The following is a 56,447-nucleotide window of genomic DNA, read 5'->3' on the forward strand; positions in this document are numbered from 1 at the left end:
AAAAAGTTTCGTGATGATGGCCCAATTCTGTTTATCCACACTGGCGGTGCTCCTGCATTATTTGCATATCATCCACAGGTGTAATCTTTAGTTATTGCTTATTCCATTTGTGGCTATAGTTATTAGTTTATATTCCTTTATTCCATTAACAGCACTGATAAAGTACTGAATATCAAAAACAAACATGACAGTTGGGGTATGTATGGGCTTTTCAATGGTACGTCGTCAAGTGGTACTGGGTATGGTGGCGGTTGCACTGGCAACAGGCCTTAATGTGAAGTCTTACGCTGCGGGTGATTTGCTCGATCAGGTCAAAGAACGCGGAACTTTAATTGTTGGCCTGGAAGGGACTTACCCTCCGTTTAGCTTCCAAGGTGAAGATGGCAAACTCACTGGGTTCGAAGTGGATTTTGCCAACGCACTGGCTGAACACATGGGCGTTAAGGCAAAAATCACCCCGACTAAATGGGATGGGATGTTGGCCTCACTGGAGTCCAAACGTATTGATGTAGCGATTAACCAGGTTACCATTTCAGAAGAACGTAAGAAAAAGTATGATTTCTCAACCCCTTATACTATTTCTGGCATTCAAGTTTTGACCAAAAAAGGTAATGAAGGCAAATTCAACAAGCCTGAAGATCTGGAAGGCAAGAAAGTTGGCGTGGGTTTGGGCAGCAACTATGAACAGTGGTTGCGCGATAATCTGAAAGGTGTTGATATTCGCACTTATGATGATGACCCAACCAAGTATCAAGATCTTCGTGTTGGTCGGACAGATGCCATTTTAGTTGATCGCTTAGCGGCGTTAGATTTGGTGAAGAAAACCAATGATACCTTGGCGGTTGCTGGCCCGGCGTTTGCTCGTCAGGAATCAGGTGTGGCGTTGCGTAAGAATAACCCTGAGTTGTTAGCAGCAATCAATCAGGCTATTGCTGAGATGCAAAAGGATGGCACATTGGCCAAAATTTCTGAGAAATATTTTGGCGCGGATGTAACTAAATAATGCAAGAAAGTATTCAATTGGTGCTGGATTCAGCACCATTTTTATTAAAAGGTGCTTGGTTTACCCTCCAGCTTAGTTTAGGGGGGATGTTTTTTGGTCTGGCATTAGGTTTTATGTTGGCAATGATGCGATTATCCCGTTTCTTGCCATTCTCACTTCTCTCACGTTTTTATGTCTCCATTTTCCGTGGTACGCCATTAATTGCTCAACTGTTCATGATTTATTATGGCTTGCCACAGTTTGGTATTGAATTGGATCCTATGCCAGCGGCATTGATCGGCTTATCACTGAATACCGCGGCCTATACCTCCGAGACACTGCGCGCTGCCATTTCATCAATTGAGAAAGGGCAGTGGGAAGCGGCGGCCAGTATCGGGATGACACGCTGGCAGACACTTTATCGGGTGATATTGCCACAAGCTGGGCGTACCGCTTTACCCCCTTTGGGTAACAGCTTTATCGGCCTGGTAAAAGACACTTCTCTGGCCGCCACCATTCAGGTTCCTGAGCTGTTCAGACAGGCGCAATTGGTCACTTCTCGGACACTGGAAGTTTTCACTATGTATTTGGCGGCATCATTGATTTACTGGATCATGGCAACACTATTGTCAGCCTTACAAAATCGCCTGGAAGCACATGTTAATCGTCAGGATCAGGAGTAACTCATGAGTGCCATCGACGTGAAAAAACTGACCAAACAGTTTAAAGGTCAACAGGTACTACATGGTATCGATCTTGAGGTGAACAGTGGCGAAGTGGTGGCGATCATTGGGCCAAGTGGCTCAGGTAAAACCACTTTATTGCGCAGTATTAACCTGTTGGAAATCCCTGATTCGGGGATGATCCGAGTGGGTGATATAGAGATTGATGGCAGCATTCCTATCAGTAGGCAGCAACGTCAGGTTCGTGCGCTACGTCAGCAAGTGGGATTTGTGTTCCAGAGCTTCAATCTATTTCCACACCGGTCAGTGCTGGAAAATATCATTGAGGGGCCGGTGATTGTTAAGGGTGAGAAACGAGCTGAAGCTGAAAAGCGGGCGCGTGAGTTGTTGGCAAAAGTTGGCCTAAGTGGCAAGGAAGATGCTTATCCTCGCCGTTTATCTGGCGGACAGCAGCAACGTGTGGCTATTGCTCGGGCATTGGCGATGCAACCCCAGGTTATTTTGTTTGATGAACCGACTTCTGCATTGGACCCTGAACTGGTGGGGGAAGTATTAAATACTATCCGCGCACTGGCTGAAGAAAAGCGGACGATGGTCATCGTCACTCATGAAATGAGCTTTGCGCGTGATGTCGCGGACAGAGCTATCTTTATGGACCATGGCCGGATTGTTGAGCAAGGGCCAGCGAAAGAGCTGTTTGCCCACCCGCAACATGAACGCACTCGGCAGTTCCTTGATAAATTCCTGAATAATCACTGAGTCATCAGTGTGTTAATGAAAATGATCATTGTGCTATGGGGCCGTGATGGCCCCTGATTTTTTTGGCATTGCTATAGAAAGGCTTCGAGCTTAAGGCGATGGGCGGTTGTTTTAACTTCTTTCATTCGACCATGGCCGGGTAATACTTTCTGTTCCACGCTAACCAACCCAGCTTTTTGTAAAATAGCGATATCGCGGGTGACGGCACTGCGATCTCTTTTGAGTAGAGTTGAAAGGGAAGTGATAGAGCCGGGATGTTTTTTGACGGCTCGCAGCAGTACGATGCGTGCAGCACTTAATACTCGCACCATTTCCAGTGGATCTTCGAAAGTAATGGTGTGCTCTTCAGGTAATGTTTGCCCCACATCAGCCAGGGCGGCGAGCTGCTTGCCTCGCTTGAAAAATTCATCTTCCGTTGCAGTTTTGATGATTAGCTTGTCCATTAACTTCTCCTTAGTGAAGTCCAATCCTTTTGAAAGCAACTCTCTATTTGTTCAAAGCTGACAAAATCAACCGCTTCAATTGCGCCATAAGTAATGGCGATGATGAAACCCATGAGCATTGTCATAACCAATTACCCGACCATTATCACCCCGTGATAAACAGTGGTTGATATAGGCTAAATTATAACGGGTAATGGCACCTGACTGGTCAGCCCATATCTCGCGGCGTAATTGACCATTACCACGCCGGCTAGCAATTTGATGGGTCTCATCAATAATTTTCTTATCAGCCATGAATATAAATATCACCTCTGAAAGTTGCTGTATACAATATCTTCACTAAGAAGAAAGCTAGAACACAAATCGCTCAATAGTTTGCTCGAATTAATAGTGAGTTAGGTACGGCAAGGTGACAAGAACACCAAGTAAGGGATGCGGCATATTGCCAGAGAAAAAGAGGATTGTTGCAGTTTTACCCGCTACTGTGCGGGACACCTCGAATAATAAATACTTATTATCGAGTAAATAATAAGGCCCCGAAGGGCCTTATTATGCTGACGAAAGAATCGGCAATTCTGTAAGTTAGCCGATAGTCATCAGGCTGGCATTGCCACCAGCTGCCGCGGTATTGACACTGAGTGAGTGTTCAATAAGCAAGCGCTCTAGCAGGATATTGGTTTCACCACGGGCAAAGCCTTGTACTGAAACAATTGGCCCATCAATTTGCGCTATCTGCTCACACAAAGTGCGTAATTGGTCGGCATCGCCGTGGTAGATAACTGCATCGAAGCTGACATTAGCCGTTTGCCAATCTTTAGTGAGCGTAATACGCGATTGTACAACTGCCGGTAATTTGCGGAATAAATCACTTTGTAGGGTATTTTCCGGCCATAACACCTCGCTGCCGGTTGCCAGAACTGCGGCGAGTTGTGTCAGTGCATCGGCCCCGGTATCTGCCAAACATAGCACTCGTTCACGAGGTAGCAGGGCATAAGTATTACGCTCACCGGTTGGCCCCGGTAACAACCGGACTGTTCCACCTTGAGCCAACTCACCATAACGCTGTGCCAATTCCGCAAGCTCGCTATGTTGCTGTTCTCCAGCCCATGTCAGTAGGGCATGGTGGGCTGCTTGTAACCTTGTGCGGCCAGAGACATTCTGCACTTCTTCACTAGGCGGATGTGACAGTGTATTGACTACCGCATCTTCCGGACGGCTGCACAGGAGGCGATACAGATACAGCGGGCCGCCGGCTTTAGGACCGGTGCCCGATAAGCCTTCACCGCCAAAAGGTTGTACGCCGACCACCGCACCCACCATATTGCGGTTAACATAGAGATTACCAACTTTGGCTTTTTCAGTGATATGGGCAATGGTTTCATCAATACGAGTATGAATACCTAACGTTAGGCCATAACCAGAAGCATTGATTTGATCGACCAGTGCATTCAGGTTTTGGCGCTGGAAGCGCACTACGTGCAGCACCGGGCCGAAGATCTCTTTTTGCAGTTCATCAAAACTATCCAGCTCTATTAAAGTTGGCTTGATAAAGGTGCCGTGTTGCCACTCTTTTTCATCCTGACTATTACTGCGGGCAGCTTGATAAACTTTGCGTCCTTTGGTGCGCATGGCCTGGATGTGGCGTTCAATACCGGCTTTGGCATCGGCATCAATCACCGGCCCAATATCAGTAGACAGCCGCTCCGGGTTGCCCATTCGGCATTCCGCCATCGCGCCACGTAGCATTTGCAGGGTGTGCTCAGCAACATCATCCTGAATGCAGAGAATGCGTAAAGCGGAACAACGCTGACCTGCGCTGTCGAAAGCCGAGGCGACAACATCAGTGACTACCTGCTCGGTTAGCGCCGATGAGTCCACTATCATGGCATTGAGGCCACCGGTCTCGGCAATCAATGGGGTTGGGCGGCCCTGTGGATCAAGTCTGCCAGCAATACTGCGCTGTAGAATGCTCGCCACTTCCGTTGAGCCAGTAAACATCACGCCGCGCACTCGTGCATCGTTGACGAGTGTGGCTCCCACACTGTCACCTTGGCCCGGTAACAGTTGCAGTACACCTTGTGGGATACCGGCTTCCAGTAAAATTCGGACTGCCTGAGCGGCAATCAGTGGTGTCTGTTCTGCCGGTTTCGCCAGTACACTATTACCGGCGGCTAAAGCCGCGGCAACCTGACCGGTAAATATGGCCAGCGGGAAGTTCCATGGGCTAATGCAAACCACTGGGCCGAGTGGGCGGTGGCTGTCATTGGAAAAGTTATCGCGTACTATCCCGGCATAGTAGTGAAGAAAATCAACGGCTTCGCGTACTTCTGCAATGGCATTACTGAAGGTTTTACCCGCTTCACGCACCAGTATACTCATCAGTGTTTGCATCTGATTTTCCATCAACTCAGCAGCACGCACTAAAATAGCCGCCCGCTCAGCCGGTGGGGTGGCAAACCAAATTGCCCCGGCAGTGGCTGCGGCATCTAGGGCTCGGCTCACTTCAGCTTCAGTGGCTTCTCGAACATAACCGACGATATCAGTCGGTTCTGCGGGGTTGATGACGGGTAGGTCGACACCGTTATCAAGCTCGGCATCAATAATAGGTTCTGCCCGCCACATTTGACTGGCACTGGTGAGCAATGCGCTGGAGAGGGAGGCGAGACGGTGTTCGTTAGCTAAATCTAGCCCACTGGAGTTGGCCCGGTCGTTCCCATACAAATCCCGAGGCAATGGAATCCGTGGGTGAGGCAAGCCGAGTTGCCCCTCACTGGCGGCAATAGCCTCCACGGCACTTACCGGGTCGGCGACTAGCTCATCCAGTGGCAGGGTGGCATCTGCAATACGGTTGACAAATGAAGTATTGGCCCCGTTTTCCAATAGGCGGCGCACCAAATAGGCTAGCAATGTTTCATGGGTGCCTACCGGGGCATAAATTCGACATGGTCGATTAAGCTTGCCATCGGCAACTTTCCCAACCACTTGCTCATACAGAGGCTCCCCCATGCCATGCAGACACTGGAATTCATATTGTCCTGGGTAGTAGTTCTGCCCCGCAAGATGGTAAATCGCGGATAACGTGTGTGCGTTGTGAGTGGCGAATTGCGGATAAATCAGGTTAGGTACTGCCAGTAATTTTCGTGCGCAGGCCAGATAAGAAACATCGGTATAAACTTTACGGGTATAAACCGGGTAACCTTCTAAGCCATCCATTTGAGCGCGTTTGATTTCGCTGTCCCAATAGGCACCTTTGACTAGGCGGATCATCAGGCGGCGACGGCTGCGCTGCGCCATATCTATCACCGCATCAATGGTGAATGGGCAGCGTTTCTGATAGGCCTGAATAACGAAGCCAATCCCATTCCAACCCGCCAATTTTGGCTCAAAGCAGAGTTTTTCCAGCAGATCGAGTGAAATTTCCAGACGATCGGCTTCTTCGGCGTCAATATTAATCCCAATATCATACTGGCGCGCTTGCAGAGTAAGTGACAACAAGCGCGGATAAAGCTCATCCATGACACGCTCATATTGAGCACGACTGTAACGAGGGTGGAGCGCCGAAAGTTTGATTGAAATCCCCGGCCCTTCATAAATACCCCGGCCATTTGACGCTTTACCAATGGCATGAATCGCCTGTTGGTAAGAGAGTAGATAAGCCTGCGCATCTGCCTCGGTTAGCGCTGCCTCACCTAACATATCGTAAGAGTAACGGAACCCTTTATCTTCCAGTTTGCGGGCATTAGCCAATGCTTCTGCAATGGTTTCGCCGGTGACGAATTGCTCCCCCATCAGGCGCATGGCCATATCCACACCCTTGCGGATCAGTGGTTCGCCACCTTTACCAATAATTCGGTTTAAGGAGCTGGAGAGTTTAGCTTCGTTGTGGGTAGAAACCAGATGGCCGGTAAATAACAGACCCCAAGTAGCGGCATTGACAAACATTGACGGGCTACGGCCCAAATGGGAGTGCCAGTTGCCATTGCTGATTTTATCGCGAATCAGAGCATCACGAGTGGGTTTATCCGGAATACGCAGCAGGGCTTCAGCCAGGCACATCAATGCCACGCCTTCTTGTGACGAGAGGGAAAACTCTTGCAGCAAGCCTTGCACTATACCGGCGCGACCATTGGCACTCTTTTGATTGCGCAGTTTCTCGGCAATGGAATAAGCCAGTTTATGGGTTGCTTGTGCCTGCTCGATGGGCAAACGCGCCTGCTCCAATAACATGGGGATGGCTTCTGTTTCCGGGCGGCGGTAGGCCGCAGTGATCGCCGCACGGGTCACCGATTGTGGCAGCACCTGCTCAGCAAAATCTAAGAATGGCTGGTGGGCGCTTTCCGTGACTTGCGGCATAATGTCGTCCGCTTCCTGAGAGACGGTCGCATTTGCTGTAGGAAGCTCCGGTAATTCACTGTTATTTTCCAGTCTTTCCAGATAGTTGAAAATTGCCTGCTTGATAAGCCAGTGTGGCGTGCGGTCAATACGCTGTGCTGCGGCTTTAATACGGTCACGTGTCGCTTCATCGAGCTTCACGCCCATTGTGGTGCTACCCATGCGGTCTATCTCCGTTAATAAGGGGAGTTATGATTTTATTTCAGACAATATCAAGCATGTTGCAACTTTGTGCAACCTTGTTAAATGAAGGGCGTATTTGAACTGTGAATTCCGTCTTGTTTTTAACAATTATCAAGCGGCAATAATTACTTAATATTACGTGTAAGGATGACTAATACTAATAATGACAGGGGTTGTGGCGGGTTTACCTAAGGTGCCACTCATTTTGTGGTGTCGGGTATAACTGTTGACATTGCTTAATGTGATGCAGAGTAAATTTCTTGTAAATAATTTGTTTAAATTCTTGTGGGTGAAGAAAGGACTCTACTAGGATAGCAACCGCGAGATAGTAGTTTGCTAGCGAATAGATGTGCTAGTCATTTATTTCCGGTTAAGTACTCATCTCTGGTGCAACTTGGTGTCACGTTCCGGCCAGCCAGAGTAATAGCCATCATTTTACAAGTTATGGGTATAAAGCACGATGCCGCATCAAGCGGAAAGAACTAAAAATAGCGAGATATATTAAAACGATAATACGCACTATGGAGACGTTGCATGACCATGAACACACCGATGTTGGTGACTTTTTTAGTTTACATTTTTGGGATGATACTTATTGGCCTTATGGCTTACCGGGCGACCAATAACTTTGATGACTATATTTTGGGGGGGCGAAGTTTAGGTAGTGTTGTTACCGCATTGTCTGCTGGCGCTTCTGATATGAGTGGTTGGCTGTTGATGGGGTTACCAGGGGCGATTTTTCTCTCAGGCATTTCTGAAAGCTGGATTGCGATTGGTTTGACCATTGGTGCTTATCTTAACTGGAAGTTAGTTGCCGGTCGTTTGCGCGTTCATACCGAAGCTAATAATAATGCGCTGACATTGCCGGATTATTTCACCAGTCGTTTTGAAGATAACAGTAAACTGCTGCGGGTGATATCGGCGATCGTTATCTTGGTTTTCTTCACTATTTATTGTGCTTCAGGGATTGTTGCCGGGGCACGTCTGTTTGAAAGTACCTTTGGCCTGAGCTATGGCACCGCATTGTGGGCCGGTGCTGCGGCGACCATCGCTTATACCTTTATTGGTGGTTTCCTCGCCGTCAGTTGGACCGACACCGTTCAGGCAACACTGATGATTTTCGCTCTAATTCTAACCCCGATTATCGTTATTTTGGCGGTTGGGGGGATTGATACCTCATTGATGGTTATTGCGGCGAAAAACCCAGCGAATATCGATATGTTTAAAGGGCTGAATCTGGTCGCGATTCTCTCTTTACTGGGTTGGGGCTTGGGCTATTTTGGTCAGCCACATATTCTGGCGCGTTTTATGGCGGCAGATTCTCATCGTACTATCCGTAGTGCTCGCCGTATCAGTATGACTTGGATGGTCTTGTGTCTGGCAGGAACTATCGCGGTAGGCTTCTTTGGGATCGCCTATTTTGAGAACCATCCAGAACAGGCGGGAAGTGTGAGCCAAAATGGCGAGCGGGTATTTATCGAGTTGGCCAAGTTGCTGTTCAACCCGTGGATTGCCGGCATTCTATTGTCTGCTATTTTAGCGGCGGTAATGAGTACATTAAGCTGCCAGTTGCTGGTGTGTTCCAGTGCATTGACGGAAGATCTGTACAAAGCATTTTTGCGTAAAAAGGCCAGCCAGAAGGAGTTGGTGTGGGTGGGGCGTGCCATGGTGCTGTTAGTGGCTCTGATTGCTATTGCTTTGGCAGCGGATCCTGATAACCGCGTTCTGGGTTTGGTGAGTTATGCCTGGGCCGGTTTTGGTGCGGCATTTGGTCCAGTGGTCCTGATTTCAGTGATGTGGCCAAGAATGACGCGCAATGGTGCATTAGCGGGGATGCTGATTGGTGCGATTACCGTGATTGTCTGGAAGCAATATGCCTGGTTGGGTCTATATGAAATCATCCCAGGTTTCTTGTTCGCCAGTATTGCTATTGTGGTGGTGAGTTTGCTGAGTAGCGCGCCGAGCAAAGCGATGACTGAACGTTTCCGTCAAGCGGAAGCTGAATTTAAAACTGTCTAATGCCGCTGTCATTTTGCCAGTTGCAGATATGGTGATGTTCAACCACTCGAATCATTAGCGAATATAAGCTCCCTACAATATAGGGAGCTTTTTTTGCAGGAAATCTTATTCGGAATAAATCGCAGCGTTAATTCGTATCCTAATGAATTTATTTATTATTTAACTCACCAGAAACAACTTGCCACAGTTTGTTTAACAATATTCTTATTCAGCCTCTTGAATTTCTTTTCGCCAGAATGATAATCACTATCGTTTTGCTTTTCTTTACGTTTATTGACACTGTCTATAATCATAGATCGCTACCCATAGCCATACCCATCAGGGGTGTTTAGCATGTTTGTCCCATTTCTTATTATGTTTCGTGAAGGCCTAGAGGCTGCGCTGATTGTTAGTCTGATCGCCAGTTATCTTAAACGTACTCAACGCGGTCAATGGATGGGAGCAGTATGGCTGGGGGTTATCACCGCCGCAGCACTTTGCCTGGCGATTGGTATCTTTATTAATGAGACTACAGGGGAGTTCCCGCAAAAACAGCAAGAGCTGTTTGAAGGAATTATCGCGGTGGTGGCAGTTTGCATATTAACCTATATGGTTTTCTGGATGCGCAAAGTGTCCAAGTCAGTCAAAGTTCATTTAGAAGGGGCAATTGATACCGCATTGAATTCGGGCCGCAGTCAGGGATGGGCATTAGTGGCAATGGTATTCTTCGCGGTAGCTCGTGAAGGTCTTGAGTCAGTCTTCTTCTTATTGGCAGCGTTCCAGCAAGATGTAGGTATTGGAGCTCCGATTGGCGCAATATTAGGTTTAACCTGCGCCATTTTGGTCGGCATGGCTATCTACTGGGGCGGCGTTAAGTTACATCTGGCTAAATTCTTCAAATGGACCAGCCTGTTTATTCTGTTTGTCGCCGCCGGTCTTGCTGCCGGCGCGATAAGAGCCTTCCATGAAGCAGGTCTTTGGAACCATTTCCAGGGCATCGCTTTTGACCTGACCAATGTACTGTCAACCCATTCATTATTTGGCACTTTCCTTGAAGGCATGTTTGGCTATCAGGAAGCACCAACTATCAGTGAGGTGGCGGTCTACTTTATCTATCTGATTCCGGCATTGCTTCTCTTTTTCCTTCCACCACGCACCACGGCGGCCTCAACCGTACCTGCTGCGCGGAAAACTAACCAATAATTCAGGGATTTATTACATGTCTAACCGGTTCTTCCGTCGCACTGCTTTACACGCTGCTTTATTGGCACTGCCTGCATTTGCTCTTAGTGCACAGGCAGCTGATATTCCTCAAGTTAAAATCACGGTTAATGATAAACAGTGTGAGCCAATGGCGCTGTCCATACCTGCCGGTAAAACTCAGTTTATTATCCACAATGTGAGCCAAAAAGGCTTGGAGTGGGAGATTCTGAAAGGGGTGATGGTGGTTGAGGAGCGTGAGAATATCGCCCCCGGCTTTACTCAGAAAATGACAGCCAATCTGGAACCGGGTGAATACGAGATGACCTGCGGTTTGCTGAGCAATCCGAAAGGCAAATTGACGGTAACCGCAGCGGCAGGTTCCGACGCCGCAATGAAACCAGACGCCATGGCGCTGGTGGGGCCAATTGCTGAATACAAAGTCTATGTAACACAAGAAGTTGCTCAGTTAGTGACACAAACCAAAGCCTTTACGGATGCAGTGAAAAAAGGCGATTTGGCTTTGGCACGCAAGCTTTATGCGCCAACCCGTCAACATTATGAGCGCATCGAGCCTATTGCCGAATTGTTCTCTGATTTAGATGGCAGTATCGATGCCCGTGAAGATGATTTTGAACAAAAAGCGGCTGATCCGAAATTTACCGGTTTCCACCGATTAGAGAAAATCTTATTTGGCGATAACACCACCAAAGGCGCTGATAAATTTGCAGATACACTGTATCAAGATACGTTGGAGCTGCAAAAACGCATTAGTGGCCTGACATTTGCGCCAAGCAAAGTGGTGGGTGGTGCGGCAGGTCTAATTGAAGAAGTGGCAGCCAGTAAAATCAGCGGTGAAGAAGATCGCTACAGCCGCACTGATTTATGGGATTTCCAGGCTAACGTTGATGGCGCACAGAAAATTGTCAATTTGCTACGTCCATTACTGGAAAAAGCCAATAAGCCGTTGCTGGAAAAGATTGATACCAACTTTAAAACGGTTGATAGCATTTTAGCGAAATATCGCACCAAAGATGGCTATGAGTCATACGAGAAGTTAACTGATGCCGACCGCACTGCAATGAAAGGGCCGATTACGGCTCTGGCGGAAGACCTTGCTCAGCTCCGTGGCTTATTAGGTCTGGATTGAGGCATAAAGATGAGTAAGAAAACCGGCCCGCAATCAGGGCCGTATCAGCAAGACAACGGGGCGGCTTTGCCGTCCCGTCGGCGTTTGTTACTGGGTATGGGCATGATGAGTGGCGCACTGGCCCTAGGTGGGGCAAAAGTCGCGCGGGCTGCGGATTGCCAAGCCTCAGAGGCTGCTCCCGCTCAAGATGAGCGCTGGCAGAAACAGCCATTTTATGGTCAACATCAATCTGGGGTGCTCACGCCACAGCAGGCCGCGATGATGCTGGTGGCATTTGATGTGCTGGCAACAGATAAAGCGTCATTGGCTCGGTTATTCAAGTTGTTGACCGAGCGTATCGCGTTTCTGACTATTGGCGGGCATGCTCCATCAGTTAATGCCAAGTTACCGCCGCTGGATTCAGGGATTATGGGGCCGGAGATCTATCCAGATAATCTGACTATTACGGTGTCGGTCGGAGACGCGCTGTTTGATGAACGTTTTGGGTTGCAGCAACATAAGCCCTTGCGGCTTCAGCGCATGACCCGTTTCCCTAATGACTCACTCGATGCAGGCTTGTGCCATGGCGATATCTTGCTGCAAATTTGTGCCAATACCAATGAAACAGTGATTCATGCGCTGCGGGATATTATTAAGCACTCACCGGATCTTCTCAGTGTTCGTTGGAAGCGCGAGGGGTTTATCTCTGCGCATGCTGCCCGCAGCAAGGGTAAAGAGACTCCGATTAACTTGTTGGGTTTCAAAGATGGCACCGCCAACCCGAAAACCAGTGATAAGCCATTAATCAATCATGTGGTATGGGTTCAGGAAAATGCAGATGAACCCGCGTGGGCTGTGGGTGGGAGCTATCAGGCCGCGCGGATTATCCGCTTTAAAGTAGAGTTTTGGGACCGAACACCGCTGCAAGAACAGCAAACCATATTTGGGCGTGATAAGCACAGTGGCGCACCTTTGGGAATGATTCATGAACATGATGAGCCAGATTACACCCAAGATCCTGATGGAAAAGTCATCAAACTGGATGCTCATATCCGCCTGGCGAATCCGCGCACTGCTGAAACCCAGAATAATTTGATGCTACGCCGTGGTTACAGTTACTCATTAGGGGTTTCAAATTCAGGGCAATTAGACATGGGGCTATTGTTTGTCTGCTACCAGTCTGATTTGGAAAAAGCCTTTCTAACCGTGCAAAAACGGTTAAATGGTGAAGCGCTGGAAGAGTATGTGAAACCGATTGGCGGGGGTTATTTCTTTGTATTACCGGGAGTGATTGACGCCAACCACTATCTGGCACAAGGCCTGTTGGAAGCTTAATGAGTTTGGTTCGAAATACAGCACCGTTTTTATGCGGTGCTGTATTTTTTATAGCAACTTAACTTTTCAATTTGGCGGTGATCTTCGCCACATGCTCACCCTGGAAACGGGCTATGGCTAGCTCTTCAGCACTTGGCTGACGGGAACCATCGCCACCGGCAATCGTCGTTGCGCCATAGGGCGTCCCACCCCGAGTCTGTGAAACGTCAAACAGCTCTTTAGCACCGTAACCAATTGGAACAATGATAAAACCGTGGTGTGCCAAGGTGGTCCAGGTGGAGGTAATAGTGTGTTCTTGCCCACCGCCAGTCCCGGTTGAGGAGAATACACTGGCGACTTTGCCGTACAGTGCGCCAGATGCCCACAAGCCACCGGTTTGATCGAGGAACGTCCGCATCTGCCCGGCCATATTACCAAAGCGGGTTGGGGTACCGAAAATAATACCGTCGTAATCGGCCAGCTCTTGTGGTGTTGCCACCGGCGCTTTTTGGTCAGTTTTGCCGCCAGCATTGGCGAAAGCATCGGCAGGCATGGTTTCCGGCACCCGCTTGATAGTGACTTCGACGCCGCTAACTTTTTGGGCACCTTCGGCTATTGCGCCAGCAAGTGTCTCGATATGTCCATACATGGAATAATAAAGCACTAAAATTTTTGCCATCTTGCTGCGCTCCAAATAAGGTTATTGAATAATACTAATGATGTATTCATAGCGACATAATACTTATTAACCATACGCCAATACCACCAAGCTGCAAGATTGACCGCACAGAAGGTATATGACGTCGGGAATAACAATTGGATTACCCAGACTTTTCAGGCGCTATGACAGATCGCGTAACTTCTTTTGCAACCGTTTTTGTTGCCAGCGTTCCAACCAGTTACCTAACAAAAACATGTTTATCGCCCGCAAGCCCAATGCAATGCTTAGCCCTAGCACCACCCACCATGCCCACATATAGCCAGGGGAGGTAAACCAGTTAATAGCAAACAGCACGCCGCAAAGGATTACCGCCTGCATTAATTGGCGCAGCAAAGCCATTTCATTTTCAACAGCACTGCGAGCATCCAGTACTCGTTGGTCAACCGCGTCGGCAGGGACATCTTGCTGCTGATTGGCGTCGGAGGAATAGAGCTCGCTGACTTTCAGATCCATCACGGCGGCAATCGCCCCTAAGGTTTCGAGGCTGGCCTGCTCGCCATTCTCAACTCGTTGGATGGTGCGCACGTTAAGGCTGCAAAGCTCCGCCAGTTGCTCTTGTGACCAAGCTCGGGCTTGGCGTAATTCACGAATACGGTAAAGGTTCATCTTGAGGTCTCCTAGGGTTATACGGTTTACCAATAACCCTATGCACAAGCACGCCACACCACCACGACAGTAATCAGACAATAGCCCGACATCTTCCCGCCAGTCGATTTGCCGGGTTAATCATCGGACCTCTGCGGTATTTATCACAGTTATATCTCATTCGCATTGACAGTGCTGAGCGCGGATTATAATTTCAATGACAGTAAAGCTCCATTTTAAAATTTGTTACGGAGTTTTGTTTTCTTTGATCCCTAACACCACTGCGCCAAAATAATTAATAAGGAACACCGCGAATGACTCAGATATATCATCAATATAAGAAATCATGGTGTAAAAGAACACTCTTGTTGAGTGCCTTGGCGCTGATAGTTTCTCTCACTTTGCCTTATGCCAATGCCGAACGTTATCCCGATGTGCCCGTGCCCTTTAAGTATGGTACCGGCGCGCGGATAGATAACAATTTATATGTTGGCTTAGGCAGCGCGGGCCAGTCGTGGTTTCGCCTGGATACAGATAAAGCCAGTGGTGGCTGGCAGAAAATAGCCGACTTCCCCGGGCAGCCGCGCGAACAAGCGGTAACGGTGGCACTGGATGGCAAGCTGTATGTCTTTGGTGGTGTGGGCAAAAATAGTGCCAGTGATACTCAGGTACGTGCACTCAATGATGTCTATCGATTTGATCCGCAAGCTAATCAATGGCAACAATTGGCAACTCGTGCCCCCCGTGGTTTGGTGGGGACGGTTGCGACCACATTAGATGGTTCTCAAGCTCTGTTATTGGGAGGGGTAAACAAAGCCATTTTTGACGGCTACTTCGCGGATCTTGCTGCTGCGGGGAGTGATGAAGCGCAGAAAAATGCCATTATTGCGGCTTATTTTGAGCAAGCCCCAGCTGACTACTTTTATAACCGCGATGTCCTGATTTATGAGCCAACCAAAAATCAATGGAAGAGCGGTGGTCAGGTGCCATTTTTAGGCACGGCAGGATCGGCAATCACTGTAATGAATGACAATTTAATATTAATAAATGGTGAAATTAAACCCGGTCTACGAACCGCGGCGGTATGGCAGGGGAAAAAGCAAGGGGCCGAGCTGGCATGGCAACAACAGCCAAACTTAATGAGTGCAGAAAAAGGTGTTGCTCAAGAAGGATTGGCCGGGGCATTTTCCGGCAGTAGCAATAATGTGCTGCTGGTGGCGGGTGGGGCTAACTTCCCCGGAGCTTGGCAGCAGTTTAATGCCGGCCAGCTATATGCTCACCAAGGGCTGAAAAAACAGTGGCAGCAGCCGATTTATGCACAGGTGAATAGCCAATGGCAATTGGCTGGAAAATTACCTCATCCCCTGGGCTACGGCGTTTCTATTCAAGATGGTGATAAATTGATTTTGATAGGTGGAGAAACCACCGGCGGTAACGCCACATCCGCAGTAATGCAGGTATCTTGGCAGGGTAATCAGCTGCATATTGAATAACTCTGTCGAATAAAAAGGGCGATAACGCTCTATATTGAGCTTTTTGGCATAATACAAGAGCGTTATGGCACAATGTGAGTCAGCCTGTTTGCGTAAGCTAGCAACTTACCTCACAGGAGAACGAAGATGAAAAAAATAGCATTGTCTTTGGCTATCATTGCGGTTTCATTATCCGCTCAGGCGCAAACTTTTAGTGTGAAAAGCCTTGATATGCCAGCCGGTAAACCACTACAAAATCAGCAGGTTTTTAACGGATTTGGTTGCGCAGGTGAAAACCAATCGCCACAGCTTTCATGGCAGGGGGCTCCTACAGAAGCGAAAAGCTTTGCTATCACGGCTTATGATCCTGACGCGCCAACAGGCAGCGGCTGGTGGCATTGGACGGTGGTGAATATTCCCGCCAATGTTCATGAACTGGCAACCAATGCCGGGCAGCGTAGCGATAATGGCGCAAACAGCAGTTTGCCCCAAGGTGCGGTGCAGGGGCGCAATGACTTCGGTTATGCCGGATTCGGTGGTGCCTGCCCACCAGCAGGAGATAAGCCCCACCGCTACCAGTTCACTGTTTGGGCATTGAAAACAGATAAATTGCCGCTAAACAGTGATGCGAGCGGCGCATTGGTGGGATTTATGCTAAATAGCAACGTCATTGCGAAAGCTGAATTAGTCACAACTTATGGCCGTTAACGTTTAATCCAAGAGCAAAAGCATGCAGCAGATAAACCACCGCCAGATGGCCATCTCCAGTGCTGAAATTGTGGCCCGCCGTGCACACACTTTGCGTCGGGTAACGATATTTGCGCCAGCGCTGTGTCATGTCCGCCAAGGCAGTAAATTAGTGCAATGGGGCGCACAGACCGCCAACGCCGGGCAATCAACACTTATTTTGTTCCCTGCTGGAGCTGAAGTCAGTATTGCCAACACTCCGGATCGGGGCCATTACTGTTCGGATATGGTTTATCTGCCGCAAGAATTACTGCGCCAGTTCCGCCAATGGTATGGTGCGCTGGCTGCTACGCCGGTAACTAGCGCCTCTTTATGTGTTCCTCTGGATACCGATACCCATCGAGCATGGGAAAATTTATTGCTCAACCTAAAGAGTCAGGCACCCAATGTGTTGTTACAGCACTCTGCTATGGGAGTTTTATTGGCCCTCCATCTGGCTGGGCAAGCAGGGCCATTATTGATCGATCGTCGAGATAAGCTGGCTGAACAGGTGCAACAAATCTTCTTGCTCGATCCGGCCCGTGACTGGAGTGTGAGTGATGTTGCACAAACCCTACATATGGGGGACTCCACTTTACGGCGCAAGCTAATGCAAGAAGAGCGGCAGTTCCGGGTGATTCTGGAGGAAGTTCGTATGGGGTGTGCGTTGCATGCGCTGCAAACAACATCACTGTCAATAGGGGAGATTGCTGCGCAACACGGCTATATCTCGCCGTCTCGTTTTACCTCGCGTTTTCAACAGCATTTTGGCTTAACTCCGCGTCGGTTACGTGAAGCAATTGCTGCACCTTAGTCTATCAGAGTACTCAGCAGTTGGTTATTCGTGGGATTGTCTGGCGTGATGGGCGATTGTAGAACCGGCGTCAGATAAACACTGACGCCGGGCAAAGCAGTAATGATTACAATTTAGTGATATTGCCGTCGTACAAACGGGCTCTGCGTTTTTTCAAAGTGATATAGCCGATGGTCAAAATGACAAACCACAACGGTGTCACTATCAGCGCCTGACGGGTATCACTCTCCAGCGTTAATAGCACCAACACAAAGGCGAAGAACGCCATACATACCCAAGACATAAAAATACCGGCGGGCATTTTGTAGATGGACTTTTTATGCAATGCCGGGCGTCTTTTGCGATACACCAAGTAAGAGCACAGAATAATCGTCCAAACGAACATAAAAAGGATGGCTGATACAGTGGTGACCAGAGTAAAGACGGTCATAACGTTTGGTATCAGGTAGATAAGCACCACGCCACCGAGCAGACAAATACAGGAGAATGTCAGGCCAGAAGCGGGAACCGAGCGACGTGATAATTTACCAAATTGCTTGGGCGCGTCGCCTTCTTTAGCCAAACCGAACAACATGCGGCTGGTGGAGAACACGCCACTGTTGGCTGAAGAGGCCGCGGAGGTCAATACCACAAAGTTAATCACACTGGCAGCAGCGGGTAGCCCGACCAGAACGAATAACTCAACAAAGGGACTCTTATCGGCAACCACCGAGCTCCATGGCGTCACCGACATAATCATAATCAATGAGAAAACATAGAACATGATTATGCGGATAGGAATGGAGTTAATGGCGCGCGGTAATACCACTTCAGGGTCTTTGGTTTCGGCGGCGGTGGTCCCAACTAATTCAATACCGACAAAGGCAAAGACCGCTATTTGGAAACCGGCGAAGAACCCACTGATTCCTTTCGGGAACATTCCACCGTCATTCCATAAATGAGTAAATGACGCGGTGGTACCCGAAGGGGATTGATAGCTCATCAACACCATGGTCAGGCCTGCAAAGATTAGCGCCACGATTGCCACGATTTTAATCATGGCGAACCAAAACTCCATCTCACCGAACATTTTTACTGTCGCCAAATTCAGTGAGAGCAGCAGTAAAACGACTAATAATGAGGCGACCCATTGGGAAAAACCGGGGAACCAGAATTGCGCATAAGCGGTGATGGCGACAACATCGGCAATGCCGGTGATGACCCAACAAAACCAGTAAGTCCAACCGGTGAAAAAACCGGCCCAAGGGCCAAGTAAATCCGCGGCAAAATCACTGAATGACTTATATTTCAGATTCGAGAGCAGCAATTCACCCATTGCACGCATCACGAAAAACAACATAAAGCCGATTATCATATAAACGAAGATGATCGACGGCCCGGCAAGGCTGATGGTTTTACCCGAACCCATAAATAAACCGGTACCTATGGCACCGCCAATAGCAATCAACTGAATATGTCGATTGGAGAGACTTCGTTGAAGTTGCTCTTCAGGTTCCGGCAACGGTTCTGCCACTATCTTGGATTGGTCTACCATCTTTCCCATTCCCTCTTCCTGTATTTGTGAAGTTGTTGAGCTCTATGCTGGCTCTTTGGTCTTAACCTGTCTGTCTGTCTGTCTGTCTGTCTGTCTGTCTGTCTGTCTGTCTGTCTGTCTGTCTGTCTGTCTGTTAGATTTTTTGTCTGCTTTAAGTACAACTTGCGAATTATTTAATATCTCCGCAACAATAATTACACAACACGCTTCATTTTCCAGTGTTTATATTTCACACACTGAAATTTGTTAAGTTCATCACAGCGCGTAGAATTACAACATGAAGTTACATAACTAACAATAATCACCAGTACTAGGTGCATAATTAATCCGCAGTGGTAAATACCACGTAGTATAAAGAGAAAAATCCGACGAAGTGTTTGACAGCTAAGGCCAACAGGAGAATAATTATCCCCGTTGGGTCGTTAGCTCAGTTGGTAGAGCAGTTGACTCTTAATCAATTGGTCGCAGGTTCGAACCCTGCACGACCCACCAACAAACCCTGAAATATCAATAAATTACAAAATCCTCGTTTGAATCCCTTAAAATCAGTGGCGACAAAATGGCGACAGAAATCTGTGGCGATGACGATATTTTGACGCTAAAAAACCCGCGAGTTCGCAGGTTGTTTTTTAGCCAAATAATATAATTAGAAATTGAGCGTTGATTGCCCTTGAGCAGTTGAATGTGGCGGAACTTTATTAATAACACCCGGAGTCATAATAGAGCGAATAAATGTCTCCATTGTAATGAATGTATGTCCGCAATTAATATTGGTACACTGATTATATCTCTCTTTAGTTTCGGCAGATATTTCACGACTGGATCGAGTATGCGCTGTGCAACGGCAAATAGGGCATCGCATCATAATAAACACCTCAACGTTCATTTGAGCTTATTAACTATTTTAAATTATTCAAATGAATAAATCATCTGTTTGTATTCAACAAGTTATCCATCAATAGCTTCATAGCTTATATCTGATAGTAGAACTTCAAGTTCGAGGTTTGTCGTATAACCGCTATTATTGAGCGAATGAATAACTTTAGTAATTATCCACGGCTGGTTATCGATCACTGACTTGAATCCCTTCACTTTGACAGGGGTTTCCGGGTATAGCTCGGGCCTGCCAACGGCCAAAGTAATAGAAAACTCAGCCACACCACGTTGTAATTTATCCCATTTTGCCTGAGCGGCGCGCATGGCTTGCGCTTGTGTGGCATAGACCGTCGTTAGGGCAAACACGTTATCAGCTTCGCCCACCATATATTCACCCTCGCGCGCTTGCGGCTCTTTTGTCGCTTTCTTCTTAGCTACCGGCTTCGCTTTGGGGTGTTGCAGTGCACGCAAATGCTGTTCTTTTGGCCTGCGTTTGAGCTTAACCTTTTGCTTTTGCGGTTTCGGATCTTTGGTATGTAACCATTTCGCCGTTACACCGGTGTACGCACCCCGATCAGCGATAGCAAACTGATGTCGGTCGCCGTCACGGCGGGTGAGGGTGACTTGGGGAATAGGTTTGCCGCTGGCAGTGACGCCGCAACCCGCTATAAGAAACAATAGTTTCCCCGCTTTGATGGAAACCTCGCCCCCGTTGCGTTCTGCAAGGCGAGTGAGGAATTTGGCGTCGGACTCTTGCGACTGGTCAATATGCGGAATTTTAATTGAGGCTAATGCTGGAGTGACGCTGGCAACGAGTTTGTTACGCGTGGCGATGGCTTCAACGATAACGCCGAGCGTGGTGTCATGCCACGATTCCTCGCGTCTGGAATTTAGCGTGCCGCGAAAATCTGCACTGCGGGCACGGATTGTCAGCGTATCCGGCGCACCCCTGTGTTCAATTTCATCAACGGTAAAACTGCCTTTATGAATCAGCGCCGAACCTTGCCAGCCGAGAAACAGCGCCAGAATGGCACCACGCAACGGCAGCTCGACCCGACCGTCGGCATCATCCAGTTCGATATCAAGCTGGTCAGCCTCAAAGCCGCGATTATCCGTCAGGGTTAGATTTATCAAGCGGTTGCTGATATTGCCGGTAATATCACGACTATCAAGCGTTAACATAAAATCCGGCATCAATATGCTACCCGCATCTTTTGTCAGCACATCTAACATTAACTCGCCCCCACTGCGCCAGCCAGTTTTGCGACCATATCGCCGTTATTGCCGATGATAGTTTTGCTCTGTTTACCTATATCGCCATATAGCACTGCAAGTGATTCATCCACGCGGGTGAGCGTTAGCGTAAAATCGATTTTGCGCGGAGTACCGTCAGCAAAAAACACGCTATCGGTTTCGCTTACATTATTGATGACATACATGCCATAAATTGTGCCGGAACCATCCAGTAACGGCCATGCACGGCCTTCTTCTGCCATCAGTCTAAGCGTAGTTATGGTCATTTTACCGCCGGTGAGTTCGGGATAAAGCACACCCCCAAGTGTGATTTTCTCTTCGCCAACCCCAAGAAATTGAAAAGCATCACGCTGACCAACCCGACTATTAGACGGCCAGCGATACTCCGCATTACGCTGAAAATTCTGGTAGGGCAGTGTCTGACGCATAAAAATAAACATACCGAGTGCGAGCATCATGGTGTTATCTCCTTATCCATCGAAAGTCATGCTGGCGCGCATACGGGCGCGCTTTTCCCTTTCATGTTGTTCGAGAGCATCGCGGAGTTGGCGGTTAAAATTGTCACTAGTGGAGACACCACCAGAGAGCGTGATGTGGTAATCGTTTTTGCTCTGGTCAACGTAAGAGCGACCCGCAGGTGCAGTAACTGGCTGATAGGCCTGATAGCCACCATAAGTACTGGTCGCTGGAATGTAGGAACCGCCCTGTGTCACGGCACTGGCTTTAGCCGCAGTTTGGTCAAGTGTGCTGGATTCCTTATTGATAACACCGAGCTTTTTCAGCACCCAATCAATACCACTGCGCAATTTGTTAAAGGCATTGAGCGGCAGCATCAGCGAATCAGCCAGCGCCTGACCAAATATCACACCTGCATTGCGGCAACTGTCGAGTGTTTCTTTACTGGATTTCACCGGTGCAATGAGGTTTTGAAACCACTGCCAGACTTTTTGCAGGCCTTCCCCGAGAGAATCAAACATCGGCTTAAGCGGCGCGAACATTTCTCCGACCGGTGCAAATGCTGCCTTGAGTCCTTCAATCACACCACCAAAAAATGCACTGATAGGTTGCCAGTATTTACGGATAAGCAGCGCCCCAGCGGCAATGGCGGCCACAACGCCGACCACCGGCCAACTGATCGCACCAATGGCAGTCATAATCGCACCGCATACCGAGGTGAACACTGTGCCTAGCGCGCCAGCCGCAGCGATAATGGCATTCACACCCGTGATAACTGGCCACGCCACGAGGCCAATGGCACCAATCATGCCAACAACGCCAAGCGCGGCCGCAGCAACAGTGCCTAATGTCTGAGCCAATCCTCGGTTTTTCTGAATCCAGATATCCAGTTTCAACACATATCGGGTGGCCGTTTGTACCAGCTTGCGCAGTGAAGACTCTTGCTGGTCATAAAGGTCAGTCCCCACAGCCTGATATGCCGACTGAAATGCTTTAAAGTCGCCGCCGAGGTTGTCCTGCATAATCTTGACCAGTTCCTCGGTTTTGCCGTCAGAGGCTTTAAACACAGCGGTAAGTTGGTCGAGTTTACCGCTTGCCGCGGCGGTCATTAAAACCGCAGCGGCCGAGCTGGCTTCCTCGCCAAAGATGGTTTTCATGTATTCGGCGCGCTGGGCAGTACCCAGTTTATTTTTCTCAAAACTGGCCTGCATTTCTTTTAGGATGGTAACAATTGGCCGCGTGTTGCCTTTTTGGTCGGCAGTTTTTACTCCCAGCTCCTTTATGGCATCCCACGCCTTACCGGTCGGTGCCTGTAAGCGACTCAATACTGCACGACTCCCGGTACCCGCCATTGAACCGGTGATTTTTGCATCATGCAGTGCGCCCACCATGGCCGTCGTTTCTTCAATACTGACTCCGGCATTTTTCGCCACCGGGGCGGCGTAGGTCAACGCATCACTGAGACCATCAAAATTAGCGGCGGTCTTATTCATGGCCATTGAGATCACGTCACCTATGTGCGCAACCTTATGGTTTGAAAGCTGAAAGGCTGATTTCAGCCCCATCAGCAATCCGGCGTTTTCCTCCATCGTGCGTCGATTCGCCAGCGCCATATTTAGCGTGACCGGCGTCGCAGCCTGAATGGCATCCACGTCACCGCCCGCTTTGGCGATAATAATCTGCGCGCTGGCAGCATCGTCAGCCGAGGCAGCGGTATTATCGCCAAGTTGGCGCGCTTGTTTGCGTAATGCCGCCATTTCTACCGAATCTTTTGCCACGCCGAGCACCGCCTGTAACTCGGCGTTTTTCTGCGCAAAGTCATAGCCGGATTTCAGCAGAGCAACACCGGCTAACGTGCCAGAAGTTGCAATCCCGACCCCAGCAGCCCCGATTGATGCTGCATTACCCGCCAGCTCTTTACCTGCCTGATAGCGCTGCTTTACCGCGTTGAGTTTTGCCTGTTGCGCACTAACTCGCGTCAGTGCTTCACGCTGGCGATTGAGCTGTGCCGTGGTTTCGCTGATGACGGTTTTTAGGCGTCGTTCATCTGCCGCCAATGTGCGTGTATTAATGCCCGCCTGGCTGAGTTCCTGACGCTGGCGCTGTACCGCCTGTCGCAAGCTATTATGTTTGAGCTGAAGAGCGGCGGCATTTTTGCGCGCGGCCTCCATCGCTTGAGCCTGTGCGCGGGTCGGCTGTTCGGTGTTTCTAAACTGAATAGCTAACGCGCGGGCTTCTTCTTTTGCTCTTTTCAGCTCCTGACCGGTGACGGCAAGCTGTGCGTTGGTCTTACGGAATCCTTCAATACGGGATGCCTGACCACTTAGCTCACGTAATGATTTTTGCGTTTCCCTAATATCCCCAGACAGCGATTTACTCGCTGTCTGAATGGATTTAAACGGGCGCGTCGCCTGGTCAACAGCCTTGAGTAATACCTGTAACTTGACGTTGTTACTCATGGGTGTTTCCACTTCTTTGGAGCGCTTTTTCGCGCCATGTGATGAGTTCGGTCAGACTCAGGGGATATAACTCTGATGGTGGCCAGTGGAATATCACGGCAATATCTGCCATCAAATCATCGACCGACAGTTTCTTCGGGAAATCTACTACACCGAATTCGGCGATAAAAAACCCACCACCTTACCGGCCAGAGCCACAAGGTCAGGCAACTCCAGTGCGGCAACTTCTTGTTCAGTCAGTGCCGGAGAGGTCATGCGCGGCAATACTTTAATCAGCGCATCTACTTCAGAATTAGCGACTGCTGCCAGACTGACGCCACGCAGCGTTCCGGTCGTTGGTTTAATCAGGGTGATGCTCGCAATTTCCTGCCCACCGCGTTTAACCGGGTTTTCCAAAGTGACGATATTCTCGTTTTTTTTCGTCATGATTTTCTCGTTTCATTCAGTTGTCAGGGGAAACCGGCCAGCCTGACTGACCGGGCAAAGGTTACAGGCCGATATTGCGGCGATGCTGTTCGAGGCGATCGACACCATTCACCTTCTCAATCAGATTGAGGGTGTCGATCTCAACCAGCTCTTTACCGTCCAGCGTCAGCTTATAGTAAGTGCAGACCACCGAGATTTTTGCTTCGGTATCCTCTCCCTCTTTGCCTTCGCCAGTGTCGATCTCTTTCTGGCGGCCACGCATCACGACTTCGACGGCCACCATTTCGCCACTATCATCGCGCTGGTAAGAACCAGAAAAACGAATCGGTACCGCATTGATACCGGTGGCAGCATACAATTCCCAGATAACCGCATCAGGGAAACCACCAAGCGACCATTCCATTGACAGGGCATCATCGTCGAGGCCGAGATCGACCGGTGCGCAGCCGTTCATGCCCGCCCCGCGATAGTTTTCCAGCTTGCGGGTTAGCTTCGGTAGCGTGATTGACTTGGCAACGCCCTGATAGCTGTAGCCGTTCAGGAACACATTCATCATTTTCAGTTTGCGTGGCATAGCCATGAGTCAGGCTCCTTACTTGCTATTAACTGAGGAGACCAGATTTGCCAGATACTTATCGGTGATACGCTGGCGCAAGGTCAGGTTTTCTAGTGGTGGTACCGGCGTATAGTCATAATCGATATACAGTTTTCCGGCCTTCAGGGTTTCGGCGTCATTGGCTTCTTCGTCAAACCAGCAGCTTGCATCGACGATATAGCCGTTAGTTTTCAGCTCGCGAAACTTGGCATTGATGCCATCCACGATGTCGCGAATTAGTGTGGCGGTGACAGGTTTATCCACCGCCCATATATGCCCCTTGGCCATGGTGTCGGCGATAACCTGTGCGGTGCGGGTATAGTTCTCAAACAGGAATAGCGGGTCATCCGAGCAGGTACGGTTGCCCCAAAAACGGAAACCATCTTTGCGGATCAGCGTGGTGATACCGGATTCATTGAGCAGGTCGGCATCAGTACCCGGTTCCTGTAAATCCCAGAATACCGAGGAGCTGATACCGGTGACGCCATTGACACCGACGTTAGACAGCGTTTTGTGCCAGCCTTGTTCTTGGTCGATCTTGGCTCGCAGACCGAGTGCGCGAGCGGTGGCGTAGGCAATAGTTGTCGTGTTAGTCACAGTATTCCATGCCAGAAAATCCGGCCATATCACCATTAGCTCACGCTGACTGAAATTCTTGCGGTAGGCCATGGCCTCTGAAACCGTCTTGCAGCCCCATGCACTGATATAGCCAAAGGCACGTAGTTTCTGGCAAATTGGTGTCAGTGCGACAGCTACCTCTTTGTTATCCAGCCCCGGTACACCGAGAATACGGGGTTTAACGCCAGTGACTGCCTCGGCGGTAAGCAGTGCTTTCAGCCCGGTGTATTTGCCGTTTTCGTCAGTGGTGCCGATGATGTTGGATACCGTCTGCGCAAAGGCTGCATCTTCATCGTCGCCGCTGCCTTCTTCCACCCGCACCACTACAATGACCGGTTTTGACTGGTCAGCAATAGCCTGAAGGGCTGCGGCAAGGGTGCCTTTTTTCCCGGCTTTTGCGATGGCGCTCTGTACATTGGTAATTAACACCGGCTCATTGAGGGGGAATGTTGCTGCATCTGCATCGCTGGCCGTGCAGACCATACCGACAATCGCGGTTGAAACAGTAGAAATGACACGGGTGCCGTCGTTGATTTCGATGACTTGTACGCCGTGGTGATAGTCACTCATCCGTTTAACTCCGTGGTTAAGAGATGAGTGTTATTGTCCGGTTAGCTTTTAAGGACGTCTATTTATCTGGGTTGGTTAAGGTCTGACACAACAGCAAGAATAAGAAACGCGGGCAACTGCCCGCCTGAATTACGCCGGTTGTTTCGGCCAATTAATATCCGGTGCCGCTGATATATCTAGCTGATTAAGCTGAACTCGATATTTACGCCATGCTACTAACTCAGTTTCGGCGGTTGAGGTGGACATATCAAACTCAATACTGTCTTTGAGGATTTCAATTTGAGTATTGGCCTCCTCCAGCAAAATACTTTTCTTTTGCCTTGCTTCGGCTAAGTAATATTGTTTTTCCGCCTCACTGTCTTTAACCCATTTAGTGCCATTCCATCGGTCAAATGAACTGGAGGGGGCCAGTAGAGTGGTATTTTCTGGTAGCGAGCCAAGCTGATTGATGGTCTGTGGCTCACCGGTTTGCGTGCTGTAAATCTCGGTTTGGCGATGGTCTTCGACATATTCCCATTGCTGGGTTTCTTCATTAAAAATAACTGCATATCCCTTTTTAGCGAGCAAAGGTTTTATTTCCGTGCAGGATGCGGGTAGCCCAGTATAGGGAGCAATATAGTAATCACTTTCCCCAACATATTCTTTAGTCTCATAGTGATAATTAAAAACAGTAACAATCTGTTCTTTGTCAGACATGACAAAAGCCATGATTATGCAGCCCTCACAATGTAGTTAAATGCCATATTGACGGGACGGTTTTCATAGGCGGTAGGGACTACACGAGAGGCATCAAATCTCTTGGTTGTTGCTCCATTACCACCACTATTATTGGCATGGTGTCCAAAAGCATTACCTTCCTGATAGAACGCTCCTCCACAGCCATTCCAATATGAGTTACCGGCCAGATTTTGTATGTAGAATCCGGTAATGTTCCTGATGGCATCCCCCTGAAAACTGAGCAATGTACGACTACCATCAAGGTTGCGCCCATTGTCCCAACCACGAATAAACATACCGCGCAAGTCTGGTAGTACACCGCTCGGATAGGCTAGCGCCAATTGTGGGCAATGTACTTTATCAAACGCCTGACCGTTACAAATTATCCAACCTGCTGGCGGTATAGCTAATGGCCACGGCAATGGAATACCGACAGGTAAATTATCTTGCGCACGTAAATAACGAGCATCACTTTCAGCTTTGTTGTAAACCTCAATATTCTGTACAAACAGTGTCTTATTGGGGATATCAGAACCATTACTGTCTTTCGTCAACTTAGTACCAAGAGCGTCCGCCAGTGCCTTTAGGGTGCCAAGTTCAACCGGAACGTTGCCTTTCAGAAGGCTAATCCCTGTATGCACAAACTCAGTGGTAGCAATTTGCTGATTATTGGTGTCTTGTGCTGGCGTGGGTGCTGTTGGTATACCCGTCAGAGTGGGGCTGTGTTTGAACGCATATTGGTTATGCGGATTGGCGGCATCAATATGCTTTTTCAGTAAAGTATCGGCGTACTGTTTAACTTCAATGATTTTATTATCTACATATTGGCGAGTTGCCAGCACCACTGACGGATCAATTTTTAACTCCACTGCACTGGCACTGGAAACAATTAAAATCATTCGAATGGTTTGAGTTCGGCCACTCCCCTCCTGTAACAATGGTTTGTATGTTTCAGGGCAGTTTGCGACGGCAATTAACATTCCTTCACTGTCAAACAGACCGATTTCACGAATAAACCAGCCGCCCTCATTTTCGGGAATAACCTGCTCAACAATAATCTGATTTATATTTTGCGGGTCAATTGAGAGCATATTAACTGCGCCTCGCCTGACTTCATTTATCAGTGTTGTTTGTTCTGGATTTGGAGTTACCGCCTTTCCGCCACCATCCCCGACAGACATATGGGTAATCTTTAACGTTGTCCCTAATGCTGTCGCATTGGCCAACCGGGCCGCACCCTGATTCGTCAAAATTGCAAAATATTTCGTAGTCATTGGTTTACACATTCAGTGAGTCAATTAAATGTATAGCTGATGCAGGGAAGAACTCGCCTCCGACGGTGATTGCATCCGCTATATAGGGATAGATGGTCAGCGTTTCGCCGTGATAACAGAGTGCACCGACAAATAAGCTACCGGTTGAACTTAGACTGATATTAAGGCCAATCAGGTGACGGCTTGCCGGTTTGGCGTCATTAATTAAAAGCTCGAGCACCTGATACATTTCGTCAGTAATACCACTGTCGAGCACTCCGATAACGAGGCGAAAAGTGCCGGGTTCCTCGTTAAGCTGCCACCACTCTTTAACCTCAATCAGATAGCCAAGCGGTTCAACTGCCCGCTGCAATGCACTGATAGTGCCTTTGTGTTGATGGATAAAAAATGAGGATGCAATAACATGGCGTTTAGTCGCTTCCGACCAGTTAAAATCCCACCGGTCAACCGACAGCGCCCATGCCAAATAAGGTAACAGTGCGACAGGACATCGCTGCGGATCCCACAATGTACGCAGTGGCACTGACACACGGGTAATTTCAGCCGCCGCTTTTGCTGTCGCCACCTCCAGTACCGACGAACCCACGGGCAACAAGCGATTATCACTCATCCGTCCCCCCTACGGTGATCGTGTATTCAGTACAATAAGATGCCTGGTATTTATCGAGCACAATGTCATGGGCTGGCGAAGCCAGTTCCACACGCTGTACTCCTTCGACGTGAAGCACTGCATGGATGGCAGACAGGCGAATATCCCTCCCGATCCGATGCTGCGAACGGATATAGGTTTTGAGTTGTTGCTCTGCCGCTTGTCTAATGGGTTCTTGCTCGGGGCCGGGGTAAAAATATAACGTCGCATTAATCTGATATGGCACAATCTTGGCGCTCTGGACTGTTATACGGTCGCCCACCGGGCGCACGTCATCAGCATTGAGCGTTTTTTCTACAGCAGCCAGTAGATCAGAATTAGCGGTGCCGTCACCCTCACGTGATAGCACAGTAATCGTCACACAAGCAGGGGTAGGACTGACCACAGAAATATCCGCAACACGCCCGTCAGCGCTGCGACCATGATACTCATAAGCCTCGACTGGTCCCGCCACACTCAGCCCCTCGAATGCCTGCTGTGCTCGCAGACGTAAATCGGTGTCAGACTCCATCACTGCCGGTGTGGGTGGAATAGTGGTGTTATCTGCCGGGGTGATGGTAAGCCGTTCGGTATTGTTGTTTGCCGCCATCACGTCAAGATCATGACCAACGGCATAGGCCAGCATATTGGCGCGGGCCGCTTCGTTGACTCGCTGACGCCAGATAACCTCACGATAAGCATTTTCTTCAAGGAGTTTGGTCAGCGGTTCTGACTCCAGTGCTAGCGTGCGTGCAACGGCTTCCTGCTGTTCTTCGGGGAACAGAGAAATCAGTGTCGCTTTGCGCTCGGTGAGAATGGTTTCGAAATCAAGCTTCTCTACCACATCCGGCGCGGGGAGCTGGTTCAGGTCGATAATCGGCATGGTTTCAACTCACAGGAAGGGTTAACAAAAGACTTTCGCCCGTTTCAGCATGTTGGCCAGTCAAGTTGACCACCATCTGACCGTTAAACCGGCGTTCTGTGGTCACCGAGGTCAACTTTACGCGCGGTTCCCATTTGAGGATCGCCATGTAACAAGCCACCTTGATTTGCAGCTCAAGGGCGGGAGTTTGCGGCTGGTCAATCATCGAAGACAGCAACGAGCCATAATCACGGCGCATCACTCGTGAGCCAATGGGTGTAAGCAAAATATCACTCACACTTTGACGAATATGCTCTGCATCGGTGATCGCCCGACCCGTGGTGCGACTGATACCGATGTAACCTGCGGTCATAGTGGCGCTCCTGTTGTGCCGCCGCTGTCGACTGGATGTTGGTGGGTATGCAACACTTTGCCGTTTGACGACAATGAACCGCCGCTATGTTCAATATTGCCGCTCATCTTGCCGCCTTTTTGTACCTCCAGTGAGCCAGTAATCAGCGTATTGGTGCAAATCACTTCGGGGGAATCGAGAGTAATGCAGATTGATGCACTAACCCGTACCTCTGGCGCGGAGGCGATAAGAGTTTGCGATGCGCTGATATCGGCGGTTTTAATGCCGCACACCTTCAGGGCGCTGGTTTTCGGTTCATACTCAATAATGGCACCGTCAGGGAAAGCCAGATGCAGGGCATCCGCCGATTCCGAAGGTGCGGGATGGTCATCAGAAAAAATCCCCGGCAACACAAAAGCCGTATCAAGTTCACCACCGACAGCCAAAATTAATACCTGCTCACCCACCGATGGAGCCCACCATGTGCGAGAACGTCCAGCGCGGTGAGTCAGCCACTGGAGCCAGTCGGTTTTAATGCCGCCAGTCTGCACGCGGCAGCGGCCAGCAATCAGGTCGGTTTCAACAATCACGCCAGTGCGGATCATATTGCGCAGCATGCGGGCAAGTTCTTGAATATTTGTGAGTGTGTTCATAACGGAGAGGATGCCGGTGTGGTCATTCGATGGCAACGTGATGCCATTGGGCAGTAAACTACACAACAGGTTGTTGTTACGGCGTTTTGAAAGCTGAATAATTTGAAAAGGAATCCAAGATGTTTGATTTTATTGGCAGTGGAATTGATGGTCTTTATAAAATACTTTGGTTGATTATTATCTTGTATCTTGTTGTGTCAGGAGGCATTGGTTATCTACTCCGATTAATATCTAAACCGCTTAAAGTCGACTTTACTGACAGAATTATAAAAAATCTGGATAGCGATTTCCTAGACTTGCAATTACTTCGGCTTTACCACGGCATTAATGTTCTCAACAAGAAAGACGCGAGGCTGGTATCTAAAGCCATAAACAAAGGAATTCTATCTGAAAAAAGCTTCAGATTTCTTTCTTTTGCTCCTCCGATAGGAAAATTCAAACACGGCAAAGCTGAAATTGCTCTCTATGTAGCGTTTATTTTACTCTTTTTTGCATCTATTCTCATAGTCTGCAACTCCGTAAAAACATACAAATATGATTATGCTTCGTTTAATACAGGTAATGAACGCGCCCTTATCTCCGAAATTTATGTCTACGACCCAGAAAGCAACGAATATCTCAATGCGAAACAATGTAGGGAACTTACAACCGCTACAAATAAGAAAATTCTAATATCAGCATGCGGCAACCTTCTTACAAAAGATCCCGCAGAGAAAAGAGAACTAATGACTGCAATAGAAAATAACAATTCGTCATTCATTGCGGCGATGATACTAATTGTATTGCTCTTTATAATTACGTCATTTTTAACTCTTGGTTATGTGATTTACTTTGATACTAACAATAAGTTTATTGATTTTAAAAACAATGAGGAAAGACGTTTTGAATGAGCATTAACTTAACATTCTAATTATTTCATCCTCTATCAGTTCGGTATCACCATTATTAAACCCGAGTAATTTACGCTCGGGATATTCCACTGCGGTACTGTTGCGACCCGGTTTATCCTTTAGGCCATATTGATGAACCCGCGCGATACGCTGTACCTTGCTGGTAAACTCCACCACGGCAGCATTGTCATCGCCTTTGGCTTTCATAAAGCGGTTGGTATGCAATTTTGCGAACATTTCCCGCTTAATGCGGCCTTTCTTCGCTTTGATCGGTTGGCGCTTTCGCGGAGCATAGGGCGTGCCATCCGGCGATTTTTGGGATTTGATTCTCTGCTGCTGACGTTGGCGCAGCTTCTTCGCAATTTCGACAGTCATACGGCGACGGCTTGCGGGTGATAGTGCAGCAATCAGACCAGCCAACTTATCTTCAAATGGTTTAAATTCATTCATTCCACTGACTCACCAGTTCACCATTACTCCACATTTCTACCGGTCGCGTTATTGGTTCTGGTCGCGGTGGTTCCGGTATGTTTTGCACATGTAACGCGCCGTCAACCTCCCTGACAAGGGTACGCTCGGTCAGTAACAGGTTGATACTGACATCAATGCTATTGTCGTTATTGATATCGGTATACCATGTAAAGCCTTTTTTCTGGCCTTCATCGGTGGTCATAATATCGGGCTGATTTTCACGTAGCCATGCCATTATCGGCACCAGCAGTAAATCAATATCACCAGTGAAATCCGTCACCACCATATTGAGAGTGTACTGTTTTTCAAATGACAGTGAGGCGGCCAGTGTGGCGGCAATTTTGCCGTTATCGACAAATAAACGCAGCATATCGGGATTGGTACGCAACACCGGCACAGCATCAGTGAGGGTTTTGCGCAAACTGTCGGGTTTCAACATCTAATTCATCCTGACATTGTTTAACAATCTCAACCTGTAACGCGCAACGTACGAGTGCATGCTCAAGCTGACGAATATCGGCACTCAAATCGCCGTTAGTTTTCGGGTCGCTGCCGGGCATCGGGCAAAGGCTGACTCTCGGGCATCCGCTGTAAACAATGACTGGCGGATGCGCAGGCGGGGCGTCGGTGCATCCGGCGCACAACATCAGGCAAATCAGTGCGGTACCAGCGGCGAAAGGTTTCGTTTTCATTGAGTAATCTTGTGATGGTTTGTTCACGCTGTGCTGCCAGTTTTCCAGCGGCGTCAAGCTGTTGTCGTAGGGTAATCTGTGCTCTCTCATTTTTATCAGCTCGGTTGGCAGCAACGTTAAGCTGATTTTTCAGCATGCTAATCGTGTTTTTTTGCTCATTGGCGACGCAATTAGCTCTCTCAAGCGACCTGCTTAGATTGCCGTTCTCATCACGCAGCCATAACACACCGAACACGGCCAGAATCAGTAATACGATTACTGTTTTCATTGTGTTCCCTTAAGACAATAAGCGCGTTCACGCTGGCGGCGATTCTCCAGCCCTTTACTTTTGACTCCATTGACATATACCCAGCGAGATAGTTGATCACATGCCTGTTCCCATTGTCGGCGTTTTAGATACGAAACCAGCGTCGAGCGACAGGCGGCTGCCGTACCGACGTTAAACGAAAAACTAACAAGTGCATCGTAAACCGGCTGCGGCATGTCTACTGGCACACAGGTTGCCAGTTGTTGCTCAACATGGAGAACATCGGCGACTAAATTTTCCGCCGCATCACGCTCGGTAATATCTCTTTTAGGTACAACTCCAGCAGTGTGACCAATACCTGATGTCCAGACTCCCGCGCTGCATTGATAGGGCCGCAGACGACATCCCTCAAGATCGGCGAGCAGGGTAAGGCCTTCCGGCGAGGTATGTAGCAAATGAAAATCAGGCATCAATACCGTCAACGCCAGCACCACACCGACACTGCAACGTTTAACGATTGAATTCACGGGTCACCCCTTCATTAAGCCCCATAGATCTGAGGTAATTAAAGGTTTTGCGGCGATACCAGAAATTAACCAGCGCGGTAAAAATGGCGCAGCTCCCACCGATATAGAGTGCAAATCTATCTGGCGTCTGTGTGCCGAACCATGCAAGTGCTACTGATAACCAGTAAGTAATAAATGTGCTGATCTTCTCCATTGTCAGTCCCACAGGTTTACAGTCTCTGTGACAGGTGAGGTTTGAACATCTGGCAGTTCAACGGCAGTGCCATGCGGTAGCACCGCCCCAAGTTCTGCCAGCCCCGGATTAGCGGCGAGCACCGTTTCAAATACTCCCTCGGTGCGCCCGTAATATCGAGCGCAAATGAGGTCAAGGGTATCGCCTTGTTGTGCCATGATTTGCATCAGATGTGGCCCACAATACAGCGTGGTTTATCTTGGATGCGCGAGACCGACCAGCGCATATCACGCCACAACTCATCAATAGTGCTGTCGATACTGTCAGCTTTTTTGTCGCCTTTGGCACTGGTATCTACGCCGCGATAACGTTCATACAAGGTCGCGGTCGCCATTGCACAAACGGCGCGCACATAATAGAAAACACGGATATTCTCCCCATCGACCTCATCCGACGGCACATCTATAAGGCGGTTAAACCCAGCGGTGACTTGCTGCTCGCGAAAATCGTGCAACTCTGCATTGGTCTCTGCCATACCGGTTTTAATGGCCTCACGCAGTCGTGCTGGAGAAACGGTCTGCTCAAGCCGCATCAGATCACGAACGCGTTTTGGGTCGATGTCGGGAAAGAAAAAGGTGTTCTTTATCAGTGGCTCGTCATGCGCAGATGGCGGAATGACTACTGTGTCGCCATGTGGCTGCTCATCTTTTTTGGAAATAATCACTGTCGTCATGACAACCTCAAAATAGAGGGCGGTGGACGCAAGCGTTGATCTGGTAAGTTGTCGCGGCTTGCGTGCCGCCCGGCGCGGGGCGCATTTGGTTAACGACTGGCGCTGGCTTTACGCAGTTGGCTCTCCAGCCGTTCAATATCTTTTTTCACACCGCAATGGTTGTTGAGTTGTAAAGCGCGTTTCAGATGGACGAGTGCTTGCTCTGCTTTGCCACTGTCCCGCAGGACGATACCGGCGATTTTGTGCAGCTTGGCGCGCACTTGATCGGGCATATCCTCGGCATCGGTCAGTTCCATTGTGGCCAGCAGGTGGTCGATATTGACGGACTGGCCAGCACTGTGGGCGCGAGTGGCGGCATCGGCCACATCTTCAGCCAATAAGTAAGGCGTAGAGCGTTTATAGCGATCCGGCATCACGAGGCGATGGTGCAAGGCATAGTGGGCAATCTCCAGCGCACCGGCAATATCGCCAACATCCAGCTTCCACACCATAACCGTCATCAATACCGCATCTTGTGCGCCTCGGCCTTCACTCAACACTCCGCTCACCCAAGGGGCGTAATAGGGCAGCATTTCCCGTTTGCGTTCAGCTTTGCGCTCCATTGAATGCACATTTTTCAGGGCGCGAATATCTTCAGCTAGTTTTAGTAGCATCAGTTCATAGCCATTGGCATGGCGCAGCGGCTCATCAATCTGCTGCGCCGCCTCCGCCGCTAAAACTCGCATCATGTGCCGTCTGGCGGGGCTTAACATGATTTAGGCTCCAATCTCTGAATGCTCGTTTTTCGTTTCAGTCAATAGTTGGATATTTTCAATCAGGCAACCACAGCCGTATTCCTCCACCACATAATCCTGTTTGATAGATTCGTAGTTTTCGATGCGATCGCGGCGGGCGACTTCTTCGATATGGCGACGGTGGCTCTCGTCCATAAAATAGATCGACAGGTTGTCCAAACGAGTCACTAACATGGCATTGGCAGGGAAGTAGGGCACACGCACCGCTGGCAAGTTGCCGATACGTTTTTGGCTAACAATTACATCCGCTGCCAACATTTCGCTATTGGGTTGTTTTTGGTTAATTAGTGGGAAATATTTATCGGCTAACAACTCACGGCCACAGATCACCACTAAATCGGGATCTTCCTGATGCCACGGGTCAATCATGGTATTGGTGGCATCAAATACCAGCGCATCGAGGTTTTTATAGTCGCCATTTTCGCCGACACGAATGACGCTGGAAATTATCGCACCATCTTTACCGGTCACTTTATCCATCACCCGTTGCGGCGCTTCGTTGCGGTATTTTTGTAGCCAGCCCACGGCTACATCTTGCAGCATTGGGTTTTGTTTGCGGTTCGACGTTGCAGAGCGTTTCACACCGTTAAAGCCCGCCATGATGTAATCCAATGCCTGACGCTTGGCGATGGCATCACGCAGCCGCAGTTGAAAATCCTGATACCGCGCCCACAGGTCTAGTGTGTTATAGCGGATATGAAAATCGAAGTTCATCTGTTCACACTGATAACGGCGGGCTTCCAGCGTGGCAAAGTCAGCTGTTTCACGCTCGGTGCCAGTCGCAGTATCAGTAGTGCTGGCAATAGAACCAGTGACGCCGATACCGATTTTTTCACCGGTTAACTCGGCCACCGGCACCATATTGATACGGCTGAGAAACTCGGATGACTCCTGCACGCGGGTCATCAGGGTTTGGGTAACCGACGGCTCGACGCTGAATTTTTTCGCCACATCGCTCACCTCAATGCCATTCAATTTGGCAACCTGAGTCAGGTAAGCGTTGAATTTGATTCGGGTATTAGGTCGCATGAGGTTCTCTCAGTCTGGTTATTAACAGTTGGTCAGAAAGGTTTCATCACCATTACCGCCGTTGGCCATCGGGCGACGCAGTTGGATCAGGCTTTCGCTATGGTCGAGGCTGGCGTACAGGTGGGAAAGTTGCTGCTGATTGGCTTCAATCTGTTGCTCAATTTGTTGAAAACGTTGCTCGTTAGTATCAGCCTGAACTTGCAACTGTTCAGCAACGGTGGTCACTGCGGCGTGAACATCAGTAAAGCGGGCATCGTCAGAGGATTGCTTGCGGTTAAACAGCTCTTTTACCCGGCTAAGTAAACTGATTCCGGATTCGGGAATCTCTTCAAATTCAATCGCGGCCTCAACGGCAACAGAGAACAAATCGGTGGGTTCCAGTTTCTTACCGGCCAGCGGGTTGGTTTTGGCACGGGCGCAGAATTCCAACATTTCAGTACCCAAGCTGGCCGGGTCATCAGTCACCGCCAGGCCAATCAGATAGCATTTACCGCTGTTGGAGAAATTCGGGCGAATCTCCATTGAGGTGTAAACCTTTTGTCGGGCTTGCACCATTGCCACTAAATCCTCAGTTGGAACCACCTTGGCATATAACGCCCACTTACCGTTTAGCGCGGAATCATCATTAATCTTCTCGGCTTTTAGCTCGACCACATCACCATAACGGCGGAAAGGGCTGTCAGGCAGTAAACCTTTAATATGCTCCAGATTGATGCGGCAACCATAGACGCGCGGGTCAAAGGTATCTGCCATTTGCTGAATGTCATTACCGTCGATAATGCGACCATCGCAAGTATCACCTTCGACGCCGATACGGAAAAACTTAGAAATTTTCTTGGCCATAATGGGAGTCCGTGAATGGGTCAGTTAAATCAGCGCTAGTTTCCTGACTCCCAATATCCATCGCCACTACTCAAAATCCTTTAATCACTGACACAACAGTGAGTTGAGGAAGAATTAAATTCGTTTTCGTAGCCTTGCGCTCATGATGACGACCCCAACTACTCTTATCAGCGATCCACGACGGCAGGCGGCTTTGCTTTACTGGCAGGGCTTTTCTGTGCGCCAGATTGCGGAGATTCTGAACCAGAAAGCGCCAACCGTGCAGAGCTGGAAACAGCGGGATGTCTGGGAGGATGTTTCCCCAGTATCGCGTGTGGAGAGCAGTCTGGAAGCGCGGTTGATTCAGCTGATTATGAAAAATAACAAGGAGGGGGGCGACTACAAAGAGATTGACCTGCTAGGTCGCCAGATTGAGCGATTGGCACGGGTTAATCGTTACAACCAAACCGGCAATGAAGCCGATCTGAATCCGAAGATACGTAACCGTAATAAAGGGGAACGTAAGTCGGCTGAGAAGAATGTGTTTAGCGACGCGGCTATTGAAGCGCTGAATGATATTTTTCTGGAAACCACGTTTGAATATCAGAAAGGTTGGTATCGGGCTGGCTTGCAGCATCGTATTCGCAATATTCTTAAATCGCGCCAAATTGGCGCGACCTTCTACTTTGCCCGTGAAGCGCTAATAGATGCGCTAACCACTGGGCGCAATCAGATCTTCCTGTCAGCCAGTAAGGCGCAGGCGCATGTATTCAAAAACTACATTATAGATTTTGCCCGACAGGTAGAAGTTGACCTGAAAGGCGATCCGATGGTGCTGGCCAACGGTGCGCGGCTGTTCTTTCTCGGCACTAATATCCGCACCGCTCAGAGCTACACCGGCAACCTGTATCTCGATGAATACTTTTGGATACCGAAGTTTCAGGAGTTGCGCAAAGTGGCTTCGGGTATGTCATTACACAAAAAATGGCGCACCACCTATTTTTCTACGCCATCCAGTCTGGCCCACAGCGCATATCCGTTTTGGTCTGGCGAGCTGTTTAATAAAGGGCGTAAGAACAAAGAACAGCATATTTATGTTGATCTCAGCCATAGCCATTTGATGCACGGTGCGCTGTGTGGCGACGGTCAGTGGCGGCAGATTGTCACTGTTGAAGATGCGCTGGCGGGTGGCTGTAACCTGTTTGACCTCGACCAACTCGCGCTGGAATACAGCCCTGCGGAATATCAAAACCTGCTGATGTGCGAATTCGTCGATGATAAAACCTCGGTATTCCCGTTCGAAGAGTTGCAGGGCTGCATGGTCGATAGTCTGGAGGAGTGGGACGATTTTAATCCTTACGCCTATCGACCTTTTGGTTATCGGGCGGTTTGGTTGGGTTATGACCCGTCTCACACCGGTGACAGTGCGGGTTGTGTGGTATTGGCTCCACCGCTGGTACTCGGCGGCAAATTCCGCATTTTGGAACGCCATCAATGGAAGGGAATGGACTTCGCCACTCAAGCTGAATCCATCAAAACCCTAACTGAAAAATACTGCGTGGAATATATCGGTATCGACGCCACGGGCATTGGGCAGGGCGTCTATCAATTAGTGCGGGAGTTCTTTCCGGCGGTGCGGGAGATTCGTTACAGTCCGGAGATTAAAACCGCGCTGGTGCTGAAAGCCAAAGACCTGATCACCAGTGGGCGGCTGGAGTATGACTCCGGCCACACCGATATCACCCAATCTTTTATGGCTATCCGCAAAACCATGACTGCCAGCGGTGGCCGTGCCACTTACCAAGCTAGCCGCAGCGAAGACGCCAGTCATGCAGATATCGCATGGGCGGCGATGCACGCGATGATTAATGAACCGCTAACCGCCGGTAACGGTTATGCCCAATCTTCAATTCTGGATTTTAACTGATGAGCAAACGCAAAGGCCGCAAGGCAGTAAAATCAACCAATCTAACTCGGCAACCGCAGCAACCAATTGAAGTGTTTAGCTTTGGCGAACCGTCCGCAGTGTTGGATCGCCGCGACATTCTGGATTACGCTGAATGCATCGGTAACGGCAAATGGATTGAACCGCCGATCAGTTTTACTGGGTTGGCCAAAAGTCTGCGGGCGGCGGTGCATCACAGCTCACCGATTTATGTGAAACGTAATATTCTGACCAGCACTTTTATTCCACATCCACTGCTTAGCGCCCAAGAGTTTAGCCGCTTTGCTCTGGATTTTTTGGTCTTCGGCAATGCCTTTCTGGAGAAGCGCTTCAATCGCTTAGGCAAGTTAATGCGGCTGGAATGTTCACCGGCCAAATATACCCGCCGTGGAGTAGAAGATGATGTGTATTGGTTCGTGCAATCATTCCGAGAACCGCATCGCTTTGAACCAGGCACGGTATTTCACCTGATTGAACCGGATATCAATCAGGAACTTTATGGCTTGCCGGAATATCTCAGTTCACTCAACTCAGCATGGCTGAACGAGTCGGCCACGTTATTTCGTCGCAAGTATTTCCAGAACGGCGCACATGCCGGTTATATTATGTATGTCACCGATGCGGCCCAAAGTAATACCGATGTAGAAACCTTACGCAACGCCATGCGCAGCACCAAAGGGTTAGGGAATTTTAAAAACTTGTTCTTCTACGCCCCAAATGGCAAGCCTGACGGTATTAAGATTGTCCCACTCAGCGAGGTGGCCACCAAAGACGACTTCTTTAATATCAAAAACGCCAGTCGCGACGACCTACTCAGCGCCCACCGCGTACCACCGCAGATGATGGGTATTATCCCCAATAACACTGGCGGATTTGGCGACATAGAAAAAGCCAGTCAGGTGTTTGTAAGGAATGAGTTGATGCCGCTACAGGAACGGATGAAAGAGGTGAATGAGTGGATAGGGGAGGTGGTTGTAGATTTTAAACTATACAATCTGAAATGTGTTTAGTTTTTTATTGATATTAAAACTGACAGCATATATTTTTCACTGTCAGTTCGTTATTATCTAAATTAATTCACAGAATAGAAATTATTCATCTTCAAAGTGGCGATTTTGATGTGTGCGCCAACTGATCCCCTTGGATGAAAAAGAATATTTCACCCCACATATTTCATGGAGGTGAATGCTACCAACATCAATGGATAAACATTCGGTGAAGTTAGATTCATCCTGTTTATTATCTTTTTTTTCTATTTTTAGTTCTGTTTCTAATACACATATCTCATATTCATCGTCAAAATAAGACATTACCTTAAATTCTTTTTTTGATGGGGGTCTGAATTTTATCTTTGATGATTTATGAAAAATCACCAAATTAAAATCATCATTTTTAGATTGGACTGATGGATACAATACCCCATCAACATTATATATGGGATGTTGTTCTAGAAATTCTGCTACAGCTTGAGTGGTTAGGTAATCGAATGCTTCAGCAGATGGTAAAACAGGGCTAACAATTCTTTCTTTTAAATTCTTTAAAAAGGCTACTTGGTTAATCTTTTTTTTAAATATAGGATCAAATAAACTGCCTTTAGGTGATATTTTATCTAGATTTCTTAAATCTAAAACTTTTAATTTTGAGGTTATATCAAATTTGGTGGTTAATACCTGACTTCCAACTGATGGTCTAATCTCGGAGATGGCTGTTTCACGGGTGTTGGCACCATAAAAAACAGATATTCCTCGAGCATTCATTCTTCCTGAACCACTATAAACTGTAGCGGGAGGCCCCAACAAATTTTCAGGGTCAACTAAAGCTTTTTCCATTGTTTCAAAATTTTCGAAGGATCTAGCTCTATATAAATGAGTTATTTTAGTATCAACTCCGACATACTTAAGTAATGGCTTATTATTGAATGTATTCATAGTATCAAGTCCGGAAAAAATTTCTTCTAAGGTACTCATGACATTATGATTAAAGTATCTGGCCTCTTCTTTAAGGGATTGCTCTAATTTGTTCCAAAGTTGATGATATTCATTGCCATTAGCTTTTGTTTCTGTGTAGTGAGATTCACTTGAAAACTCTGTTTCTATATCTGGCTCATCGTGATGTGACCAACTAGAGTTTTTATCTTCAAGATAGATTTGTATATTTTCAGCTATTTCCATACTAACACCAGCAAGATCAAATATAAGGTTAGTAATATCTTGCCCTTCTCGCTCCCAATCGTAAGAACTTTCTTTATCTCTTAGCATTGCATATTGGAAATCATCAGGCTGATCAGATGTTTTAATATAGTGTTCTGTTATTGTCTTTTCAATTCTATCTCCAATATCTTGAATGGTAATAGTCATTTCTTTCTCATGACAATAACTGCATTTTCTTTTTCTACTTAGTTTTTTATTTGTAGACTCAATTTCATTAGATAAAAATTTCTCACCAACACAGCAATAGCAAATATATTTTTTTCTTGGATTAAAATTCATAAAATAGGCCTCTTTTTCAATAAACAAAGAACGGCTTGGGGCTTAACATCAAAACGTTCCGGAAGCTCTGTCTTAGTTAAATCTGCTTCATCGTAGTCTTGCTTAATTTCAGGCTTACTGAGTGCTTTAGTTTTTAGATCCATAAATGCACAACAGTTCACTAAAATCTCTATATGCCTAAATAATCAATCTTTTAACGGCTTGTTTAATAAGGCCAAAAGCTCTGATGGGGGAGTCTGTAACTTATGAACCTCATCATGGCAAACATTACAGAGAGTAATCAGATTTTCAACGGTATTTTCACCGCCATCAACATGGTGTTCTATATGATGGAGTTCAAGCAATGATCTTGGATCGCTCGGTTTTTTTAGCTGATATTGCCAGCCACAATTTCTGCATGAATGATGGTCTCTTTCGAGAACTTTAACGCGCACAGGGTCAGGGATTTTTCTGTCATGTGGCTTGGCTTGTCGATCTTGCTCCAGAAGATAAGCGCCAACAGATAACTCCGGTCGACCGGAGTTTTTAGTGGCGATTGGCCAACCGTCTTCTGTGCGTAATTCTCTGGTTCTTCTGGCCCATTCTTTACTATCGTTTGCAAGATAACGCAGTTCCTCTCCAGAAACAGCCCGACCAACGTTTTTTCTCAAATACAACAAGATTTTATCTTTAACAGAGATCTTGCTTTTGCGAAGTTCATTTGCTTCGTTCCAACGTAACGCAGCTTCTCTATCTTGTTCAGTGTTGACTAAGGTATAAACATCGGTTTTAAGAGTCTGAAGAGAAGTCGCGTTTAGTTCCTCAAGTGTTACTTCTTGCTGTTCTACAATTTCTTTCAACATTTTGCCACTGAGCACCGCCCAGCCAAATTCAACGCGTAACTCTCTAATTCTTCTTGCGTACTCACTGATTCCAGCGACAACCATGAGTTCATCGCCAAGAATGATTTGTCTTGGATATCTAATTAGATAGGAAAGAATACGATCTCTGGCTGAGTTGCTATCTTCACCGACAATCAATGAACTTCCTAAATCTCGCAAAAGATGGTTAGCAGGAACTAAGGCTCGGACTTGCTCCCGCAAGGATTCATCCAGCAGCTTGTGTTCAAAATCAGTAATAAGCTCAAGCAGTTCTTTACGCAGCTTTTCCGGCGTACTTTTCTGAGATCTTCTCGCCATTTTTTATTTTTAATTCCATTAAGTTTTGGACATAATTTGCAATTTTTTGGGCAAATAAGGGGGGGACCGCATTACCAATTTGCCTTGCTACTTCGGTTTTGGAACCAATAAAAATAAAGTCATCCGGGAAACTCATTAAACGAGCGGCTTCACGATGAGTTATTGGACGATGTTTCTCCGGATGAAGATAGCGCCCTTTCTCTGGTTTGAAAAACTCAGTTCTGATTGTTACTGATGGTCTATCCCACCACAGTCTGCCAAAAAGATCCGTTCCACCAGAAGCTTTTTTAATCCAACAAGCCGGTGTTATATCAGGGCGATGCTTTTGCAAATCGAACCTGTTACCACCGGGAGGAACGACACGATATCTTTCTTGGGAAAGCGCTGTTGGGTTTCGCCCAAAATGTAAGTTAAGCGGTGCAGGAACATCTCTTATCTCTGTTCCTTCCGGCTCTGGTAAATCAGAAATAGCATCTTTGACTGTAACCCATGCTGGCAAGGCACTATTTTTATCGGGCGAACAATGAGTTGGCGTTGGAGGGAAAGCAGGGAGCTGGTTGATATCAAATAACTCTGCTTTGACTCCTATGGCGATGATCCGCTTGCGAGTCTGCGGAACACCGTAGTCAGCGGTATTGAGTAGGGATGGATTGAGCAAGATAAACCCAAGTTCATGCGCTCTGGCGGTAATATCGGCGAACTCTTCGCTGTTTAATAACCCTTGCACATTTTCCATGACAAAAATGGAAGCGGAGGATTGTTCGATGATATCCATATAGGGTTCCCATAAAGCACGGCGATGATCTCCTGCTCGTTTTTTATTGAGCAGGCTAAAGCCTTGGCATGGTGGTCCACCAATAACTATATCTGCTTGCGGGATTTCATTTTCTGCAATCCATTCATCAATGTTAGCTGTAACGCCGTGGTTGCCGAAATTAGCGTTATAGGTTCTGATTGCGGCTGTATCATTGTCGATAGCCAAAATGCTTTCAAAGTAATTAGCTTGTTTTCCTTTCAGAAAACCAGCAGATAGTCCCCCAGCACCACAAAATAGGTCTATCACTTTGAATTTTTGGATTTTCTTCATTATGGATACCATTGCCTACTACAAGATGGTGGAGATTTTATAGGATTATAGGACAGACTAATACTGTATGGATTTACATGCAAGTCTGTTTCCGCGCTCCAGCAGATTAACCAATCAAGAATACTTCAGTGTGACCATATCCTCGCCCTGGCTCAGTAGGTCACTAATCGAATGACCAGTACCTGCAGTAAGGATAAGAGCATGATGGCGCTTAGACGTTAGCTAAACGACGATTTTACCACTATAGGATTTATACGGCTCAATACCGTCCTTTTTGCACTCATCTAAAAAGATCGATAGAGAGCGTACACCCTCTTTTTTCAGTTCTTCCACGCTGCTGCCATAGAAGTCAGCGCCACCATTAAGGCCGATAAACTCGCCTCGGAACATTTCCATATCAGGGTCAAAAGTGATGACCGCAGTGTGTCCATCGATTTTCATTAAATTATTCATGGTGTTATTTCCAATACAAATGCATAGTTCAGAACCCATCGTGCGCAATCGTATCCCCGCCACGCCTGCCCGCTTTATAGGGGGCTTTTCATGCAGTTGCGTGATCGTGGTAGATCCGCGCCAGTACTGGCTTGGTGCGCTCAAATTTGGCAGCGGATCGTCATGCAATTTGATGCAGCTAGGCATGCGCGGTCTTTAATCAGAAGCTACCTTATAGAACACTTCCTCATGCCCATTATTCGGCAAGCATTCGTCCGCTAAATCAGAGATTAAGTAGAGTGCCATTTCCATTTCTTCATGTTTGCAGCATGCGGTCAGGGAAATCTCAGCGATGAATTGTATACGTGACAGGGCAAGATAGATTTGTTCAATGTGTTCCATATTTATCTCTCCTTACTATCTGTATAGATATACAGTATTATTGTTTCGGGCGATTTCGTTAGTCAAGTACATCTATGTTTTTATGAGACTTTGTTCGGATATGGCGATTTAGCTATAAATCTTTAGTCATATCTCCCCATGTATCTAACAGTGGATAGTGGAACACCAGATCGCCAAAGTGGATTTTGGCTCCACGCGTCAGCGCCTCCAGCTCCCACTGTGTGGGCTGGATACCTTTAGCGGTCAGTTCGGCTCGAATTTTGGGCAAACGTGCCCGTTCTTCTTGTGTCAGGCGGGCAGAAGGCGCGGCCTTGCGGCCGTGATACGGATCATAGGGGCGCTGTTTATGGTTGATAGTGGGATTTTGCCCGCGCAAAATTGACTTAATCAGCAGCACATTGCCTTCATCATCCCAATCTATCGGGGTATTTACCGGTGAATAGATGCTTTCAGGTGGTAATTTTTTCGGTTCAATGGTGGTTACTTCAGCAGCCAACCCACAGTTATTGACAGAACTCCGAGGCGCGCCAGAGGCGCTTTTTAAAGTCAAAAGCTCAACGTCAACGGTCTTGGCGACAATACGCCATTGGGTTGAACGGGTTTCATAAATCTTAGATTCGCCGAGATGAGGGGCATAAATGCCGATGACCTTTTGTACTTCTTCGTCATAGGCGTTGAGTTCTTCGGCTACCTTACGGGCTACCCGAATGGTTTGCTGATCGCGCGGTACGTTGGCCCCACCTTGTTGAGTGATATAGGCGGCAAAATCAGCGGCATCAGCGGCAGCACGTACCGCCTCAACCTGATCATCGAAACTTTCGGCAAGGCTTAGACCACGAATGCGGCGGCATTCACGGTAAGCACCCATTGTCGGAACACCAATAGGATGAAATTGAGGGATGCGCCACGTTGCCGCCCAAGCGGTGACGGCAGCAGCAGTTTCAGTTAGCGGCTGGCCAGTTTCATGATCCAATTCGCCATCCAGTGCATAACCGTCGATATTCTTGGCAATGTATTTCGCGATATAGCCAGCCGCACCGCCTTTTTTCAGATGCTTGCATTCAAAGCGATTTTTTTCTGCGCCACGTTCGTCACCATCTTCCATTAGAGAATAACGACGCATGATATCGATCACCTGTCGGCGATGCTGACGCTCACAAAACAGCATCATATGCCAGTGAGGGGTGCCATCATGGTGAGGCTCGACCACGCGCATGCCGTAAACTTTCAGGTCGTTATCTTTGAACGCTGTGCGCATCTTACTCCAGATTTTGCACAGGTAACGCTGACCATCTTTGGGCGTAAACGCCTCTTTATCCCATTTGTGATTAAACAGGACTTTCTCTTTTTCACTATTCTCTACCACGCGAGTTGGGTGGTATTTGGAAGGGGTTGTGATGGTGATGAACATGCCGACGTGTTGTATATTAGCGGCATATTTCTCAATACCCGCGATGGTATTCATCAATTCCATGCGGCGAATTTCTGGATTAGAGATACTGGCCAACACTTTATCGATCAGATCAATACGCTCACCGGTATTAACATTTTCCAGTTCGCAGCCCTTCAGAAATTCCATATTAGACAAACGGCGTGATTGAATATCTTTAATCGCCTGCTTGCTGGCATAACCTGATTTGTGGCGATTCACTTCGCCCACTGCAATTAAGAGTGCTTCCCGCCAACGAGTGCGCAGGGCTTTAAGCTGACGTGTCCACCATTCATCATTGACCAATCGGGCAATAGCGGAGAAAGCGTGGCGCATGGTTAACTTACCTTTACGATATTTACGCCAATGTAGCGGGGTAACATTTAATGACCGCGCCATGCCAGCAATATGGCCATAGAGTTTGGTTTGTGCGCTATCGTTGAATAGTGCTGTTTTATCGCCATTATGTTCAGCAATATAGGTATCGCTAAGTTCTTCATAGGCAGAAAATAACTGTGCAGAAATACGGCCTGCAAATCTAACCAGTTCTTTATCATTCATGCTTGGCAGACTTAAATAAGTCTCTTCCTCGCTTAAAAAGCCAGGGGCGATATCGTGTTTTAAACCATGCTTTTGGTTTACGGTTTGAATGCGTGGCCAAATAAGCTGTATAAAGTTGAGAGCCAGATACTTATTAGCAGCTAATTGGCCTTGGTGCTTTTGTAGATTGGCATGGCGGCTGATAAACAGCGAGCGCAGGAAATACGGCAGACTGTTGATTTTATTTAAAACAGCTTGCCCCTGAAGGTATTCTTCACGGGTAAGTTGTCTTTCACGACCTATGGCTTTGCGTGGCGCATTCCACGGATAAGCGCCGACGAAAGTCTCGCGGCAACTTACCGTAAATGGCGGTGGTGGCGAGGGGGCAAAGCGCCCCCGATTAATTGAAGTCATGCGCGGATGTGTTTGCGTTTTATTTCTCTAATCTGCTGGCAGTGGACACAGCACTGCACACCCGGCAATGCGGCGCGACGTGCTTCAGGAATTGGAGAATCACAGTCGGCGCATATAAAAGCGGATGGCATTAGGTTGTTGGTTCTGGTTGCCGCTATCTGGTGTTCCAACTGGAGCAGTTGCAGCTCTTGAGAGTGATCGAACATATCGGGCATTTCAGATCTCCTTAAAAATCACTCTGGTGGCATTCAAAACCACGTTGTTGAAATTGTTCGGATTCCTGACGCAGCAACTCGACAATTTCATTGCTGGAAAGTTGTTGATTGGCGGCATGGGTAGCGAGACGGTCTAAATATGAAGAGAAACTGATAGCTGCATCGGCTTTAGCCTCCTTACGTGCTTGATTCAGTTGGTGTTGGCGCGCCTGTTCAAGGGCGCGGGTATGCATATCTTGTCCTATGGTTTTATACATGTGCATGGTTATGGCCTTATTCAGGGCGTAGGCAACCCGGCGGGTCATACGCCAATTAATTTAAATACGATAATTAGTTGAAATAAGCGTCAGGTTTAACCGCAGTTAAAATATCCGGCGCATCCTCGAATAAATTAAGTAATTCACGTAATGCTGCTATTAAAGTTTCCCGCCACGGGCAAGCGTCTTCTTCTAGATAACTGGCCGGTTGATTAAACTCTTTGTGACTTAATCCAGCATGAAGAAATAGGGTTTTACGCACGCTGATAGGTAGTCGTTGAATAAAGGCGACGTTGCTAATGGCGTGTTTGCGATATTTAGCAAAATGATGTCGTAATTCATCCAACGCACTGACGATGCGTTGCCGCTCGTTATCATCCATTTCCGCCAGTTGGAGTAGGGCGTAGCGTTTTTTCAGTTCAGCATGAAAACAGACGGTTGCTCGGTAACGTTCAGGCATCGAATCGTAAAAGTTGCAGGTATCCCGCCAGCGAGTGCCAGCAAAGTGTTTGCCAATAATGGCGCGCAAAGGAAGTGGTATTGCGCGAAGGTGTTCTGTTCCGAAAGCGCAGCGAATGCTCATTTACCAATCCTCCGATGAGAATCAGTAAAAGTGCCTAGTGGTGGTGCCCAACGGCGACCATCAGGGCGAATAATAATGCCTGGCTTACCTTTACCGTGTTTAATCTCAACGCGGCCAGCATTGTGGCCTTGTTGACGCCAGAGTAATGGGGCAATTGAGATTGGGTTTTGCATTTTTCGACTCCTAACATATTGATACCGGGATATTTCCCCACGCCCGGTTCGTGGCTTTAGTGGTATATTTGTCGTGCCAACAATCAACCAACCACTTAAAGGGGAACTTCCATGGCAGATACTGAAGACTTCCATGTGCTACACCGTCCGGCTCCAAAACCACAACCGGAGCCAAACGAAGACAAAAAATAAGGAACCGTTATGGATAAACAAAGCTCCGCCATTTTTCAGTTACGTTATTCCTACTATCTTGAAACTATGACGGCGGTTTTTCACAACCGGGCCGACAAGCTAATGACAGCAATTCAATTGATCAGTGGTACGGCTGTTTTCGCTAGCACTGGCATTGAATGGCTATTTGCGTTACCGGTTGTCATTATCGCTACTGTTCAATTGGTATGGCAGCCGTCTATCATTGCAGAAAGAGCTTCTGTTCAGCGTCGGCAGTATGCCGATTTGCTGTTTAGCAGTGATGAGATGACAGACGATGTGATTCGAACGCACCTGAAAACTCTCCATCACTCCGATTCAACACCTTTCGGTGCTTTGTTAAATCCAGCTTATAAACGAGCGGCAATTGCATCGGGTCTGCCGGATGACCACAAACTGACATTCTTTGAAAAAGTAATGGCGTGGTTTGCTGGAGATCTCCCTCGTTAATTAATATGTCAATCCCGGTAGGCCAGAATTACAGGCAATATCGAAAGTGGTACTGAGTACCGGGATTGAGTGAAATTTCTCTTCAATGGCATATGCAAATAGCATCAGGTCACGGACCGCTTTATTAGCGCGGCTGACAATAGCGTCTTTGCGTTTTTTGGTGAGCCGACTGCCGGATATTAATTGCAGGGATTCGCTAGCCAATTCTCCTGCGACTGAACTGATTTTGAGAGCTTGAGCTGGAATATCAGTGGCTTCCTGCGGATTTTCCAACGGCAATGAAGGCAAGCGGCCTAGTTCAGCCAGCGCACCATCCAATAGGGTGTAATTCTGCGTGGCGTGGGTGATACGCAGCAATTCCACTGTTGTCAGTTCGTGCGGCTGTGCCGGATTCAACTTATTGCGCAGTGTCTGGGGATTCATGCCAATGGTTTCGGCGACTCGCTTTATCTCGACAGTATCGGCAAAGCGTCGCAAGGCTGAATCCCAATGAGGGTGTTTGTCAGTTCCATTTGCAAACATGGCGCTAACCTCAATAATTCAGGAGAATTACCGTAATGGTTTATCGTTCAAACGAACATCAAAATTAGACTCGGCAAGAGCGCGTAACGTCAGCTCGACCATATTGATTTCGATTTTAGATTTGGTTTTGGGCCTACCGGTTTTTTCGCTGATGGTATCGGCTTTACGTTTGATAGTGATTCTGCCATCTCTGACCATATCAACCACAGTCGTTTTCGCGTGGCCAGTCTGGCGGCAGAACTCTTCAATAGGGAGGTAGGGGTTAGGAATTACAAGATTGATTGAGATCACTGGTTTCATAAGGCATTATCCCCAATGGCTTCGATAAACGATAATCGACAAAAAGTACTTATTTGAACACTTTTGAGAATGATGATGTTTATATAAAACATTGTCAACAGGTGAACGTTTAAATGAATAAAAAAAATGCTGACAGATATGATCCGAATTCAGGTGGTCAAGAAGCCATGAAGCGAATCATGGAAGCCTATGGATTTAAAACGAGAACCGAACTATCTGATTATACAGGAATTAGTAACAGCACTCTCAATACATGGTGGCGTCGCGATTTTTACCCCGCACAAGTTATGGTGTGGTGCTCACTTGAAACAGGTGCATCATTACAATGGCTGGCTACGGGGGAAGGCCAGATGTTCGAAGATACGGACAGTCAAATTCAGAAAATTAATTTATTTAATTTAGACAAAGGGATACTTAGTGATACTGGCGCTGTTTTATTCGATAAGTCATTGCTTCAGTCTCAAAATGATCTCATTGCTGTCAATAGCGGAGATAGTACCTATATCGTAAATAAGTCATTTCAAACTGTGCTCGATGGTAAGTGGCTGGTTGAAATTGAAGGAATGAAGAGTATTCGCGATTTGGAGTTAGTACCGGTTGGTCGCGTCCGAATTAGTGGCGGAGAAATCAAACCCCCATTTGAGTGTGCTCTGGCAGATATAAAAATCATTGGCATAGTGGAACGCGTTATTAGTAAAGCGTGATCGATTTATGGCAGTAAGAAAACTGAATACCGGGAAATGGATTTGTGAATGTTACCCAGCAGGCAGGGAAGGGAAGCGAGTAAGAAAGCAGTTTGCGACTAAAGGTGAAGCACTGGCATTTGAGCGCTTCACGATGGAGCAGGTAGACAACAAACCTTGGTTAGGCGAGAAGCAGGACACGCGGCTGTTGTCAGAGCTGATCGAAATTTGGCATCGGGCACATGGCGTCACTTTGAGTGATGGTAAGTCTCGTCATCAGGTCTTGCTCAATATGTGCCGTGACCTTGGTGATCCACGCGCGGTTGATTTTACCGCCAAGGCTTTTTCACAGTATCGCGAGCAGCGACTTAATGGCGAAATATTGCGTGGTACCCGAACCAAAGGGGTAACACCGCGAACGCTAAACATTGAGCTGGCTTATCTAAGGGCGATGTTTAACGAACTCTCTCGCCTGGGCGAGTGGCGTCAGGATAATCCTCTGAGAGATGTACGTCAGTACCGAACTGACGAGCAAGAGATGGCATTTCTCACCAAAGAGCAGATCGGCAAATTGTTGGAGGAGTGCGAAAACAGTTCGGTGCCAGAGCTGGCTACCGTCGTTAGGTTATGTCTGGCCACTGGCGCACGTTGGTCTGAAGCTGAAAGTCTGACTCATACGCAAGTAATGCCGTATAAAGTCACCTACACAAAAACCAAAGGGAAGCGCAACCGTAGCATCCCAATTAGTGAAGAATTATTTAACTCTTTACCCAAAAAAAACGGTCGTTTATTCCCCTCATGCTATGCCGCTTTCCGCACTGCACTCAAAAGAACGAACATAAAACTACCAGATAGACAGTGTTCACATGTTCTACGTCACACTTTTGCCAGTCATTTTATGATGAAAGGCGGAAATATTCTAGTATTGCAGAGAATCCTAGGGCATACGGATATCAAAATGACAATGCGTTATGCGCACTTTGCACCTGAGCATTTAGATGATGCAATTAAGCTTAATCCGCTTAACGTATAGCTAGATAAACTTTAGTAAACTAATATGATAGTAAGCTCATATAACTATTATTCAGGGCTATTTTAATGATTAGCTTTAAAAATATTAGGAACGGCACTTCTTGGTCTGGCGTTGATTGGTCAGTTAATGACAAAAGAGCATTAGCAGAAATAATTGCAAGAGTTGCTTTAGGCCAGCAGCGGTACGCTTTAAACATTCTAAAGAAAATTGATATTAAAACACTCAATCCTGAACAAACAGCCTTATCGGGTGCAATAAAGTTATTATCTGTAGGTCCCAGGCAAAAAGCATGGCATCGTGACGGATGGGTTTTTCAGGTGCTAGCGTGGATAGCAGCTAATTTGCAGGATCCATATACATTGAAATCATCTCCTCATATGATTCATGCGCACAAAGGGTTCGATGGAGTCCATATAAAAATTGATAAAAAGAATATGAAAATTAATAACGTTGTGTTGTGTGAAGAAAAGGCAACTACAGGGCCTCGAGGGAAAATAACTTCTCAGGTCTGGCCAGAGTTTATAGATATGGAAAATGGTGTAAGAGATAATGAACTGATTCATTCCATTATAGATATTCTTGAAAGAAACTCTGGGCTATTAGACCTTGACGAAGCAGTGAGTCAAATTTTTTGGCCTAAAGCACGAAGTTATCGTATATCGATTACAATCGGAGAAAAGGAGAATCGTCATGGGGGGCGAGAGTTTTTATTCTCTGATTATGAAAATACAGTAAAAGGTGAAGAGCGAGAGCGTCGCGCTGAAACATTTTACTGTCAAGACTTGCGAGCTTGGATGGATGACTTAGCTAATATGGCGATTACAGAAGCAAGGAAAATGGTGTAATATGTACGATACAATCACATCGGAAGTAATTAAAGGGACGGCTTCTTTAGATGGTGTTGATACAGATAACTTGCCAGAAGAGTTAACAAAGGTATATGCGGAAATCGTAGCTGCCCGATTAAAATTCCGAGAGATGGCTAATGATAGAACGGATATCATTGAAGGAAAAGAAGCCTTTATATCCTTGACAAATAAAATAAGGAAAATAGCATGTTCAAACGAAATTCTAGTATCGCTTACGCCAGAAAGAGAGGATAGAAAATCAGTAAGTTTTGTCGCTGCGACAGCCCACTTATTATGTTTTAATGCAGGGAAGATAATGCATTCAAACAATAATAGTACATATATTAACTCTATTTCTATTTCAAGTAACATATCAGCTTTGCTTCTGTTTTTAATTGCAGAGTCAATTGCAGATGCAGCAGAGATCACTAAGTATATTGATTCAGAATATTTAGAACCAATAGAAAAAGCGTTAGTCGATTCACTAAAGTATCTTGCAATGGGAAACCTTAATGATTTAATAAAGAGTGAACCTATAAGCGAGAGTTTTATTGAATCAGAAGACTTATTAAAATATGCAACAAAAGCACTATATTATAAACTGTTAGTAGGAGTGAATAAATTAGCGCAAGAATTGTTGAGTGACAATAATAATAAAGAATCTGAGAAAATTTTCTTAGATGTAATGACCCTCACTAAAGGGGTTAATATACCAATTGAACTGAATGATATACAAGCACCAATTTCAGCTTCTCTTTCAGGGCCCCACCATTTAGCTACATTACTTTTATCAATTTCACGAGATTTACCTTTATGCAGTGTGGCAAGAGTATCTCCACCTAATGGTATTCCGAAAATAGCATGGAATATTAGTTTAGAAAGAATGAAGCTAGAAAGGCCTTATTTATGGAAGAATCATCTAGATGCAATTCATAAAGGTTTTTTAAATCCAGGAGTATCATCTTCTATTAGTTTCCCTACAGGAGCAGGAAAATCAACATTATCTGAACTGAAGATAAATACTTGTCTTCTCCTGGGGCGGAGGGTTATATTTTTGGCACCTACGCATTCCTTAGTAGACCAAACAAAAAAATTCCTAGAAAATTCTTTCCCTATAAAAACAGTTGGTTATGGCGAGTTTACGGATGAAGAGTATTCCTCTAACATTCCAGATATACTTGTATTAACCCCTGAGGGATGTTTAAGCTTAATCAATATAAATCCTAACCTATTCTTAAATATAGGATTAGTAGTATTTGATGAGTGCCATCTTTTGCACACATCTTCTGATAGTAGTCGCAGGGCTATTGATGCAATGCTATGTGTACTAAATCTTAGGTATAAGGCAAAAAATGCAGATTTTCTATTCATATCAGCCATGATGAAAAATACGGAGGAAATTGCTAGCTGGATAAGGAAACTAACTGATAGAGAGTGTTTGTCTTTGGACTTATCATGGAAACCTACTAGACAACTTAGGGGAAGTCTTGTATTTGAACAAAAAAAATTAGATCAACTTCAAATTGAATTAAAGAAAAGTAAAAATAGAGGTCTAAGTACTAATCCTAGTACTGCAGATAAGAATGCACTTACTATCCAACCTTTGGCTTTATTTAGTCTAAAGCAAACGTGGGAAACAACGAAAAGGAAAGATTATACTTTAGTTAAAATATTTGACGATAGTATAAATCTTAGCGCCAATAATTATTGGAAGCTAACACCGAATTCAGGGTCAGTATCTTCCTTAATTGCCTGTGCTTCTGCTAAAACAAAAATTAAAACATTGGTGTTTTTTCAAACAATTAAAAATGCAGTTTCTGCGGCAAATAAAATATCTAAAAATATTGGATATACCTCAGTAGCATTAAATAAGCATGAGTTAAAGTGGTTACATAATTTAGAAAAAGAGTTTGGAAATACTTCTCATCTATATGCAGATATAAAGGATGGAAAGCTATTACAAGCAGCTTTACCTCATCATGGGCTTCTTATGCAAGAAGAGCGTTTTTTATTTGAGTCATTGTATAAGAGAATTGATGGTATTTCTGCAATGACAGCAACCTCTACTATAGCTCAAGGTATGAATCTGCCAAGTGAGCTTGTAATTATAGCAGAGGATAGCCGATTTGATGCCACAACAGACAAACGAGAAATTCTTGCTGCGCAAGAATTATTAAATGCAGCCGGTAGAGCTGGTAGAGCCGGGCAGAACTCTATTGGTATTGTTCTTGTTATTCCGGGGAAAGTTACCGGGATTGAATTGAATATTAGTAACGTTGATACACGTTGGAGCGAGTTAAGAAAAATATTTGGTCAGTCCGATCAGTGTTTAGTCATAGATGACCCTTTAGAAGCAGTACTAGACAGGGTACATGACAGTATTAATGAAGTCTCTGATATTGATAGATATGCAATTTTGAAAATGGCATCTCTCGATGAGAATAAAGAAAAAGGTGAAAGCCTTGAATGGGCTGTTAAATCCTCACTAGGAGCATACAGAAAAAGAAAGATTGAAAGTAATGACAGCTGGGAAAGAGATAGAATAAATAATTCAATTTCCTATATGGAAAGTCAGACTCAAGACTTAGAAGATGAAAATATTTATGGTACGATCTCAGCGAACACTGGGTTACCATTTGAATTAATACAGAAATTATCTCATGATCTTGCACTTTCAGATTATAATCTTGATTTTTCGGTAGTTAAATGGCGTAATTGGCTTTTTGATTGGTTAAAAAATAATTATATTTTTTTAGATAAAATAATTAGAGAGGAAAATATTATATCTCTGATCGGGGATAAAAAATATAAATCCATGGCTGGTGATTTATGTCGAGAAAAAACAGTGCTAAAAACTATAAGAAAGCTAACGGAAATGTATACAAAAGGATCGGAAATAAATAAAATAGAGATAGAGTTTGGGACCCCCTTAGCTAAATTGAATAAATGTGAAGCAGCAAGAAAATTCATTATCAGGATAATACCTGATTTAGCATATTTCTTTGCTCTTCCTGCACTGATTATAAAGCATAAGATATCTGAAATTGACAACATTGAAGAAGTCCCTTGTGTTATTTTAGAGTTAGGGAAATGTATTAAAAATGGCTTTAATAATCATATTAAGTCTGTTATGAGTTCAGTTTTATATGAGTCAAATTTATCAAGAATTCACATCCATAACTTATACCGTGAAATTAACGACTATCTCCCCTCACAAGACATAAGAGAAAAACGAGCGGATACAATAAAAAGAGTTAAGTATGCATTAGAAATTAACTCATTATTTTAGTAGTTACATGTCCAGAAGAGTGGCGACAAAATGGCGGCAGAGCTTCGCAAAACTCATAGTTTATCGAACTTTGCCGTTATTTATCCAGTTGATTTATAAGTAAATTGTTGATTCTGAAAACCTGTTGGTTTTACTCTTAATCAATTGGTCGCAGGTTCGAACCCTGCACGACCCACCAACAAAATCAATTAGTTAGAATTAACCTCTAATTTTAAATCTATTTCATGGGCATATTTGGGACTCAATCATTAAATATTGCGTCTATTTGCCTGGCATGTTTATTTATATTGTTTAATAACAGATGGAAATATCGTTTCGCATATCTTAAATCATGGGATTGAAAGTTATCTATTCTCGCGTTATTAAATCTGAATATCTTGTTTTATTGTTATTAATACACGTTTTTTATTTTCTCTGGTTGTTCTATTATTTATATCGAATCGTGCCTGTGGGATGGTAATTAGTTAAATGCCATTTTCTGGTTTTTTATCGAGGAAGTATGCCTTCCCTGGCGGAGTTTCTTCCATTTCTAACTTCATAAACTTGTGGTGTGGTATTGCACTATTGCAAATCATCCGAAAAATCCACGCATAGCCGCGTTTTCTATTGTATATACACTCACAAGAGCAAGGTAAGCGATGATTGTCATGAGACACCAAGCTGTCTCCGGTATTCTTCGTTTCATGATATTTTACTCCCAATGCTACATTCAGCCATCAGGCTGATACATAAGATTATGGAGGTTTGTTTTAGATGCTGCCACTCGATAGACATATTTTGTCGATATTGCTTTTCGGGCTCTTTTTTCACGTTAAGACATTGGTGCCGCAAAAAGAGATGACGTCTTGAAAGGTAAGAAAGAACCGCGCATTATTATTGTTTACTGAAAAGTAAAATGTACAGCGCCAACAATGAA

62 protein-coding genes, 1 tRNA gene and 1 pseudogene (1 of these 64 cut by a window edge) are annotated in these 56,447 nt (G+C 46.6%); 20 read left to right on the forward strand and 44 right to left on the reverse strand.

The genetic code is table 11. The annotated features are described in order from the left end of the window. The 4 genes from DJ58_RS00620 to tcyN all read left to right on the forward strand — a co-directional run. A protein-coding gene (locus tag DJ58_RS00620) for a D-cysteine desulfhydrase (RefSeq protein WP_004708225.1) crosses the window boundary here: on the forward strand, window positions 1–84 show its 3' portion. It extends 909 nt beyond the left edge of the window; 84 of the gene's 993 nt are visible here — the last part of the coding sequence; the start codon falls outside the window, past its left edge; the stop codon is at window positions 82–84. 118 nt (window positions 85–202) lie between these two features. After that, window positions 203–1,003: a cystine ABC transporter substrate-binding protein gene (tcyJ, locus tag DJ58_RS00615; RefSeq protein WP_032910791.1), complete on the forward strand. Its 801-nt coding sequence runs from the start codon at window positions 203–205 to the stop codon at window positions 1,001–1,003. Continuing rightward, window positions 1,003–1,665, forward strand: coding sequence for a cystine ABC transporter permease (gene tcyL, locus DJ58_RS00610; protein ID WP_032910792.1), 663 nt, complete (start codon window positions 1,003–1,005; stop codon window positions 1,663–1,665). The genes tcyJ and tcyL overlap by 1 nt, the downstream gene beginning before the upstream one ends. 3 nt (window positions 1,666–1,668) lie before the next feature. Beyond that, window positions 1,669–2,424, forward strand: a complete 756-nt coding sequence (gene tcyN, locus DJ58_RS00605; RefSeq protein ID WP_004708228.1) for an L-cystine ABC transporter ATP-binding protein TcyN — start codon at window positions 1,669–1,671, stop codon at window positions 2,422–2,424. A 71-nt stretch (window positions 2,425–2,495) separates the two neighbouring features. On the opposite strand, the gene DJ58_RS00600 is transcribed toward tcyN, so the two are convergent. From DJ58_RS00600 to putA, 3 genes and pseudogenes are all read right to left on the reverse strand, one after another. Beyond that, a complete protein-coding gene (locus tag DJ58_RS00600; RefSeq protein ID WP_004708230.1) occupies window positions 2,496–2,867 on the reverse strand; it encodes an HVO_A0114 family putative DNA-binding protein in 372 nt (123 codons plus the stop codon). Continuing rightward, a pseudogene (locus DJ58_RS0122065) lies at window positions 2,867–3,161 on the reverse strand (toxin-antitoxin system TumE family protein). Before DJ58_RS0122065 ends, DJ58_RS00600 begins: the two are co-directional and overlap by 1 nt. Window positions 3,162–3,449: 288 nt before the next feature. Next, complete coding sequence (gene putA, locus DJ58_RS00595) at window positions 3,450–7,421, reverse strand: trifunctional transcriptional regulator/proline dehydrogenase/L-glutamate gamma-semialdehyde dehydrogenase (protein WP_004708234.1); 3,972 nt, start codon at window positions 7,419–7,421, stop codon at window positions 3,450–3,452. Window positions 7,422–7,976: 555 nt separating this feature from the next. Between putA and putP the strand changes: the two genes are divergently transcribed. The 4 genes from putP (at window position 7,977) to efeB (ending at window position 13,104) form a co-directional block, all read left to right on the forward strand. Beyond that, a complete protein-coding gene (gene putP / locus DJ58_RS00590) occupies window positions 7,977–9,461 on the forward strand; it encodes a sodium/proline symporter PutP (RefSeq protein WP_004708235.1) in 1,485 nt (494 codons plus the stop codon). A 333-nt stretch (window positions 9,462–9,794) separates the two neighbouring features. Next, the gene (gene efeU, locus DJ58_RS00585; RefSeq protein WP_032910793.1) at window positions 9,795–10,643 is read left to right on the forward strand and encodes an iron uptake transporter permease EfeU; all 849 of its coding nucleotides are present in this window, start codon (window positions 9,795–9,797) and stop codon (window positions 10,641–10,643) included. Between the two features lie 16 nt (window positions 10,644–10,659). Beyond that, complete coding sequence (gene efeO / locus DJ58_RS00580; protein WP_004708242.1) at window positions 10,660–11,790, forward strand: iron uptake system protein EfeO; 1,131 nt, start codon at window positions 10,660–10,662, stop codon at window positions 11,788–11,790. Between the two features lie 9 nt (window positions 11,791–11,799). Continuing rightward, window positions 11,800–13,104, forward strand: a complete 1,305-nt coding sequence (gene efeB / locus DJ58_RS00575) for an iron uptake transporter deferrochelatase/peroxidase subunit (RefSeq protein WP_004708244.1) — start codon at window positions 11,800–11,802, stop codon at window positions 13,102–13,104. Between the two features lie 58 nt (window positions 13,105–13,162). Here the strand turns inward: efeB and wrbA are convergent, their stop codons facing one another. Then, window positions 13,163–13,762 carry an NAD(P)H:quinone oxidoreductase gene (gene wrbA, locus DJ58_RS00570; protein ID WP_032910794.1) on the reverse strand — a complete coding sequence of 200 codons (600 nt, stop codon included), beginning with the start codon at window positions 13,760–13,762 and terminating at the stop codon, window positions 13,163–13,165. A gap of 162 nt (window positions 13,763–13,924) precedes the next feature. Next, window positions 13,925–14,410: a helix-turn-helix domain-containing protein gene (locus DJ58_RS00565; RefSeq protein WP_004708248.1), complete on the reverse strand. Its 486-nt coding sequence runs from the start codon at window positions 14,408–14,410 to the stop codon at window positions 13,925–13,927. Window positions 14,411–14,703: 293 nt separating this feature from the next. Between DJ58_RS00565 and DJ58_RS00560 the strand changes: the two genes are divergently transcribed. The 3 genes from DJ58_RS00560 to DJ58_RS00550 all read left to right on the forward strand — a co-directional run bounded on the left by DJ58_RS00560 (window position 14,704) and on the right by DJ58_RS00550 (window position 17,401). Then, the gene (locus DJ58_RS00560; protein ID WP_032910795.1) at window positions 14,704–15,882 is read left to right on the forward strand and encodes an N-acetylneuraminate epimerase; all 1,179 of its coding nucleotides are present in this window, start codon (window positions 14,704–14,706) and stop codon (window positions 15,880–15,882) included. Window positions 15,883–16,008: 126 nt separating this feature from the next. Next, window positions 16,009–16,569, forward strand: a complete 561-nt coding sequence (locus DJ58_RS00555; protein WP_004708254.1) for a kinase inhibitor — start codon at window positions 16,009–16,011, stop codon at window positions 16,567–16,569. Window positions 16,570–16,591: 22 nt separating this feature from the next. Further along, the gene (locus tag DJ58_RS00550) at window positions 16,592–17,401 is read left to right on the forward strand and encodes a helix-turn-helix transcriptional regulator (RefSeq protein WP_004708256.1); all 810 of its coding nucleotides are present in this window, start codon (window positions 16,592–16,594) and stop codon (window positions 17,399–17,401) included. A gap of 106 nt (window positions 17,402–17,507) precedes the next feature. Here the strand turns inward: DJ58_RS00550 and cycA are convergent, their stop codons facing one another. Beyond that, a complete protein-coding gene (gene cycA / locus DJ58_RS00545; protein WP_004708258.1) occupies window positions 17,508–18,935 on the reverse strand; it encodes a D-serine/D-alanine/glycine transporter in 1,428 nt (475 codons plus the stop codon). Between the two features lie 416 nt (window positions 18,936–19,351). Here cycA and DJ58_RS00540 point away from each other — a divergent pair. Next, window positions 19,352–19,427 (forward strand) — tRNA-Lys (locus tag DJ58_RS00540). 154 nt (window positions 19,428–19,581) lie between these two features. Here the strand turns inward: DJ58_RS00540 and DJ58_RS23005 are convergent. The 14 genes from DJ58_RS23005 to DJ58_RS00480 form a co-directional block, all read right to left on the reverse strand. Further along, a complete protein-coding gene (locus DJ58_RS23005; protein ID WP_071985026.1) occupies window positions 19,582–19,800 on the reverse strand; it encodes an ogr/Delta-like zinc finger family protein in 219 nt (72 codons plus the stop codon). A gap of 83 nt (window positions 19,801–19,883) precedes the next feature. Beyond that, the gene (locus DJ58_RS00535; protein WP_004708260.1) at window positions 19,884–21,044 is read right to left on the reverse strand and encodes a phage late control D family protein; all 1,161 of its coding nucleotides are present in this window, start codon (window positions 21,042–21,044) and stop codon (window positions 19,884–19,886) included. Beyond that, a complete protein-coding gene (locus DJ58_RS00530; RefSeq protein ID WP_032910797.1) occupies window positions 21,044–21,523 on the reverse strand; it encodes a phage tail protein in 480 nt (159 codons plus the stop codon). Before DJ58_RS00530 ends, DJ58_RS00535 begins: the two co-directional genes overlap by 1 nt. Before the next feature lie 12 nt (window positions 21,524–21,535). Then, on the reverse strand, window positions 21,536–23,980 hold the full coding sequence (locus DJ58_RS00525) for a phage tail tape measure protein (protein ID WP_004708262.1): 2,445 nt from the start codon (window positions 23,978–23,980) through the stop codon (window positions 21,536–21,538). After that, the gene (locus tag DJ58_RS23010; protein WP_071777697.1) at window positions 23,973–24,092 is read right to left on the reverse strand and encodes a GpE family phage tail protein; all 120 of its coding nucleotides are present in this window, start codon (window positions 24,090–24,092) and stop codon (window positions 23,973–23,975) included. Before DJ58_RS23010 ends, DJ58_RS00525 begins: the two co-directional genes overlap by 8 nt. Window positions 24,093–24,127: 35 nt before the next feature. Beyond that, on the reverse strand, window positions 24,128–24,406 hold the full coding sequence (locus tag DJ58_RS00520) for a phage tail assembly protein (protein WP_004708264.1): 279 nt from the start codon (window positions 24,404–24,406) through the stop codon (window positions 24,128–24,130). Window positions 24,407–24,467: 61 nt separating this feature from the next. Next, complete coding sequence (locus DJ58_RS00515) at window positions 24,468–24,986, reverse strand: phage major tail tube protein (protein ID WP_004708265.1); 519 nt, start codon at window positions 24,984–24,986, stop codon at window positions 24,468–24,470. A gap of 12 nt (window positions 24,987–24,998) precedes the next feature. After that, window positions 24,999–26,189: a phage tail sheath protein gene (locus DJ58_RS00510; protein ID WP_004708266.1), complete on the reverse strand. Its 1,191-nt coding sequence runs from the start codon at window positions 26,187–26,189 to the stop codon at window positions 24,999–25,001. 129 nt (window positions 26,190–26,318) lie between these two features. Next, window positions 26,319–26,885, reverse strand: a complete 567-nt coding sequence (locus tag DJ58_RS00505) for a tail fiber assembly protein (RefSeq protein WP_226977632.1) — start codon at window positions 26,883–26,885, stop codon at window positions 26,319–26,321. 14 nt (window positions 26,886–26,899) lie between these two features. Next, the gene (locus tag DJ58_RS00500) at window positions 26,900–28,180 is read right to left on the reverse strand and encodes a phage tail protein (RefSeq protein ID WP_032910798.1); all 1,281 of its coding nucleotides are present in this window, start codon (window positions 28,178–28,180) and stop codon (window positions 26,900–26,902) included. Window positions 28,181–28,184: 4 nt separating this feature from the next. Further along, window positions 28,185–28,790: a phage tail protein I gene (locus DJ58_RS00495; RefSeq protein ID WP_032910799.1), complete on the reverse strand. Its 606-nt coding sequence runs from the start codon at window positions 28,788–28,790 to the stop codon at window positions 28,185–28,187. Continuing rightward, on the reverse strand, window positions 28,783–29,691 hold the full coding sequence (locus DJ58_RS00490) for a baseplate assembly protein (RefSeq protein ID WP_004708273.1): 909 nt from the start codon (window positions 29,689–29,691) through the stop codon (window positions 28,783–28,785). The genes DJ58_RS00495 and DJ58_RS00490 overlap by 8 nt, the downstream gene beginning before the upstream one ends. A 4-nt stretch (window positions 29,692–29,695) precedes the next feature. Beyond that, complete coding sequence (locus DJ58_RS00485) at window positions 29,696–30,043, reverse strand: GPW/gp25 family protein (protein ID WP_032910800.1); 348 nt, start codon at window positions 30,041–30,043, stop codon at window positions 29,696–29,698. Continuing rightward, window positions 30,040–30,675 (reverse strand): phage baseplate assembly protein V, encoded by a 636-nt coding sequence (locus DJ58_RS00480; protein WP_004708278.1) that lies wholly within the window; start codon window positions 30,673–30,675, stop codon window positions 30,040–30,042. Before DJ58_RS00480 ends, DJ58_RS00485 begins: the two co-directional genes overlap by 4 nt. 119 nt (window positions 30,676–30,794) lie before the next feature. On the opposite strand from DJ58_RS00480, the gene DJ58_RS00475 reads away from it, so the two are divergent. Beyond that, on the forward strand, window positions 30,795–31,565 hold the full coding sequence (locus DJ58_RS00475) for a hypothetical protein (RefSeq protein WP_004708279.1): 771 nt from the start codon (window positions 30,795–30,797) through the stop codon (window positions 31,563–31,565). A gap of 3 nt (window positions 31,566–31,568) precedes the next feature. On the opposite strand, the gene DJ58_RS00470 is transcribed toward DJ58_RS00475, so the two are convergent. The 11 genes from DJ58_RS00470 to DJ58_RS00425 all read right to left on the reverse strand — a co-directional run bounded on the left by DJ58_RS00470 (window position 31,569) and on the right by DJ58_RS00425 (window position 37,073). After that, complete coding sequence (locus tag DJ58_RS00470; protein ID WP_032910801.1) at window positions 31,569–32,015, reverse strand: phage virion morphogenesis protein; 447 nt, start codon at window positions 32,013–32,015, stop codon at window positions 31,569–31,571. Next, on the reverse strand, window positions 32,008–32,475 hold the full coding sequence (locus tag DJ58_RS00465; RefSeq protein WP_004708283.1) for a phage tail protein: 468 nt from the start codon (window positions 32,473–32,475) through the stop codon (window positions 32,008–32,010). The genes DJ58_RS00470 and DJ58_RS00465 overlap by 8 nt, the downstream gene beginning before the upstream one ends. Then, complete coding sequence (lysC, locus tag DJ58_RS23965; RefSeq protein WP_080544619.1) at window positions 32,438–32,683, reverse strand: Rz1-like lysis system protein LysC; 246 nt, start codon at window positions 32,681–32,683, stop codon at window positions 32,438–32,440. Before lysC ends, DJ58_RS00465 begins: the two co-directional genes overlap by 38 nt. Beyond that, window positions 32,571–32,996: an Rz-like lysis system protein LysB gene (lysB, locus tag DJ58_RS00460; RefSeq protein WP_032910802.1), complete on the reverse strand. Its 426-nt coding sequence runs from the start codon at window positions 32,994–32,996 to the stop codon at window positions 32,571–32,573. The genes lysC and lysB overlap by 113 nt, the downstream gene beginning before the upstream one ends. Continuing rightward, a complete protein-coding gene (locus DJ58_RS00455) occupies window positions 32,993–33,502 on the reverse strand; it encodes a lysozyme (RefSeq protein ID WP_032910803.1) in 510 nt (169 codons plus the stop codon). Before DJ58_RS00455 ends, lysB begins: the two co-directional genes overlap by 4 nt. Continuing rightward, window positions 33,486–33,707, reverse strand: a complete 222-nt coding sequence (locus DJ58_RS00450; RefSeq protein ID WP_032910804.1) for a phage holin family protein — start codon at window positions 33,705–33,707, stop codon at window positions 33,486–33,488. Before DJ58_RS00450 ends, DJ58_RS00455 begins: the two co-directional genes overlap by 17 nt. Beyond that, window positions 33,698–33,901: a tail protein X gene (locus DJ58_RS00445; protein ID WP_032910805.1), complete on the reverse strand. Its 204-nt coding sequence runs from the start codon at window positions 33,899–33,901 to the stop codon at window positions 33,698–33,700. Before DJ58_RS00445 ends, DJ58_RS00450 begins: the two co-directional genes overlap by 10 nt. Next, entirely contained in the window at window positions 33,901–34,407 is a 507-nt protein-coding gene (locus tag DJ58_RS00440; RefSeq protein WP_004708287.1) for a head completion/stabilization protein, read from the reverse strand. The genes DJ58_RS00445 and DJ58_RS00440 overlap by 1 nt, the downstream gene beginning before the upstream one ends. 89 nt (window positions 34,408–34,496) lie before the next feature. Beyond that, a complete protein-coding gene (locus tag DJ58_RS00435) occupies window positions 34,497–35,159 on the reverse strand; it encodes a phage terminase small subunit (RefSeq protein ID WP_032910806.1) in 663 nt (220 codons plus the stop codon). Window positions 35,160–35,162: 3 nt separating this feature from the next. Then, window positions 35,163–36,230, reverse strand: a complete 1,068-nt coding sequence (locus DJ58_RS00430; protein WP_004708289.1) for a phage major capsid protein, P2 family — start codon at window positions 36,228–36,230, stop codon at window positions 35,163–35,165. A gap of 21 nt (window positions 36,231–36,251) precedes the next feature. Then, window positions 36,252–37,073 carry a GPO family capsid scaffolding protein gene (locus DJ58_RS00425; protein WP_004708290.1) on the reverse strand — a complete coding sequence of 274 codons (822 nt, stop codon included), beginning with the start codon at window positions 37,071–37,073 and terminating at the stop codon, window positions 36,252–36,254. A 142-nt stretch (window positions 37,074–37,215) separates the two neighbouring features. On the opposite strand from DJ58_RS00425, the gene DJ58_RS00420 reads away from it, so the two are divergent. After that, window positions 37,216–38,979, forward strand: coding sequence for a terminase ATPase subunit family protein (locus DJ58_RS00420; RefSeq protein WP_004708291.1), 1,764 nt, complete (start codon window positions 37,216–37,218; stop codon window positions 38,977–38,979). After that, entirely contained in the window at window positions 38,979–40,007 is a 1,029-nt protein-coding gene (locus DJ58_RS00415; RefSeq protein ID WP_032910807.1) for a phage portal protein, read from the forward strand. The genes DJ58_RS00420 and DJ58_RS00415 overlap by 1 nt, the downstream gene beginning before the upstream one ends. A gap of 81 nt (window positions 40,008–40,088) precedes the next feature. On the opposite strand, the gene DJ58_RS0122070 is transcribed toward DJ58_RS00415, so the two are convergent. From DJ58_RS0122070 to DJ58_RS23705, 11 genes are all read right to left on the reverse strand, one after another. Continuing rightward, a complete protein-coding gene (locus DJ58_RS0122070) occupies window positions 40,089–41,486 on the reverse strand; it encodes an RES family NAD+ phosphorylase (protein WP_004708292.1) in 1,398 nt (465 codons plus the stop codon). Then, window positions 41,483–41,629, reverse strand: a complete 147-nt coding sequence (locus DJ58_RS23565; RefSeq protein WP_153802879.1) for a hypothetical protein — start codon at window positions 41,627–41,629, stop codon at window positions 41,483–41,485. Before DJ58_RS23565 ends, DJ58_RS0122070 begins: the two co-directional genes overlap by 4 nt. 42 nt (window positions 41,630–41,671) lie before the next feature. Continuing rightward, a complete protein-coding gene (locus DJ58_RS00410) occupies window positions 41,672–42,664 on the reverse strand; it encodes an HNH endonuclease (protein WP_032910808.1) in 993 nt (330 codons plus the stop codon). Further along, window positions 42,621–43,751: a DNA cytosine methyltransferase gene (locus tag DJ58_RS00405; RefSeq protein WP_032910809.1), complete on the reverse strand. Its 1,131-nt coding sequence runs from the start codon at window positions 43,749–43,751 to the stop codon at window positions 42,621–42,623. Before DJ58_RS00405 ends, DJ58_RS00410 begins: the two co-directional genes overlap by 44 nt. A gap of 222 nt (window positions 43,752–43,973) precedes the next feature. Further along, window positions 43,974–44,204, reverse strand: coding sequence for a type II toxin-antitoxin system HicB family antitoxin (locus tag DJ58_RS00400; RefSeq protein WP_004708295.1), 231 nt, complete (start codon window positions 44,202–44,204; stop codon window positions 43,974–43,976). 195 nt (window positions 44,205–44,399) lie between these two features. Beyond that, window positions 44,400–44,585 carry a hypothetical protein gene (locus tag DJ58_RS00395; RefSeq protein WP_032910810.1) on the reverse strand — a complete coding sequence of 62 codons (186 nt, stop codon included), beginning with the start codon at window positions 44,583–44,585 and terminating at the stop codon, window positions 44,400–44,402. Between the two features lie 112 nt (window positions 44,586–44,697). Further along, on the reverse strand, window positions 44,698–46,968 hold the full coding sequence (locus DJ58_RS00390; RefSeq protein ID WP_004708296.1) for a replication endonuclease: 2,271 nt from the start codon (window positions 46,966–46,968) through the stop codon (window positions 44,698–44,700). After that, window positions 46,965–47,183, reverse strand: a complete 219-nt coding sequence (locus tag DJ58_RS00385; protein ID WP_032910811.1) for a TraR/DksA family transcriptional regulator — start codon at window positions 47,181–47,183, stop codon at window positions 46,965–46,967. The genes DJ58_RS00390 and DJ58_RS00385 overlap by 4 nt, the downstream gene beginning before the upstream one ends. Window positions 47,184–47,194: 11 nt before the next feature. Continuing rightward, entirely contained in the window at window positions 47,195–47,440 is a 246-nt protein-coding gene (locus DJ58_RS0122075; RefSeq protein WP_004708297.1) for a DUF2732 family protein, read from the reverse strand. A gap of 73 nt (window positions 47,441–47,513) precedes the next feature. Next, window positions 47,514–48,023, reverse strand: coding sequence for a hypothetical protein (locus tag DJ58_RS00380; RefSeq protein WP_050413892.1), 510 nt, complete (start codon window positions 48,021–48,023; stop codon window positions 47,514–47,516). Beyond that, a complete protein-coding gene (locus DJ58_RS23705; protein ID WP_004708300.1) occupies window positions 48,020–48,196 on the reverse strand; it encodes a hypothetical protein in 177 nt (58 codons plus the stop codon). The genes DJ58_RS00380 and DJ58_RS23705 overlap by 4 nt, the downstream gene beginning before the upstream one ends. A gap of 201 nt (window positions 48,197–48,397) precedes the next feature. On the opposite strand from DJ58_RS23705, the gene DJ58_RS00375 reads away from it, so the two are divergent. Further along, window positions 48,398–48,856, forward strand: a complete 459-nt coding sequence (locus tag DJ58_RS00375; protein WP_004708301.1) for a diguanylate cyclase — start codon at window positions 48,398–48,400, stop codon at window positions 48,854–48,856. Here DJ58_RS00375 and DJ58_RS00370 read toward each other — a convergent pair whose 3' ends face one another. Beyond that, the gene (locus tag DJ58_RS00370; RefSeq protein ID WP_004708302.1) at window positions 48,857–49,378 is read right to left on the reverse strand and encodes a phage regulatory CII family protein; all 522 of its coding nucleotides are present in this window, start codon (window positions 49,376–49,378) and stop codon (window positions 48,857–48,859) included. It abuts the gene before it with no gap. Between the two features lie 27 nt (window positions 49,379–49,405). Next, a complete protein-coding gene (locus DJ58_RS00365) occupies window positions 49,406–49,678 on the reverse strand; it encodes a hypothetical protein (protein ID WP_071985028.1) in 273 nt (90 codons plus the stop codon). Between the two features lie 113 nt (window positions 49,679–49,791). Between DJ58_RS00365 and DJ58_RS00360 the strand changes: the two genes are divergently transcribed. From DJ58_RS00360 to DJ58_RS00345, 4 genes are all read left to right on the forward strand, one after another. Continuing rightward, window positions 49,792–50,382: a phage repressor protein CI gene (locus DJ58_RS00360; protein ID WP_004708304.1), complete on the forward strand. Its 591-nt coding sequence runs from the start codon at window positions 49,792–49,794 to the stop codon at window positions 50,380–50,382. A 7-nt stretch (window positions 50,383–50,389) separates the two neighbouring features. Continuing rightward, on the forward strand, window positions 50,390–51,394 hold the full coding sequence (locus tag DJ58_RS00355; protein WP_004708305.1) for a phage integrase: 1,005 nt from the start codon (window positions 50,390–50,392) through the stop codon (window positions 51,392–51,394). 65 nt (window positions 51,395–51,459) lie between these two features. Continuing rightward, a complete protein-coding gene (locus tag DJ58_RS00350; protein WP_004708306.1) occupies window positions 51,460–52,239 on the forward strand; it encodes a hypothetical protein in 780 nt (259 codons plus the stop codon). 1 nt (window position 52,240) lies between these two features. Beyond that, a complete protein-coding gene (locus DJ58_RS00345) occupies window positions 52,241–55,531 on the forward strand; it encodes a DEAD/DEAH box helicase (RefSeq protein ID WP_004708307.1) in 3,291 nt (1,096 codons plus the stop codon). Window positions 55,532–56,447: the final 916 nt, after the last annotated feature.

This window comes from Yersinia frederiksenii ATCC 33641, from assembly GCF_000754805.1.
GTDB classification, from domain to species: Bacteria; Pseudomonadota; Gammaproteobacteria; order Enterobacterales; family Enterobacteriaceae; genus Yersinia; species Yersinia frederiksenii.

Bases quoted from the DNA above. Each gene is read 5' to 3' on its own strand.
- DJ58_RS00415 (WP_032910807.1), top strand. From the start codon at position 38,979: ATGAGCAAACGCAAAGGCCGCAAGGCAGTAAAATCAACCAATCTAACT.
- DJ58_RS00410 (WP_032910808.1), bottom strand. From the start codon at position 42,664: ATGGCGAGAAGATCTCAGAAAAGTACGCCGGAAAAGCTGCGTAAAGAA.
- tcyN (WP_004708228.1), top strand. From the start codon at position 1,669: ATGAGTGCCATCGACGTGAAAAAACTGACCAAACAGTTTAAAGGTCAA.
- DJ58_RS00465 (WP_004708283.1), bottom strand. From the start codon at position 32,475: ATGTTGAAACCCGACAGTTTGCGCAAAACCCTCACTGATGCTGTGCCG.
- DJ58_RS00510 (WP_004708266.1), bottom strand. From the start codon at position 26,189: ATGAGTGACTATCACCACGGCGTACAAGTCATCGAAATCAACGACGGC.
- tcyJ (WP_032910791.1), top strand. From the start codon at position 203: ATGGGCTTTTCAATGGTACGTCGTCAAGTGGTACTGGGTATGGTGGCG.
- DJ58_RS00355 (WP_004708305.1), top strand. From the start codon at position 50,390: ATGGCAGTAAGAAAACTGAATACCGGGAAATGGATTTGTGAATGTTAC.
- putA (WP_004708234.1), bottom strand. From the start codon at position 7,421: ATGGGTAGCACCACAATGGGCGTGAAGCTCGATGAAGCGACACGTGAC.
- DJ58_RS00385 (WP_032910811.1), bottom strand. From the start codon at position 47,183: ATGCCCGATATGTTCGATCACTCTCAAGAGCTGCAACTGCTCCAGTTG.
- DJ58_RS00555 (WP_004708254.1), top strand. From the start codon at position 16,009: ATGAAAAAAATAGCATTGTCTTTGGCTATCATTGCGGTTTCATTATCC.
- DJ58_RS00520 (WP_004708264.1), bottom strand. From the start codon at position 24,406: ATGACGAAAAAAAACGAGAATATCGTCACTTTGGAAAACCCGGTTAAA.
- DJ58_RS00430 (WP_004708289.1), bottom strand. From the start codon at position 36,230: ATGCGACCTAATACCCGAATCAAATTCAACGCTTACCTGACTCAGGTT.
- wrbA (WP_032910794.1), bottom strand. From the start codon at position 13,762: ATGGCAAAAATTTTAGTGCTTTATTATTCCATGTATGGACATATCGAG.
- DJ58_RS00550 (WP_004708256.1), top strand. From the start codon at position 16,592: ATGCAGCAGATAAACCACCGCCAGATGGCCATCTCCAGTGCTGAAATT.
- lysB (WP_032910802.1), bottom strand. From the start codon at position 32,996: ATGAAAACAGTAATCGTATTACTGATTCTGGCCGTGTTCGGTGTGTTA.
- DJ58_RS23565 (WP_153802879.1), bottom strand. From the start codon at position 41,629: ATGGATCTAAAAACTAAAGCACTCAGTAAGCCTGAAATTAAGCAAGAC.
- tcyL (WP_032910792.1), top strand. From the start codon at position 1,003: ATGCAAGAAAGTATTCAATTGGTGCTGGATTCAGCACCATTTTTATTA.
- cycA (WP_004708258.1), bottom strand. From the start codon at position 18,935: ATGGTAGACCAATCCAAGATAGTGGCAGAACCGTTGCCGGAACCTGAA.
- DJ58_RS00440 (WP_004708287.1), bottom strand. From the start codon at position 34,407: ATGACGACAGTGATTATTTCCAAAAAAGATGAGCAGCCACATGGCGAC.
- DJ58_RS00600 (WP_004708230.1), bottom strand. From the start codon at position 2,867: ATGGACAAGCTAATCATCAAAACTGCAACGGAAGATGAATTTTTCAAG.
- lysC (WP_080544619.1), bottom strand. From the start codon at position 32,683: ATGTTGTGCGCCGGATGCACCGACGCCCCGCCTGCGCATCCGCCAGTC.
- DJ58_RS00400 (WP_004708295.1), bottom strand. From the start codon at position 44,204: ATGAATAATTTAATGAAAATCGATGGACACACTGCGGTCATCACTTTT.
- DJ58_RS00480 (WP_004708278.1), bottom strand. From the start codon at position 30,675: ATGAACACACTCACAAATATTCAAGAACTTGCCCGCATGCTGCGCAAT.
- DJ58_RS0122075 (WP_004708297.1), bottom strand. From the start codon at position 47,440: ATGTATAAAACCATAGGACAAGATATGCATACCCGCGCCCTTGAACAG.
- DJ58_RS00365 (WP_071985028.1), bottom strand. From the start codon at position 49,678: ATGAAACCAGTGATCTCAATCAATCTTGTAATTCCTAACCCCTACCTC.
- DJ58_RS00425 (WP_004708290.1), bottom strand. From the start codon at position 37,073: ATGGCCAAGAAAATTTCTAAGTTTTTCCGTATCGGCGTCGAAGGTGAT.
- DJ58_RS00515 (WP_004708265.1), bottom strand. From the start codon at position 24,986: ATGGCTATGCCACGCAAACTGAAAATGATGAATGTGTTCCTGAACGGC.
- DJ58_RS00505 (WP_226977632.1), bottom strand. From the start codon at position 26,885: ATGTCTGACAAAGAACAGATTGTTACTGTTTTTAATTATCACTATGAG.
- DJ58_RS00485 (WP_032910800.1), bottom strand. From the start codon at position 30,043: ATGACCGCAGGTTACATCGGTATCAGTCGCACCACGGGTCGGGCGATC.
- DJ58_RS00470 (WP_032910801.1), bottom strand. From the start codon at position 32,015: ATGAATGAATTTAAACCATTTGAAGATAAGTTGGCTGGTCTGATTGCT.
- DJ58_RS00475 (WP_004708279.1), top strand. From the start codon at position 30,795: ATGTTTGATTTTATTGGCAGTGGAATTGATGGTCTTTATAAAATACTT.
- DJ58_RS00380 (WP_050413892.1), bottom strand. From the start codon at position 48,023: ATGAGCATTCGCTGCGCTTTCGGAACAGAACACCTTCGCGCAATACCA.
- DJ58_RS00420 (WP_004708291.1), top strand. From the start codon at position 37,216: ATGATGACGACCCCAACTACTCTTATCAGCGATCCACGACGGCAGGCG.
- DJ58_RS00535 (WP_004708260.1), bottom strand. From the start codon at position 21,044: ATGTTAGATGTGCTGACAAAAGATGCGGGTAGCATATTGATGCCGGAT.
- DJ58_RS00530 (WP_032910797.1), bottom strand. From the start codon at position 21,523: ATGATGCTCGCACTCGGTATGTTTATTTTTATGCGTCAGACACTGCCC.
- putP (WP_004708235.1), top strand. From the start codon at position 7,977: ATGACCATGAACACACCGATGTTGGTGACTTTTTTAGTTTACATTTTT.
- DJ58_RS00525 (WP_004708262.1), bottom strand. From the start codon at position 23,980: ATGAGTAACAACGTCAAGTTACAGGTATTACTCAAGGCTGTTGACCAG.
- DJ58_RS00490 (WP_004708273.1), bottom strand. From the start codon at position 29,691: ATGCCGATTATCGACCTGAACCAGCTCCCCGCGCCGGATGTGGTAGAG.
- DJ58_RS00370 (WP_004708302.1), bottom strand. From the start codon at position 49,378: ATGTTTGCAAATGGAACTGACAAACACCCTCATTGGGATTCAGCCTTG.
- DJ58_RS00565 (WP_004708248.1), bottom strand. From the start codon at position 14,410: ATGAACCTTTACCGTATTCGTGAATTACGCCAAGCCCGAGCTTGGTCA.
- DJ58_RS00445 (WP_032910805.1), bottom strand. From the start codon at position 33,901: ATGCAAATCATGGCACAACAAGGCGATACCCTTGACCTCATTTGCGCT.
- DJ58_RS00395 (WP_032910810.1), bottom strand. From the start codon at position 44,585: ATGGAACACATTGAACAAATCTATCTTGCCCTGTCACGTATACAATTC.
- DJ58_RS00360 (WP_004708304.1), top strand. From the start codon at position 49,792: ATGAATAAAAAAAATGCTGACAGATATGATCCGAATTCAGGTGGTCAA.
- DJ58_RS0122070 (WP_004708292.1), bottom strand. From the start codon at position 41,486: ATGAATTTTAATCCAAGAAAAAAATATATTTGCTATTGCTGTGTTGGT.
- efeO (WP_004708242.1), top strand. From the start codon at position 10,660: ATGTCTAACCGGTTCTTCCGTCGCACTGCTTTACACGCTGCTTTATTG.
- DJ58_RS00560 (WP_032910795.1), top strand. From the start codon at position 14,704: ATGACTCAGATATATCATCAATATAAGAAATCATGGTGTAAAAGAACA.
- DJ58_RS00390 (WP_004708296.1), bottom strand. From the start codon at position 46,968: ATGACTTCAATTAATCGGGGGCGCTTTGCCCCCTCGCCACCACCGCCA.
- DJ58_RS00500 (WP_032910798.1), bottom strand. From the start codon at position 28,180: ATGACTACGAAATATTTTGCAATTTTGACGAATCAGGGTGCGGCCCGG.
- DJ58_RS00375 (WP_004708301.1), top strand. From the start codon at position 48,398: ATGGATAAACAAAGCTCCGCCATTTTTCAGTTACGTTATTCCTACTAT.
- efeU (WP_032910793.1), top strand. From the start codon at position 9,795: ATGTTTGTCCCATTTCTTATTATGTTTCGTGAAGGCCTAGAGGCTGCG.
- DJ58_RS00435 (WP_032910806.1), bottom strand. From the start codon at position 35,159: ATGTTAAGCCCCGCCAGACGGCACATGATGCGAGTTTTAGCGGCGGAG.
- DJ58_RS00495 (WP_032910799.1), bottom strand. From the start codon at position 28,790: ATGAGTGATAATCGCTTGTTGCCCGTGGGTTCGTCGGTACTGGAGGTG.
- DJ58_RS00345 (WP_004708307.1), top strand. From the start codon at position 52,241: ATGTACGATACAATCACATCGGAAGTAATTAAAGGGACGGCTTCTTTA.
- DJ58_RS00350 (WP_004708306.1), top strand. From the start codon at position 51,460: ATGATTAGCTTTAAAAATATTAGGAACGGCACTTCTTGGTCTGGCGTT.
- DJ58_RS23705 (WP_004708300.1), bottom strand. From the start codon at position 48,196: ATGCAAAACCCAATCTCAATTGCCCCATTACTCTGGCGTCAACAAGGC.
- DJ58_RS23010 (WP_071777697.1), bottom strand. From the start codon at position 24,092: ATGGCAGATATTGCCGTGATATTCCACTGGCCACCATCAGAGTTATAT.
- DJ58_RS00405 (WP_032910809.1), bottom strand. From the start codon at position 43,751: ATGAAGAAAATCCAAAAATTCAAAGTGATAGACCTATTTTGTGGTGCT.
- DJ58_RS23005 (WP_071985026.1), bottom strand. From the start codon at position 19,800: ATGATGCGATGCCCTATTTGCCGTTGCACAGCGCATACTCGATCCAGT.
- efeB (WP_004708244.1), top strand. From the start codon at position 11,800: ATGAGTAAGAAAACCGGCCCGCAATCAGGGCCGTATCAGCAAGACAAC.